The 51805-nt window shown below is 72.0% G+C and carries 49 protein-coding genes; 24 read left to right on the top strand and 25 right to left on the bottom strand.

The window, feature by feature from the left end:
* The first annotated feature begins 56 nt into the window (after window positions 1-56).
* Window positions 57-281, top strand: coding sequence for a DUF2798 domain-containing protein (locus AC5JJ1_RS28325; protein ID WP_495788465.1), 225 nt, complete (start codon window positions 57-59; stop codon window positions 279-281).
* 3 nt (window positions 282-284) lie between these two features.
* Here the strand turns inward: AC5JJ1_RS28325 and AC5JJ1_RS28320 are convergent, their stop codons facing one another.
* Window positions 285-1358: a YihY/virulence factor BrkB family protein gene (locus AC5JJ1_RS28320; protein ID WP_495788463.1), complete on the bottom strand. Its 1074-nt coding sequence runs from the start codon at window positions 1356-1358 to the stop codon at window positions 285-287.
* A gap of 128 nt (window positions 1359-1486) precedes the next feature.
* On the opposite strand from AC5JJ1_RS28320, the gene AC5JJ1_RS28315 reads away from it, so the two are divergent.
* Window positions 1487-2470: a Bug family tripartite tricarboxylate transporter substrate binding protein gene (locus AC5JJ1_RS28315; protein ID WP_495788462.1), complete on the top strand. Its 984-nt coding sequence runs from the start codon at window positions 1487-1489 to the stop codon at window positions 2468-2470.
* Between the two features lie 37 nt (window positions 2471-2507).
* Here the strand turns inward: AC5JJ1_RS28315 and AC5JJ1_RS28310 are convergent, their stop codons facing one another.
* From AC5JJ1_RS28310 to AC5JJ1_RS28300, 3 genes are all read right to left on the bottom strand, one after another.
* Window positions 2508-3236, bottom strand: a complete 729-nt coding sequence (locus AC5JJ1_RS28310) for a response regulator transcription factor (RefSeq protein ID WP_495788461.1) — start codon at window positions 3234-3236, stop codon at window positions 2508-2510.
* A 73-nt stretch (window positions 3237-3309) separates the two neighbouring features.
* The gene (locus AC5JJ1_RS28305) at window positions 3310-3840 is read right to left on the bottom strand and encodes a metallophosphoesterase family protein (RefSeq protein ID WP_495788460.1); all 531 of its coding nucleotides are present in this window, start codon (window positions 3838-3840) and stop codon (window positions 3310-3312) included.
* Window positions 3837-5732: a DEAD/DEAH box helicase gene (locus tag AC5JJ1_RS28300; RefSeq protein ID WP_495788459.1), complete on the bottom strand. Its 1896-nt coding sequence runs from the start codon at window positions 5730-5732 to the stop codon at window positions 3837-3839. Before AC5JJ1_RS28300 ends, AC5JJ1_RS28305 begins: the two co-directional genes overlap by 4 nt.
* A gap of 323 nt (window positions 5733-6055) precedes the next feature.
* On the opposite strand from AC5JJ1_RS28300, the gene AC5JJ1_RS28295 reads away from it, so the two are divergent.
* From AC5JJ1_RS28295 to AC5JJ1_RS28285, 3 genes are read left to right on the top strand one after another with little or no spacing between them, the layout of a single operon-like run.
* Window positions 6056-7237, top strand: coding sequence for a DUF3734 domain-containing protein (locus AC5JJ1_RS28295; protein ID WP_495788458.1), 1182 nt, complete (start codon window positions 6056-6058; stop codon window positions 7235-7237).
* Window positions 7237-7929, top strand: a complete 693-nt coding sequence (locus AC5JJ1_RS28290; protein ID WP_495788457.1) for an acetoacetate decarboxylase — start codon at window positions 7237-7239, stop codon at window positions 7927-7929. Before AC5JJ1_RS28295 ends, AC5JJ1_RS28290 begins: the two co-directional genes overlap by 1 nt.
* A gap of 32 nt (window positions 7930-7961) precedes the next feature.
* Complete coding sequence (locus AC5JJ1_RS28285) at window positions 7962-8744, top strand: 3-hydroxybutyrate dehydrogenase (RefSeq protein ID WP_495788456.1); 783 nt, start codon at window positions 7962-7964, stop codon at window positions 8742-8744.
* A gap of 19 nt (window positions 8745-8763) precedes the next feature.
* Here the strand turns inward: AC5JJ1_RS28285 and AC5JJ1_RS28280 are convergent, their stop codons facing one another.
* Window positions 8764-9672 (bottom strand): helix-turn-helix domain-containing protein, encoded by a 909-nt coding sequence (locus AC5JJ1_RS28280; RefSeq protein WP_495788455.1) that lies wholly within the window; start codon window positions 9670-9672, stop codon window positions 8764-8766.
* A 256-nt stretch (window positions 9673-9928) separates the two neighbouring features.
* Between AC5JJ1_RS28280 and AC5JJ1_RS28275 the strand changes: the two genes are divergently transcribed.
* Genes AC5JJ1_RS28275 through AC5JJ1_RS28245 form a run of 7 tightly spaced genes read left to right on the top strand, consistent with a single transcriptional unit; the run spans window position 9929 to window position 13265 of the window.
* Window positions 9929-10186: a hypothetical protein gene (locus AC5JJ1_RS28275; RefSeq protein ID WP_495788454.1), complete on the top strand. Its 258-nt coding sequence runs from the start codon at window positions 9929-9931 to the stop codon at window positions 10184-10186.
* Between the two features lie 40 nt (window positions 10187-10226).
* Window positions 10227-10409, top strand: a complete 183-nt coding sequence (locus AC5JJ1_RS28270; protein WP_495788453.1) for a hypothetical protein — start codon at window positions 10227-10229, stop codon at window positions 10407-10409.
* A gap of 8 nt (window positions 10410-10417) precedes the next feature.
* The gene (locus tag AC5JJ1_RS28265) at window positions 10418-10558 is read left to right on the top strand and encodes a hypothetical protein (protein ID WP_495788452.1); all 141 of its coding nucleotides are present in this window, start codon (window positions 10418-10420) and stop codon (window positions 10556-10558) included.
* On the top strand, window positions 10555-11610 hold the full coding sequence (locus AC5JJ1_RS28260) for a Rieske 2Fe-2S domain-containing protein (RefSeq protein WP_495788451.1): 1056 nt from the start codon (window positions 10555-10557) through the stop codon (window positions 11608-11610). The genes AC5JJ1_RS28265 and AC5JJ1_RS28260 overlap by 4 nt, the downstream gene beginning before the upstream one ends.
* Window positions 11607-12353, top strand: coding sequence for a hypothetical protein (locus AC5JJ1_RS28255; protein WP_495788450.1), 747 nt, complete (start codon window positions 11607-11609; stop codon window positions 12351-12353). The genes AC5JJ1_RS28260 and AC5JJ1_RS28255 overlap by 4 nt, the downstream gene beginning before the upstream one ends.
* Window positions 12350-12562, top strand: a complete 213-nt coding sequence (locus AC5JJ1_RS28250) for a hypothetical protein (protein ID WP_495788449.1) — start codon at window positions 12350-12352, stop codon at window positions 12560-12562. The genes AC5JJ1_RS28255 and AC5JJ1_RS28250 overlap by 4 nt, the downstream gene beginning before the upstream one ends.
* Window positions 12555-13265 (top strand): SDR family NAD(P)-dependent oxidoreductase, encoded by a 711-nt coding sequence (locus AC5JJ1_RS28245; protein WP_495788448.1) that lies wholly within the window; start codon window positions 12555-12557, stop codon window positions 13263-13265. The genes AC5JJ1_RS28250 and AC5JJ1_RS28245 overlap by 8 nt, the downstream gene beginning before the upstream one ends.
* Window positions 13266-13349: 84 nt before the next feature.
* On the opposite strand, the gene AC5JJ1_RS28240 is transcribed toward AC5JJ1_RS28245, so the two are convergent.
* The 3 genes from AC5JJ1_RS28240 to AC5JJ1_RS28230 all read right to left on the bottom strand — a co-directional run bounded on the left by AC5JJ1_RS28240 (window position 13350) and on the right by AC5JJ1_RS28230 (window position 17017).
* Window positions 13350-14924: a DHA2 family efflux MFS transporter permease subunit gene (locus AC5JJ1_RS28240; protein ID WP_495788447.1), complete on the bottom strand. Its 1575-nt coding sequence runs from the start codon at window positions 14922-14924 to the stop codon at window positions 13350-13352.
* A gap of 126 nt (window positions 14925-15050) precedes the next feature.
* Window positions 15051-16184 (bottom strand): HlyD family secretion protein, encoded by a 1134-nt coding sequence (locus tag AC5JJ1_RS28235; RefSeq protein ID WP_495788446.1) that lies wholly within the window; start codon window positions 16182-16184, stop codon window positions 15051-15053.
* A 29-nt stretch (window positions 16185-16213) separates the two neighbouring features.
* A complete protein-coding gene (locus tag AC5JJ1_RS28230; RefSeq protein ID WP_495788445.1) occupies window positions 16214-17017 on the bottom strand; it encodes an SDR family NAD(P)-dependent oxidoreductase in 804 nt (267 codons plus the stop codon).
* A gap of 104 nt (window positions 17018-17121) precedes the next feature.
* On the opposite strand from AC5JJ1_RS28230, the gene AC5JJ1_RS28225 reads away from it, so the two are divergent.
* The gene (locus AC5JJ1_RS28225) at window positions 17122-18021 is read left to right on the top strand and encodes a LysR family transcriptional regulator (protein ID WP_495788444.1); all 900 of its coding nucleotides are present in this window, start codon (window positions 17122-17124) and stop codon (window positions 18019-18021) included.
* An 88-nt stretch (window positions 18022-18109) separates the two neighbouring features.
* Here the strand turns inward: AC5JJ1_RS28225 and AC5JJ1_RS28220 are convergent, their stop codons facing one another.
* The 12 genes from AC5JJ1_RS28220 to AC5JJ1_RS28165 all read right to left on the bottom strand — a co-directional run bounded on the left by AC5JJ1_RS28220 (window position 18110) and on the right by AC5JJ1_RS28165 (window position 26915).
* Window positions 18110-19096 (bottom strand): redoxin domain-containing protein, encoded by a 987-nt coding sequence (locus AC5JJ1_RS28220; protein WP_495788443.1) that lies wholly within the window; start codon window positions 19094-19096, stop codon window positions 18110-18112.
* Between the two features lie 52 nt (window positions 19097-19148).
* Window positions 19149-19565 carry an organic hydroperoxide resistance protein gene (locus AC5JJ1_RS28215; RefSeq protein WP_495788442.1) on the bottom strand — a complete coding sequence of 139 codons (417 nt, stop codon included), beginning with the start codon at window positions 19563-19565 and terminating at the stop codon, window positions 19149-19151.
* An 84-nt stretch (window positions 19566-19649) separates the two neighbouring features.
* Complete coding sequence (locus AC5JJ1_RS28210) at window positions 19650-19829, bottom strand: hypothetical protein (protein WP_495788441.1); 180 nt, start codon at window positions 19827-19829, stop codon at window positions 19650-19652.
* A 31-nt stretch (window positions 19830-19860) separates the two neighbouring features.
* Complete coding sequence (locus AC5JJ1_RS28205) at window positions 19861-20607, bottom strand: TVP38/TMEM64 family protein (RefSeq protein ID WP_495788440.1); 747 nt, start codon at window positions 20605-20607, stop codon at window positions 19861-19863.
* 59 nt (window positions 20608-20666) lie between these two features.
* On the bottom strand, window positions 20667-21137 hold the full coding sequence (locus tag AC5JJ1_RS28200; protein WP_495788439.1) for a hypothetical protein: 471 nt from the start codon (window positions 21135-21137) through the stop codon (window positions 20667-20669).
* A 235-nt stretch (window positions 21138-21372) separates the two neighbouring features.
* A complete protein-coding gene (locus tag AC5JJ1_RS28195; RefSeq protein ID WP_495788438.1) occupies window positions 21373-22104 on the bottom strand; it encodes an ABC transporter ATP-binding protein in 732 nt (243 codons plus the stop codon).
* Entirely contained in the window at window positions 22104-22844 is a 741-nt protein-coding gene (locus AC5JJ1_RS28190; RefSeq protein ID WP_495788437.1) for an ABC transporter ATP-binding protein, read from the bottom strand. The genes AC5JJ1_RS28195 and AC5JJ1_RS28190 overlap by 1 nt, the downstream gene beginning before the upstream one ends.
* Window positions 22841-23824 (bottom strand): branched-chain amino acid ABC transporter permease, encoded by a 984-nt coding sequence (locus AC5JJ1_RS28185; RefSeq protein ID WP_495788436.1) that lies wholly within the window; start codon window positions 23822-23824, stop codon window positions 22841-22843. Before AC5JJ1_RS28185 ends, AC5JJ1_RS28190 begins: the two co-directional genes overlap by 4 nt.
* Window positions 23825-23828: 4 nt before the next feature.
* Window positions 23829-24698: a branched-chain amino acid ABC transporter permease gene (locus AC5JJ1_RS28180; RefSeq protein ID WP_495788435.1), complete on the bottom strand. Its 870-nt coding sequence runs from the start codon at window positions 24696-24698 to the stop codon at window positions 23829-23831.
* 7 nt (window positions 24699-24705) lie between these two features.
* Entirely contained in the window at window positions 24706-25902 is a 1197-nt protein-coding gene (locus AC5JJ1_RS28175; protein ID WP_495788434.1) for an ABC transporter substrate-binding protein, read from the bottom strand.
* A gap of 174 nt (window positions 25903-26076) precedes the next feature.
* Entirely contained in the window at window positions 26077-26526 is a 450-nt protein-coding gene (locus AC5JJ1_RS28170; protein ID WP_495788433.1) for an ester cyclase, read from the bottom strand.
* Window positions 26523-26915: a hypothetical protein gene (locus AC5JJ1_RS28165; protein WP_495788432.1), complete on the bottom strand. Its 393-nt coding sequence runs from the start codon at window positions 26913-26915 to the stop codon at window positions 26523-26525. The genes AC5JJ1_RS28170 and AC5JJ1_RS28165 overlap by 4 nt, the downstream gene beginning before the upstream one ends.
* A 1153-nt stretch (window positions 26916-28068) precedes the next feature.
* Between AC5JJ1_RS28165 and AC5JJ1_RS28160 the strand changes: the two genes are divergently transcribed.
* From AC5JJ1_RS28160 to AC5JJ1_RS28140, 5 genes are all read left to right on the top strand, one after another.
* Window positions 28069-29913, top strand: a complete 1845-nt coding sequence (locus tag AC5JJ1_RS28160) for an AsmA family protein (protein ID WP_495788431.1) — start codon at window positions 28069-28071, stop codon at window positions 29911-29913.
* Window positions 29914-30230: 317 nt separating this feature from the next.
* Complete coding sequence (locus tag AC5JJ1_RS28155; protein ID WP_495788430.1) at window positions 30231-30515, top strand: hypothetical protein; 285 nt, start codon at window positions 30231-30233, stop codon at window positions 30513-30515.
* Window positions 30413-30862, top strand: coding sequence for a sigma factor-like helix-turn-helix DNA-binding protein (locus tag AC5JJ1_RS28150; RefSeq protein ID WP_495788464.1), 450 nt, complete (start codon window positions 30413-30415; stop codon window positions 30860-30862). The genes AC5JJ1_RS28155 and AC5JJ1_RS28150 overlap by 103 nt, the downstream gene beginning before the upstream one ends.
* Window positions 30863-30904: 42 nt before the next feature.
* Window positions 30905-31651, top strand: coding sequence for a ZIP family metal transporter (locus AC5JJ1_RS28145; RefSeq protein ID WP_495788429.1), 747 nt, complete (start codon window positions 30905-30907; stop codon window positions 31649-31651).
* A 384-nt stretch (window positions 31652-32035) separates the two neighbouring features.
* Window positions 32036-33505, top strand: a complete 1470-nt coding sequence (locus tag AC5JJ1_RS28140) for a phospholipase D-like domain-containing protein (RefSeq protein WP_495788428.1) — start codon at window positions 32036-32038, stop codon at window positions 33503-33505.
* Between the two features lie 146 nt (window positions 33506-33651).
* Here AC5JJ1_RS28140 and AC5JJ1_RS28135 read toward each other — a convergent pair whose 3' ends face one another.
* The 3 genes from AC5JJ1_RS28135 to AC5JJ1_RS28125 form a co-directional block, all read right to left on the bottom strand.
* The gene (locus AC5JJ1_RS28135; RefSeq protein ID WP_495788427.1) at window positions 33652-34065 is read right to left on the bottom strand and encodes an antibiotic biosynthesis monooxygenase family protein; all 414 of its coding nucleotides are present in this window, start codon (window positions 34063-34065) and stop codon (window positions 33652-33654) included.
* 218 nt (window positions 34066-34283) lie between these two features.
* The gene (locus AC5JJ1_RS28130) at window positions 34284-35423 is read right to left on the bottom strand and encodes an oxidoreductase (RefSeq protein ID WP_495788426.1); all 1140 of its coding nucleotides are present in this window, start codon (window positions 35421-35423) and stop codon (window positions 34284-34286) included.
* A gap of 179 nt (window positions 35424-35602) precedes the next feature.
* Window positions 35603-35788: a hypothetical protein gene (locus AC5JJ1_RS28125; protein WP_495788425.1), complete on the bottom strand. Its 186-nt coding sequence runs from the start codon at window positions 35786-35788 to the stop codon at window positions 35603-35605.
* A 408-nt stretch (window positions 35789-36196) separates the two neighbouring features.
* On the opposite strand from AC5JJ1_RS28125, the gene AC5JJ1_RS28120 reads away from it, so the two are divergent.
* Entirely contained in the window at window positions 36197-36574 is a 378-nt protein-coding gene (locus tag AC5JJ1_RS28120) for a YkvA family protein (RefSeq protein ID WP_495788424.1), read from the top strand.
* A gap of 127 nt (window positions 36575-36701) precedes the next feature.
* Here AC5JJ1_RS28120 and AC5JJ1_RS28115 read toward each other — a convergent pair whose 3' ends face one another.
* Window positions 36702-40892 carry a PAS domain S-box protein gene (locus AC5JJ1_RS28115; protein WP_495788423.1) on the bottom strand — a complete coding sequence of 1397 codons (4191 nt, stop codon included), beginning with the start codon at window positions 40890-40892 and terminating at the stop codon, window positions 36702-36704.
* Window positions 40893-41479: 587 nt separating this feature from the next.
* Here AC5JJ1_RS28115 and AC5JJ1_RS28110 point away from each other — a divergent pair.
* Window positions 41480-42319, top strand: coding sequence for a PhzF family phenazine biosynthesis protein (locus AC5JJ1_RS28110; protein WP_495788422.1), 840 nt, complete (start codon window positions 41480-41482; stop codon window positions 42317-42319).
* Window positions 42320-42625: 306 nt separating this feature from the next.
* Here the strand turns inward: AC5JJ1_RS28110 and AC5JJ1_RS28105 are convergent, their stop codons facing one another.
* Entirely contained in the window at window positions 42626-43126 is a 501-nt protein-coding gene (locus tag AC5JJ1_RS28105; RefSeq protein ID WP_495788421.1) for a cytochrome P460 family protein, read from the bottom strand.
* A gap of 512 nt (window positions 43127-43638) precedes the next feature.
* On the opposite strand from AC5JJ1_RS28105, the gene AC5JJ1_RS28100 reads away from it, so the two are divergent.
* The 4 genes from AC5JJ1_RS28100 (at window position 43639) to AC5JJ1_RS28085 (ending at window position 51788) form a co-directional block, all read left to right on the top strand.
* Window positions 43639-46944 carry a non-ribosomal peptide synthetase gene (locus tag AC5JJ1_RS28100; RefSeq protein WP_495788420.1) on the top strand — a complete coding sequence of 1102 codons (3306 nt, stop codon included), beginning with the start codon at window positions 43639-43641 and terminating at the stop codon, window positions 46942-46944.
* A 394-nt stretch (window positions 46945-47338) separates the two neighbouring features.
* Complete coding sequence (locus AC5JJ1_RS28095; RefSeq protein WP_495788419.1) at window positions 47339-49714, top strand: condensation domain-containing protein; 2376 nt, start codon at window positions 47339-47341, stop codon at window positions 49712-49714.
* A gap of 73 nt (window positions 49715-49787) precedes the next feature.
* Window positions 49788-50603, top strand: a complete 816-nt coding sequence (locus AC5JJ1_RS28090) for an ABC transporter permease (protein WP_495788418.1) — start codon at window positions 49788-49790, stop codon at window positions 50601-50603.
* A gap of 27 nt (window positions 50604-50630) precedes the next feature.
* Entirely contained in the window at window positions 50631-51788 is a 1158-nt protein-coding gene (locus AC5JJ1_RS28085; protein WP_495788417.1) for an ABC transporter ATP-binding protein, read from the top strand.
* Window positions 51789-51805: the final 17 nt, after the last annotated feature.

Below are 51805 nucleotides of genomic sequence, written 5' to 3'. Positions count from 1 at the left end.
GATCCACAATCCAACGGACCCGTCGCCAGCAAACCCAAACCCGACAGGCTGCTAGCTTGTTGTTTGGTCTGAGGGCCGGTGCCTCTCCCGCTGGTCGTGGCCTTCTTCATGGCCGGCGTGGTCCCGGCGCTGCTCAGCCTGGTCAATCTCGGCCTGCGGGCGGAGATGTCCCGCTGCTGTGGCTGGCGAGCTGGGTGCTCGCCTGGTGCTTCGCCTTCCCCGCCGCGCTGCCGGCGATCCCCGCGGCGCGGCGGATCGTCGGCGGGCCGACGACGGGGTGAGCGTCAGGCGACGGTGTCGGCCATCTTCGCGCCCCGCGTGCCGATGGGCCGCTCCGGGCCGCTCGTCGTGTCGCGGGCGGTCTGGTGCTCCATCTCGGCATCCAGCTCGGCGCCCACCAGCACCACCGTCGTCGAGAGCCAGATCCAAGTCATGAAGCCGACCACGGCGCCGAGCGAGCCATAGGTCTCGTTGTAGCTGCCGAAATTCGCGACGTAGTAGGAGAAGCCGACCGAGAAGGCGACGAAGCCGATGGAGGCCGCGAAGCTCCCCCAGCTGACCCAGCGCCACTGCGCGCGGTCGCGGTTCGGGCCGAAGCGGTAGAGGGCGGCGAGGAAAAGGCCGATCACCGCCAGCAGCACCGGCCACCGGCCGAGGCCGAGCAGCGTGCCGAGCTGCCCGTCGATGCCGAGCAGGTGCAGCGCCACGGGCAGCACCACGACGCCCGTCATCGCCAGCAGGATGAACAGGATGCCGCCGAGGGTGAAGGCCAACGTCAGCGCGGTGCGGAGGAAGAAGCCGCGCCGCTCCCGCTCGTCGTAGACGACGTTGAGCGCGTCGACCATCGCCTTCATCGCCTGGTTGGCCGACCAGAGCGAGGTGGCGAGCCCGATCACCGCCCCGAAGCCGAGGCTGCTGCCGCCCTTGGAGACGATGCGCTGCACCTGCTCGTTGATGATCTCCATGCCGCCGCTGGGCACGATGGCGGCGACGGATTGGAGCTGGTCGCCGATCGTCGCCGGGTCGGCGAAGAGGCCGTAGATGGAGATCATCGCGCCGATCGCGGGGAAGAGCGCGAGCAGGGTGTAGAAGGTGACGCCGGCGGCCTCGCTCAGCAGCCGGTCCTCCGAGACCTGCGCGGCGGTGCGCTTCAGGATGTCCCACCAGCCCCGGGCGGGGATCTCCGTCGGGTGGGTGGCGTCCTGGCCGCGGTCGCCGGCCGGGGCGGCGGGGGCACCGGGGCGGTGGGCGCGCTGGGGCTGGCCCTTCTGGCGGCTGCCGGTGAGGAGCAGGGTGGCGCCGGCCACCAGCGCGACGGCGGTGGCCAGGAAGGCATTCGGCTGGGAGTCGGACCGCATCTCGGCTCTCCAAGGATCGGGATTCGAATCCGTCAACGCGCCGGTTGCGCTTGGGTGCCCGGTGGATCGCGAATTGCACGGCAACCGTTTCCGGGGCCTGCTGCGGGGATCGACCGGGAGGGATGCGGATGATGCGACGCCGATGGCTGCTGGCCGCCCCGATGCTTGGCGCGCGGCCGGCCGCGGCACAGGGCGGCTATCCGGAGCGGCCGGTGAGCCTGGTGGTACCCTTCCTCGCCGGCGGATCGACCGACATCGCGGCGCGGATCATGGCCGAGCGGATGGCGCCGCAGCTTGGGCCGGGCGCGCGGATCGTGGTCGAGAACCGGGCGGGGGCGGGCGGCTCGGTCGGGACGGAGTGGGTGCGGCACCGGCCGGCGGATGGCTACACGCTGCTGCTGGCCAGCGCCTCGGCGCTCGGGACCAACCCGGCGGCGCTGCCGGAGCAGACGCCCTACGACCCGGTCGAGGACTTCACCCCGGTCGCGCTGGTCGGCGGCGGGCCGATGGTGCTGGTGGTGCCGGCCGCCTCGCCCTTCCGCGACCTGCGGTCGCTGCTGGACGCCATCCGCGCCAGGCCGGGGCAGATGACCTGGGCGACCTCTGGGGCAGGCGGCATCGGCCACCTGACGGGGGAGTACCTGAAGCTCCGCGCCGGCGGGCTGCGCGCGGAGCACGTGCCCTACCGCGGCGGCTCGGCGGTGATGGAGGCGCTGGCCAAGGGCGAGGTCAACTACTCGCTCGAGGTGCTGGCCTCGGTCGCGCCGCATCTCCGGGACGGGCTGTCGCGCGGGCTGGCGGTGAGCTCGCTCCGGCGGCATCCGCTGTTTCCCAGCATCCCGACGCTGGACGAGAGCGGTCTGGCGGGCTTCGAGATCACGACCTGGAACGTGCTGGTCGGTCCGCGCGGGCTGCCGGAGGCGGTGGTGGCGCGGCTGGCCGCGGCGGCGGGGGCGGTGCTGGCCGATCCGGCGGCGGCGGCGCGGCTGGCCGCCGCCGGCGTCGATCCGGCCGGGCCGGGGACGCCGGCGGCGACCCGGGCCTTCCTGGCGGCGGAGCGGGAGAAGTTCGCCGGCATCGTCGAGCGGGCCGGGCTGCGGCTCGGGCGGTGATGGCCGGGCGCGGGCCCGGCCATGACGCGGCGGCTGGTCAGGCCGCGCGGCGGGCCATCATGCGCGAGGTGGCGACCGGGTTCAGCCGGTAGCCGCCGCTCTCGGTGACGAGGAGGCGGTTGTCGGACGGGTCGGTCTCGATCTTCTGCCGCAGGCGGTAGATATGCGTCTCCAGCGTGTGCGTGGTGACGGCGGCGTTGTAGCCCCAGACCTCGCTCAGCAGGATCTGCCGCGGCACCGGCCGGCCGCCGGCGCGGTAGAGGAATTTCAGGATCGCCGTCTCCTTGTCGGTCAGCCGGACCTTCCGCTTGCGCTTCGGCTCCAGCAGCATTCGCGCGCTCGGGCGGAAGATGTAGGTGCCGATCGGGAAGACCGCGTCCTCGCTGTTGTCGAAGACGCGGAGCTGGGCGCGCATGCGGGCCATCAGCTCGGAGATGCGGAAGGGCTTGGCGATGTAGTCGTTGGCCCCGGCATCGAGGCCGCGGATGACATCGGCCTCGGAATCGGCGCCGGTCAGCATGATGATCGGCATGCGGCGGCCCTCGCGGCGCAGCGCGGCGCAGAAGTCGCGGCCGTCGCCATCGGGCAGGCCGACGTCAAGGAGGACGAGGTCGTAATGCGTGTCGGCCGCGAGGCGGCATTCGGCCTCGGCGAGGCACTCCGCCTGGTCGGGGACGAATTCGCAGCCATAGCCCAGCTGTTCCGCCAGGGTGGCGCGCAGCATGGCATCGTCCTCGACGATCAGCACCCGGCGAAAGGCGGACATGGGTCTTCTCCGTTCTTTGTTCCGATGACGCGGAGGTTAATCTTCGGGCCATCGCAGCCGGATGTGAGGCAGGTCACAAAAGCATCGACCTTTGTCGCAAATGTCCCGTGCGGCGGCGGGACAGGATCTCCGCGAGGGTGACGGGGCGGAAGTCCCAGGCGTCGACGCCGACATCCGTCTGGCGCGGCAGGGGCTTGAGGCGGCCATGGCTGTGGCCGTGCAGGTCGAGCCAGCCGCGATGCATGTTGCGCCAGCTGCGGAAGGCGTAGTGGCAGAGGACGAGGCCGTGGCCCTCCAGCATCAGCTCGGCATAGGGCTGGATGCTGGACCAGCCGGCGAGGGCGAGGGTCGCCGGGCCGTCGTTGTTGCCGGTGACGAGGTGCTTGCGGCCGTGCAGGCGGGCCAGGAGCGCGGCGAGCGCCGCGGGCTTCGGGCCGATGGCGAAGTCGCCGAGATGCCAGACCTCGTCCTCGGGCCCGACGGCCGCGTTCCAGCGCTCGACCATCGCCGCATCCGTCTCGGCCACCGAGGCGAAGGGGCGGCGGTAGAGGGCGCGGGCGCCGCCATGGCCGAAATGCGTGTCGGCGGTGAAGAAGACCGTCACCGTGTCGCCCTGCGCCCGACGGGCGGGCGCCAGTCGCGCCGCTGGCGGGCGGCCCAGCCGAAGCGGTGGTCGCCCTCCAGCAGGTGCAGGTGCTCGCGCAGCCGGTTGCGGCCGAGCCAGGCCATCGCCGCCTCCAGCTCCTCCACCGACATCTCGCCCCGTCCCTTGCCGAGCACGCGTTTCAGCGCGGCATTGTAGGCGTGGTAGAGGCTGGCGCCGCGCGGGATGGCGCCCGAGAGGCCCTCCGCCGAATCCTCCACCGCCTGGGCCGCGACGAGATCGCCGAGCTGGTGGCGGAGCTGGCGCTCGGCGCGGGACGGGGTGAGGAGGTCGGCCTGCGGCTCCTCCGGCGCGCGGGCGGCGGCGAGGCCGGCGGCGAGGTCGGGGCCGGGGCGGAGCGTGCTGAGGCGCAGCGTCAGCGCATTGCTCTCGAGCGGGATGATGCCGTGGCGCTCGCGGGCCTCGGCCAGCTCGTCCTCCAGCCAGTCGGGCAGGGCCAGCGCCGGCTGGCGGGGCGGGCGGCGGTCGGGCTTGGCGCGGGTGCCCTGCTCGCGCTCCATCCGCCAGCGGAAGCGGGCGAAGAGCGGGTCGTCCGGGTGGAAGACCAGGGCGCGCTGCTGCTCGTAGGGGCCGGCGCGCGGATCGACGCGGGTGGCGCGGGCGACCATCTGCTCGAGCCAGGGGCGGGAGCGGATATGGGTGAGTGCGGCGACCACGGCGACCTCCGGCGCGTCCAGCCCCTCATAGGCCATGGCGACGGTGACGAGGATGGAGGGCTCCGCGGTCAGGCGGAAGGCGGCCAGCGTCTCCTGCGCGCCGGGCTCGTCGGAGACGGCGAGCGCCGTGCTGCCTGCCTGGCCCGGCGGTACCCACTGGCGCAGCAGGTCGAGGTAGCGCCGCGCCTCCCGCTGGTCCGGGGCGACGACCAGCAGCTTGCCGAGGCCGCGCGGGGTGTCTTCGGGCGCGGCGCCGAGGGCGCGGCGACGCTCGGCGCGGAGGCTGCGCGTCGCCAGGAAGGCGCGGCGGAGCAGGCCCTCGGCGAAGCCGGTGCGCAGCGCGGTGAAGAGGGCGGGGCGCGTTGCCTCGTGCGGGGCGGGGGCGCGGAGGCGGTGCGGGCCGAGGCGCGGGCGCTCGCCGCCGCCCTCCGGCTCCGGGCCGAGCCAGGCGGCCTCGCCGTCGAGGGCGCCGAAGGAGACGGGGAGGACGGCGCGCTCGGCAAGCGCCCGGGCGCGGCTGTAGCCGACCACGGCCCAGCCCGGTGCGGCGAGGTCGACCTCCTGCTTCCCGCCGGCGGCGCGGCGATAGGGCAGCCAGAGGATGCGGCGGCCATCGGCGCGCTCCAGCGTGCCGGAGAGCAGCAGGCGCACTCCGGCGAGGGAAAGCAGCGGCTCGATCGGGGCGGACCAGGCGGCGGCCGCGTCGGCGGCATGGTCGCGGCCGCCGGCGGCATCGGCCTCGGCGAGCGCCGGGAGGTGGTGGACCTCGTCGACGACCAGCAGGTAGCGGTGGCGGCGGAAGGCGGCGAGGTGGAGGTCGGGCGCGGCGGCGATGCCCTGGTAGGTGGTGACGTAGCCGGCAAGGCCGCGGCAGGGGTCGCCCGGGCTGTTGTCGGCGGCGCGGACGGAGAGGGCGTGGCCGAGCGCCTCGCGCCAGGCGGGGTCGGCGAAGGCCTCCTCCGCCTGGAGGCGGAGGCTGTCGCGCGGCACCACCCAGCAGACCCGCTCGCAGAGGCCGGCGCCGATGAGCGCGTTGGCGGCGAGGACGGGGAGGAGGGACTTGCCGCCGCCCGGCGTCACCGCGGCGAGGATGTCGCGCAGCCCGCCGGCCTCGCCCGCGGCGATGGCCTGGACGATGGCGAGCAGCTCGCTCTGGTGGCTCCGGAGCGACCTCATGGGCGGTGCGAATCGGACACGCTAGAATCTTGAAAGCGCATGGAATCCGTGTCGAGCGCTTTCGCGCCGCGCGATTCGGGCGCCCTCCGCTGCGCCGGGGGGCGCAGCCCGGATCGCCGCGCCCGATGCGGTGACATGCGCGGTCGACGTCGTCGCCCAGGCGGGTGTCGGCGGGACGGGGAATCCGGGACCGAGCGCCTGCGCGCCGCCGGGCGGATATGGCGTGCCCGGATTTCTGCGGCTCGTGCGGTAACCGACAAGGCTGCGCCCGCGAAACACAGGGGCACCGGCCACCGCGGCCGGCCGTTCGCAGGAGATCGAGCATGGCAGGTCCCGTCGCCCCGCGGCAGTTGGACGGCTACGACAAGGCGGTGGCGCTGGTCCTGCAAGGCGGTGGCGCGCTCGGCAGCTACCAGGCCGGCGTGTACGAGGCTCTCGCCGGCTCCGACTACCGGCCGGACTGGGTGGCCGGCATCTCGATCGGCGCGATCAACGCGGCGATCATCGCCGGGAACGCGCCGGAGCGCCGCGTGGAGCAGCTGCGGCGCTTCTGGGAGACCATCACCGCGCCGCCCGCCGCCTGGCCGTCCTGGATGGAGGATACCTTCGCCCTGCTGCCGCAGCATCGCCGGCAGTTCGGTGCGGCCAATGCGCTCCTCTTCGGACAGGCGGGATTCTTCGGGCCGCATTCGCCCGCGGCCTGGCTGTTCGGGGCGCCGCGCACCAGCCTCTACGACACCACCGCCCTGAAGGCGACGCTCGAGAGCCTGATCGACTTCGAGCGGCTGAACAGCGGCGAGACCCGCATCAGCGTCGGCGCCGTCAATGTGCGGACGGGCAATTTCGCCTATTTCGACAGTGCCGAGATCACCATCCGCCCCGAGCACGTGATGGCGAGCGGCGCGCTGCCGCCCGGCTTCCCTGGGGTCGAGATCGACGGCGAGCTGTACTGGGATGGCGGCCTCGTCTCCAACACGCCGCTGCAATACGTGCTGACCAAGCTTCCGCGCCGCAGCCGGCTGACCTTCCAGGTCGATGTCTTCCATGCCCGCGGTTCGGTGCCGACGAGCCTGCTGGAGGTCTTCGAGCGCGAGAAGGACATCCGCTACAGCAGCCGCACCCGCGCGGCGACCGATGCGATCCGCCAGATTCACGATGTCCGGCATAACATCAACACTCTTTGGGCGAAGCTGCCGGAGGAGCTGCGCGCGACGCCCGAAGGCCGGTTCCTCTACGACTTCGGCTGCGTGACCACCATGGACATCGCGCAGCTCATCTACCGGCCCAAGGAAAGCCAGGGCCAGGCGAAGGATTACGAGTTCAGCCGCGGCACCATGGAGGAGCGCTGGGCGCAGGGCCGCGCCGATGCGGCGGCGACCCTCGCCGCGGCGCCCTGGCTGGCGCCGATGCCGCCCGAGCTCGGCGCGCGCACCTTCGACGTGCAGGGCGACCCGAAGCCGCCTGCCCTGCCGCAGGCGCCCTCACGCCGCCGGGTGACGGCCTGATGCTGGCCGAGGACGTCCTCGGCGGCGCCTTCGCCGTGCCGCGCACCAGCCCGTCCTACCCGATGGGGCCCTACAGCTATGTCGACCGCGAGTACCGCACCATCGCCTATCGCGGCGACCCGGAGGCGCTGCGCCTGCCGGAGGCGCGGTTCCAGTTCTTCCGGATGCCGGACAGCACCGGTTTCGGCGAGCATGCCGTCGCGGCGCAACTCATCCCCGTCTGGCTGCCGGGAGGCGAGGCGGGCGGCTCCGTCCATGCGACGTACATGAATACCCACACGGCGAATTCCGGCGGGCGGGAGCTGCGGGGCTTTCCGCAGAAGCTGGCCCGCCCGTCGCTCGCGGTCACGCAGCTCGGCACGCTCGACTTCGGCCCGGCGCCGTTGGCGCGCGGCAGCATGGGCTTCAGGCACCGCACGGTGCCTGGGGCAGAGGCCCTGGCCGCGTCCGGCATCCTGCTCAAGACCATCCCGCATGCCGACGGCCGGCCGCGCATCCGCGAGCTCGTGCGCTTCCGCCTCCCGGACATCGCGCTGAAGGGCGGCTGGACCGGGCCCGCGGCGCTGGAGCTCGCACCGCATGCGCTGGCGCCGGTGGCGGACCTGCCGGTGCGCGAGGTCCCCTCCGCCACGCATCTCGTTGCCGCCCTTACGCTCGAACTCGGCGAGGTCGTGCACGACCAACTGGGCTGAAGCCCCCATCCCTTGTGTCGAGGAGCCCCATCATGGGCCGCTTGCAGGATCAGGTTGCCATCGTCACCGGCGGGGCGAGCGGCATCGGCCGTGCCATCGCGCACAGGTTCGCCAGCGAGGGCGCGGTCGCGGTCATCGCCGACCTCGCCTTGCCGGCGGCGGAGGCGACGGCTGCCGAATTCGCGGCCGAGGGGCTTCGCGCCACCGCGGTCGCGATGGATGTCAGCAACGAGGCGGCGGTCGAGGCGGGCATCGCCGCCATCCTCGCCGCGCATGGCCGGATCGACGTGCTGGTCAGCAATGCCGGCGTCCAGATCGTGCATCCGCTGGAGAATTTTCCCCTGGCCGACTGGAAGCGGATGCTGGCCATCCATCTCGACGGCGCCTTCCTCACGACGCGCGCCTGCCTGAAGCCGATGTACGCGGCCGGGCGCGGCAGCATCGTCTATATCGGCTCGGTGCATTCGAAGGAGGCGTCGGTGCTGAAAGCCCCCTATGTCACCGCCAAGCACGGGCTGGTGGGCTTTGCCCGCGTGGTGGCGAAGGAGGGCGCCGCGCGCGGCGTCCGGGCCAACATCGTCTGCCCCGGCTTCGTCCGCACGCCGCTGGTCGAGAAGCAGATCCCGGAGCAGGCCCGCGCGCTCGGCCTGACCGAGGCGCAGGTGGTGCGCGACGTCATGCTGAAGGAGACGGTGGATGGCGAGTTCACCACGGCCGAGGATGTCGCCGAGGCCGTGCTGTTCTTCGCCGCCGCCGGCAGCAACGCGGTGACCGGCCAGTCGCTGATCGTCAGCCATGGCTGGTGCATGGAGTAGGAGGCCGGCCGTGCCCCGGTCAGCGGCTGCTCCGCCGGTAGAGGCCCGGCGTCAGCCCGGTCTCGCGGCTGAAGGTGGTGGTGAAGCTCGACTGGTCGGCGAAGCCGCAGGCCTGCGCCACCTCCGCCAGCGGCAGGGCGGTGTCGGCCAGCAGCTCCCGCGCGAGGGCGATGCGGCAGGCGGTGACATAGGCCCGCGGCGACAGGCCGGTGGCGCCCTTGAAGGCACGGCTGAAATGGTAGGGCGAGAGGCAGGCGCTGGCCGCCATGGCCTCGAGCCCGAAGGGCTCGGTGAGATGCGCCGAGACCCAGTCGCGCACCCGGGCCAGCCGCGCCGCGGAGAGGCTCGGGCCCTTCGGCGCGGCGGGTTGCCCAGGCGTGGCCAGGCGCAGCAGGGCCGCGACGAGGGCCATCAGCGCGCCGTCGTTGAACAGCCGGGCATGCGGGCCGTCCTGCATCGCCTCTGCCCAGATCATGTCGAGCAGGCGGGCGATGGTGGCGGAGCGGAAGGCGCTGCCGTGCAGCGCCCCGAGATCGGCGCCGCCCGGCAGGCCGTGGCGGGCCCCGGTCTCCTCGGCCAGCCGAGCGACGAGGGCGACCGGCAGGGAGACGAAGGATTTCTGGTGGCGGGCGTCATTGGCGAAGTAGGTGGCAACGCCGGGCGGCGTCACGTCCAGGTCGCCGCGGCGGAAGGGCAGCTCGGCCCGGCCGGCGCCGATGTCGAAGCGCATCCGCCCGGCGCCGCTCTCGTTGATGGACAGGGTGAAGGCCGCGGTCGGCGGGTCGGGATACTCGCCGGCCGGCTGCGTGAACCGCACCAGCGCGACCGGCGCCGTGCCGGCGAGGCGGAAGGACTGCACGAAGGGCGCGTAGCAGCCGGTGCGGTAGAATTCGGCCATGCTGTCGTATTGCGGCCCTGGCTGGTCCATGGCGCGTCTCCTGGCGCGGCCTGCCGGCCCGGCCGGCGGCCCGTGCTCTTCGCAGGTGCAGCATCGCCGTGGCCGGCGCGGCGCGTCAACCTCGGCCGCATGGGGCGGGGGCGGCCAGAACCCGCAGCCGGGCACAATTTCACCGCAGCGTCACGCAAGACCGGCCTGCCTCGTCCCGGCATCGTCCCGCCGCCCCCGCCCTTGCGGCGGGGCAGGACGGGCGAGGACACCGATGGGGCGGGCGATGTCACCCGAGATGCAGGTCCTGCAACAGCGCCTCCGCGAGGCGCAGGAAGGGTCGGAGGCCGCCTACCGGGTGGTGCTGGGCTGGGCGGCCGAGCGGGCACGGGCCCGCTGCGCGGCGCGGCCGGCGCCGGAGGAGGCGGTGCGGGCCGCGCTGCTGTTGCTGCACAGGCTCCGGCACACCTACCAGCCAACGCGCTGCCCGGCCGGCTGGGTGGACGGCGTCATTGCGCTCGCGCTGAGGAATGCAAGGTGGAACGGGCGGCTTTGAGCAGGCTAGGCTCCGGCCGCCGCAGGAGAGGGCCGTCACGGTGTTCCTGACCTTAGCCATGGCCTATGGCACGACCGGCCTGCTGGTGGGCCTCGCCTTCCTGCTGTTCGGGCTCGACCGCCTCGATCCGGCGGCGGCGGGCGCCTATGCCTTCCGTCCGCTCCTGCTGCCGGGCCTCGCGCTGCTCTGGCCGCTGGTGCTGTGGCGCTGGCTGCGGGGCTGAGCGGCGCGATGCGGCTTCGCCATCGCAGCCTGCACCTGCGCATCTGGCTCGGCATGGCGGTGCTGCTGCCGGCCATCCTGCTGGGCGCGCTGGCACTTCGCCTGGCCGGCGGTCCAGCGGACCCGCCGCAGCGCATAGCGCCGCCATGAGCGCGCGCTACGTCCCGGTCGGCTGGACGCCGGCCAAGATGGTCTACGACGCCGTGCTGCTGCTGGCGACCGGCGGCTACCTGCTGGCCTATGCCGGGCTCGGGCCGCTGCTGCAGGATCCGGCGCGGCCGCTCGACGGGGCGAGCCTGCTGATCAAGGCGCAGGGCAGCTGCGCCTTCCTGCTGCTGACCCTCGCCCTGGCGATCGGGCCGCTGGCGCGGCTCGACCGAAGGTTCCTGCCGCTGCTCTACAACCGCCGGCATCTCGGCGTGCTCACCTGCGCCGTCGCCCTCTCGCACGCCCTGTCCGTGCTGGACTGGCACTTCGCCTTCAGCCCGACGCCGCCGCTCGCCGCGCTGTTCTCGACCGAGCCGGGCCTCGGGCAGGTGCCCGGCCTGCCCTTCCTGCCCTTCGGCATCGCGGCCCTGCTCATCCTGGTGCTGCTGGCCGCGACCAGCCACGACTTCTGGCTCGCCTTCCTGACGCCGCCGGTCTGGAAGGCGCTGCACATGGCGATCTACCTGGCCTATGCCAGCGCGGTCGCGCATGTCGGGCTGGGCTATCTCCAGGCGGCGACCAACCCGGCGCTGGCCATCCTCGTCCTGCTCTGCTGCGGCATCTTGGTGGCGCTGCACCTGGCCGCCGGGCTGCGGGCGCGCGCGGCGGACCGGCGGATCGCGGCGCCGGCCGCGGAGGCGCCCTGGGTGGTGGCCGGGCCGCCCGAGGCCATCGCGGAGGGCTGCGCCATCGTGGTGCGCCCGCCGGAGGGCGAGCCGGTGGCGATCTTCCGCCATGAGGGGCGGCTGTCCGCCGTCACCAATCTCTGCGCCCACCAGAACGGGCCGCTGGGGGAGGGCAGGGTGGTCGATGGCTGCATCACCTGCCCCTGGCACGGCTTCCAGTACCGGCTCGAGGATGGCCGCGCCCCGCCGCCCTTCACCGAGAAGCTCGCCACCTACCGGCTCAGCCTGGAGGGCGGGCAGGTGCTGCTCGACCCGCGGCCCAACCCGCCGGGCACGCGGGTGGAGCCCCTGCGGGTGGGGCCCGCATGAGCGGCGCGGAGGAGTTCTTCATCGGCTGGCGCCGGCGGACCGGGCCGCGGCTCGGTCGCTTCCTCGCCGGGGCGGCGCTGGCGGTGCTGGCCGGCGCGGGGCTGCTGGCGCTGGCGCTGGGCGCCGCCGCGGACGATCCGGCGGGGCGCAGCTTCGCCCTGGTCCCCGGTGCCGCGGCGCCGCCGCCGCTGGGCGATGCGGCGCTGGAGGGGGTGATCACCCTGCAGCCCTATCCGCTGCTGCACCTGGCGGATGGCCGCAGCGTGCTGCTGGCCGAGGACGGCAAGCGCGGCGCCATGGTCGACCCGGCGCTGGCGGGCCGCCGCGTCACCGCCGAGGGCTTCGTGCTGAGCCGCGGCGACATCGCCATGCTCGTGCTCGCCGGCCCGCCGCGGCCGGAGGGCGGGCCGGCGGCGCCACCGCCGGTCGAGCGGCTCGGCCGCTGGCGCATCACCGGGGAGATTTGTGACAGCAAATGCGCCGCGGGCGGCATGGTGCCGGGCACCGGCCTCGCGCACCGCGCCTGCGCCACGCTGTGCCTCGATGGCGAGCTGCCGGCGCTCTTCGTCTCCACGGCGCCGGTCGCGGGCAGCGCCTTCCTCCTGCTCGGCGCGGCCGACGGCACGCGGATGGCGCCGGCGCTGCGCGACCGCATCGGGCTGCGCACGACGCTGGAGGGCGCGGTGGAGCGCCAGGGCGGCATGCTGGTCTTCCTCGCCGATGCCGCCGGGGACCGCCGGTGACGGGCCGCGCCGCGGCGGCGACGCTGCTCGCCCTGGCCCTGGGCGGCCTGGCCTGGTGGCTGGGGCTGTGGCTGTCCGAGCGCCTGCCGCTCGGGCCGCTCGGCCTCCTCCCGCCGCTCGGCCTCGTCTTCCTGGCCCTCGGCGCGGCGGAGCGGTACCTGGCCCGCCTTGCCCCACCCCATCAGGACGGAGACGAACCCCATGGCTGACCCGCAGCAGGTCGCGCTGGTGACCGGCGCAGCAGGCAATGTCGGACGCGCCCTGGCCGGGCTGCTCGCCGTGCGCGGCGTCCAGGTGGCCGCCCTCGACCGCAGCGCGGCGCCGCTGCAGGCCGTGGTGGAAGCCTTGCCCGATCCGTCGCGGCATCTCGTCGTCGCCGGGATCGACCTGTTCGACCCGGCAGGCTGCGAGGCGGCGGTGGCGCAGGTGCTGTCGCGCTACGGCCGCCTCGACATGGTGGCGCATACCGTGGGCGGCTTCGCCGCGGCGCCGGTCGGCGAGGCCGCGCCCGCGCTGTGGGAGCAGATGTTCCGGCTCAACCTTGTGACGACCGTGAACCTCTACCGCGCGGCGACGGCCGCGATGCGCGCGGCCGGGCGCGGCAGCCTGGTCGCGATCGGCGCCATGGCGGCGCTCAGGGCGCCGGCGGAGCTTGCGGCCTATGCGGCGGCCAAGGGCGGCGTCCTGCGCCTGACCGAAAGCCTGGCCGAGGAGCTGAAGGCCACGGGCATCCGCGTGAACGCCGTGCTGCCCGGCACGATCGACACGCCGCAGAACCGCGCCGCCATGCCCGATGCCGACCCTGCCGCCTGGGTCCGGCCCGCGGAGGTGGCCGAGGCCATCGCCTTCCTGCTCTCGGATGGCGCGAGCGGCATCACGGGGGCGCTGCTGCCGGTCGTGGGGCGGGGATAGGCCGAGGCGGGGCCCTGCCTGGCCGGTTTTGCGGGACCGGCAAGCCGTCGCCTCCGTCCCGCAGCGGGACGCCACGGGCGGCCCTCAATGCGCGCCGGCGCCGCCGCCGGAGGCCGACCTGCGGGCCAGCAGCACCGCCAGGGCGGCAAGGGCCAGGGCCGTCCCGATCACCGCGAAGGTGTCGCTGAAGCCGAGGATCAGCGCCTGCCGCCGCACGGCCGCGCCCAGGACGGCGGCGGCCTTGTGCTGCGCCAGCGCCGGGTCGGCCACGCCATGCGCCATGAAGTACCCGCTGAGCGCCTCGATCCTGTCGCGCACCTGCTCGCGGTACAGGGTGACGGACTGGCCGATGATGTTGGAGTGGAACTGCTCCCGCTTCGTCAGCACGGTCGCCAGCACCGCCGTGCCGATGGCGCCGCCCAGGTTGCGCAGCATGTTCGAGAGGCCGGAGGCGGCCGCGGCCTCGGCGGGGGCGATGCCGCCCGTCGTGATGGCGGTGACCGGCGTCAGCACCAGCGCCTGGCCGATCGCCCGTACGATGTTCGGCAGCAGGAACTGGTCGCCCGCGCTGTCCGGCGACAGGGTGGTGTTCATGAAGCAGCTGGCGGCGAAGATGGCGATGCCGACGAAGGCGATGTGGCGGGGGTCGAAGCGCTTCATCAGCAGCGGCACCAGCGGGATCAGCAGCAGCTGCGGCAGGCCCGTCCAGGCGAGCACCTTGCCGATCTGCTCGGCATTGTAGCGCTGCACCTGGCCGAGATACTGCGGCAGGAGATAGACCGTGCCGAACAGGGCGAAGCCGACCAGCACGTTGATCAGCACGCCGACGCCGAAGTTGCGGCGCCCCAGCAGCCGCAGGTTGACCAGCGGCTTGGCCGAGCGCAGCTCGATCACTACGAAGGCGAGGAGGGAGGCCGCGGCAAGGACCGAGAGCTGCAGGATGAAGGGGGAGGCGAACCAGTCGTCCTTGTTGCCTTCCTCGAGCACCGTCTGCAGCGCCGAGAGGCCGATGGCCATAGTGGCGATGCCGGCCCAGTCGCCCTCCCGCAGCAGGGAGAGCCGCATCGGGCTGCGCTCCAGCGTCAGGGCGAGGGCGGCGACCATCAGGATGCTCGGCGGCGTGTTGACGAAGAAGATGGTCTGCCAGCCGTAATTCTCCGTCAGGTAGCCGCCGATGGTGGGGCCGATGGCGGGCGCGAAGGTGACCGCCAGCGCGAAGCAGGCGAGGCCGATCGGCTGCTGCCGCTTCGGCAGCTTCGTCAGCACCATGGTGAAGGCCATGGGGATCAGGATGCCGCCGGCGAAGCCCTGCAGGCCGCGCATGGCGATCATCGAGCCGAGGTCGTGGGTGAAGGCGCAGCCCATCGAGAAGATGGGGAAGAGGATCGCGTTGACCAGCATGTAGCGGCGGAAGCCGAAGACCCGGCTGAGGAACTCCGTCAGCGGGATCACTACGATCTCGCCGATGAGGTAGGAGGTCGAGATCCAGGCGCCGTTGTCGACGCCGGTGCCGATGCCGCCCTCGATGTCGAGCAGCGAGGCGTTGGTGATCTGGATGTTCAAGATGGCCATGAAGGCGCCGATCATGCCGGCGAGGACGGCGATCCAGGCGGCCAGGCTTGCCTTGTCGGGCGCGGCATCGGCATTGGCGGTGGACATGGCTTGGCTCCCGTCTCGAAGAGGCCTGGCGCTGGAGCATTGCGGGTTCGCCGGGCATGCTCCCTGGTCTTGTCGGCTCCGGCGGACTCACGCCTCCGGACGGCGCCGTCCCGCAGGCGGCCTGCGCTAGCCGTGCCGGTCGGGCGCGGCCCGGGTGTCGATGGTCGGGACCACGGACATCCCCGGGCGCAGCACCACGGTGGACCGGTCGGCGGCATCGAGGACGATCCGGACGGGGATCCGCTGGACCACCTTGGTGAAGTTGCCGGTGGCGTTGTCGGGCGGCAGCAGCGCGAATTCCTGGCCGCTCGCGGGCGCGAGGCTGTCGACATGGCCGTGGAAGACCCGGCCGGGATAGGTGTCGATGCGGATCTCCGCCGGCTGGCCGGCCTGCACCGTCGTCAGCTGCGTCTCCTTGTAGTTGGCGACGACATAGGCCGCCTCGGTGGGCACCACGGCCATGAGCTGCGTGCCCGCCTGCACGTACTGGCCGACCCGCAGCGTGCGGTTGCCGACGACGCCGCCGATCGCCGCGGTGACGGTGGTATAGGAGAGGTTGAGCGCGGCCTGCTCCTCGGTCGCCCGGGCATGGGCCAGCGCCGCCTCGGCCTGCGCCAGCTCGGCCGCCAGCACGCCGAGCTGGCGGGTTGCGCTGGTCAGCGCCGCGCCGTCGCGCGCCACTGCGGCATGCGCCGCGGCGATGCGCGCCGCCGATTGCTGCGCATTCTGCACGCTGCCGAAGCCCGAGGCGGCGAGGGTCGCGTAGCGCCGCGCATCCTGCTGCGCGAAGGTCTCGTTCGCCGTGCCGAGGTCGACGGTGGCGCGCGCCTGCTCGATCGCCGCCTGCTGCGCCTCCAGCGCGGCCCGCCGCGTGGCGATGCTGGCTTCCGCCGCGGCGGTCCCGGCCCGGGCCTGGGCCAGGGCGGTGCGGAAGTCGCGGTCGTCGATGCGGGCGAGCACCTGGCCGGCCTCCACCTGCTCATTGTCGCCGACCGGCACGGCGACGAGGTAGCCCGAGACCTTGGGCGCGACCGTCGTGCTGTCCGCCTTGACATAGGCGTCGTTGGTCGAGACCTGGAAGCGGCCGAGGGTCCAGTACTGCCAGCCGTAGTCGCCGGCGGCCGCAAGCCCCAGCAGGGCGGCGCCGGCGAGCAGAAGGCGGCGCAGGCCCCGGCGGGGAGGCCGGGGCAGAGCCGCCTCGGTAGGGCTGCTGGCGGGGATGTCCCTCTCGATCGGAAGGGTGGTGGGATGGTGGCTCATCTCCGGCCTCCTCGGTCAGGTGGTGTCGGTCAGCCGGCCAGGCCGTAGCGGGCGGCCGGCACCGCCAGGGACAGGCCGGGGCGCAGCGCGAGCCGCGCGGCCTCGAAGGCATCCCAATCCGCGAGCTCGGGCAGCGCGGGCACCGTGGCGAACTCGCCCGCGTCCAGGCCGGCGAGCGCGGCATCCACCATGTCCTCGGCGCGCATCACCATCCCGGGCGGCAGGTGCTCGAGCGGGGTGCCGGCGGCGCTCCAGAACTCGGTCGCGGTCGCGCCGGGCAGCACCACCTGCACCCTGACGCCCGTCCCGGCCAGCTCCTGCCGCAGCGACTGGCTGAAGGCGAGGACGAAGGCCTTGGTGCCGCCATAGACGCCGTTCAGCAGCTCGGGCGCGACCGCGACCGCGGAGGCGATGTTGACGACCGTGCCGCGCCCGCGGGCGACGAAGCCCGGCACCGCGGCATGGGTCAGCCGCATCAGCGCATTCGTGTTCAGCGCGATCATGCGGCTCATCTGATCGGCATCGGCGGCGAGCAGCGGCGCGGTGGCGCCGATGCCGGCGTTGTTGACCAGCATGGCCAGGGACGGATCCTGCCGCAGCGCCTGCTCGACCGCCGCGGTGCCGGCCGGGTCGGCGAGGTCGGCGGCGAGGACCTGCACGCGGCGCCCGGTCTCGGCGGCGAGGCGCTGCGCCAGCCGGTCCAGCCTTGCGCGGTCGCGCGCGACGAGGACCAGGTCGTGGCCCCGTCGGGCCAGGCGGTCGGCATAGAGGGCGCCGATGCCGGCGGACGCGCCGGTGACGAGGGCGGTGCCCAAGCTTCCCGTGGTGCTCATGTCGGGGTCTCCTCCTTCGGATGGCTGGAAAGTCGTGCATCCCCGCATCGCGGGGAACCTGCTAGGATCGGTCAGGACCCTTCCGGGATTTGGAAAGCGACCGCATGGACCGCATCGAGGCCATGGCGACCCTGCTCGCCGTCGTCCGCGCCGGCAGCCTCTCCGCCGCATCGCGCGAGCTGCGGACGCCGATCGCGACGGTCAGCCGCCACATCTCGGAGCTGGAGACGCATCTCGGCACGCGGCTGCTGACCCGGACGACGCGCAATGTCAGCCTCACCGATGCCGGCGAGGTCTATGCCGCTGCCTGCCGCGACATCCTGGAACGCGTGCAGGAGGCCGAGCGCGCTGCCTCGGGCGAATACCGCGCGCCGCAGGGCGAGCTGACCGTGACCGCCAGCACCGTGGTCGGCCGCCGCTACCTGACGCCGATCGCAACCGACTTCCTCGGCGCCTACCCGGACATCGTGCTGCACCTGCGCCTCGGCGACCGGTCGCTCAACCTGCTGCAGGAGCATGTCGACATCGCCATCCGGCTCGGCCCGTTGGCCGACAGCTCCCTCATCGCCCGGCGCCTCGGCGAGGTGCGCAAGGTGCTGGCGGCGAGCCCGGACTACCTCGCCCGGCGCGGCACGCCCCAGGCGCCCGCCGACCTGGCGCGGCACGACTGCCTGGACTTCGCGGGCTTCCGGCGCATCACCTCCTGGGACCTGTCGGCGGAGGCGGAGGCCGTGCCGGTGCGGCCGCGCCTGTCCATCGACGCGGCGGAGCCGCTGGTGGATGCGGCGGTCGCGGGCGCCGGCATCGTCGGCCTGTTCTCCTTCCAGCTTGCCCCGGCGGTCAGGGCGGGCAAGCTCGTGCCGCTGCTGCGGCAGTACGAGCCGCCGCCGCTGCCGGTGCACCTGATCTATGTGGGCGGCGGCCCCTTGCCGCTGAAGGTGCGGGCCTTCCTCGACTTCGCGGGGCCACGGCTGAAGGCGGCGCTGGAGGCCGACGCGATCTAGAGCAGACGTCGATCAGGTGGAGGCACCTGGTCGGAACCCGATTCAAGGTCTGGTCGCCGGACGCATGGATCGCGGCCCGGCGCGGGGGCTAGCCGAAGGTTGCGCTGAACAGCGCAAGGCCCGGTCCCTCGGTCCTGAGCTCGAGCAGATGCTCGCCATAGGCCTCGCCGTCGAGCAAGGTGTAGAGCGTCGGCCGCTCGACCTGCACTACATGCGGCTCGCCGCCGTCCACGCGCAGGGTGAGCGATTGCGGCCCCGGCGCGCCAGCGACCAGATGCAGCTTGGCCGCCGAGAAGCGCAGGCGGAGCCCGCCCGTTGCCGAGCGCAGGACCAGCGCCTCCTCCCCCCGCGCCCAGGTGCCGTCGAGCTGGTACTGGTCGAGCCGCGGCCCGGTCGCGCCGAAGGCGTAGGCCGCCTCGCCCCCCTTCGGCGACTGCGTCCGGTCCTGCGGCGTCGGATACCGGGCGCCGAAATAGATCTCGGGCGAGCGGATGCCGGAGAGGTCCGGGTCGTCGCCGCGATGGGCCGGTGCGCCGGGCAGACCGAGCAGCCCGCGGATGGCACCTTCCAGCTCCTGCGCATGGCCCTCGCCCTCGCGCAGCAGGACGATGCGGCCGTCGCGGTCCAGAAGGTAGAAGGCCGGCCAGGCGCGGTTGCTCCAGGCGCGCCAGGTGCGGAATGCGTTGTCCTGGCCGACCGGGTAGCGGATGCCGAATTCGCGGATCGCGGCCTCGACATTCGGGCGGGCGCGCTCGAAGCCGAATTCCGGCGTGTGGATGCCGACGACCTGCAGCCCGGCGGCGCCGTACTCGGCCTGCCAGCGGTTGAGGTAGGGCACGGTGCGGCGGCAGTTGATGCAGGAATAGGTCCAGAAGTCGACCAGCACGACCTTGCCGCGCAGGCCGGCGAGGGTCAGCGGCGACGCGGTGTTCAGCCAGCCCTCCAGGCCGGCGAATTCGGGCGCGGGCGTGGCGGCGGTGCCGCCGCGGCGCGGTGCCGCCAGCCCGGCGGCCGCGGTGCCGGCCAGGGTGGCGAGCAGCAGGTTGCGGCGGGATTCGGGTAAGGAGTTGGTCATGCGTGCCTCCATGGGCGTCCCGGCGCGGCGGCCGCGCCGGGACGGCTGCCGTTCAGACAAGGTTGATGGCAACGTCGACATTGCCGCGCGTCGCCTTGGAATAGGGGCAGACCTGGTGCGCCGCCTCGACCACGGCACGGGCCGTCTCGCGCGGCAGGTCCGGCATGCTGACGTTCAGGCGGGCACGGAGGAAGTACTCGCCGTCGGCGAGGTTGAGGTCGACCTCGGTGTCGATAATCGGCTCGACCGGGATCTCGACATGCAGCCTGCGCGCGGCGACCGCGATCGCGCCCTCGAAGCAGGCCGACCAGGCGGCAGCGAAGAGCTGCTCTGGGTTGGTGCCGGCGCCGCGCGTGCCCGGCGTGGACAGCCTGACCTCCAGCCGGCCGTCGTCGCTGCGCGAGGTGCCGTCGCGGCCGCCGGTGGTGCGGGTCCGCGCGGTGTAGATAAGCCTTTCCGGGTTGCTCATGGTGGGATGCTCCTGTGTTCCAGGCCCGCTTCGGGTCTGGTGTGCGGAAGGTGAGGCGTCGCGCCGTGCCGCGGAACCAGCCGGCTACGGGGAGCAGTTTCCCGGAAACCGGAAAGCCGTGCCGTCGAGGCGTTCAGTCGAGCGGTGCGGCGCGATGGCGGCGGTGACGTGGCCGGCGAGCCCGTCGATGGTGGCGGAAGCGGTGTCGGACGGCGCGGTGCACGGCGCACTGACTGCGCCGCGCAGGCTGCCGAGGATGCGCATTGCTGTGTCGGGCATCACGCCGCGTGGGCGGCTACCGCCCGGCCGGCAGCGGCCGGCGGCGGAGCCGCTTGGCGATGACCGGGACGAGCGCCAGCACGGCGAGGCCGGCGATGGGGATGAGGACGCGCGGCTGCAGGATGGCGGCGCCGTCCGGCGTGCCGCCACTCTCCAGGATGGCGCCGAGGCCTGTGCCGAGGCTCGCAAAGACGAAGGCGCCCGGGATGATTCCGGCCGCGGTGCCGATGACGAAGGTCGAGAGCCGCACGCCGAGGAAGGCCGGCGCTAGGTTGACCAGCCAGAACGGGAAGAGCGGCACCAGCCGGAGCACGAGCATGTAGCTGAGCGCATCCTCGCGGAAGCCCGCCTCCAGCCGTTGCAGGAAGGGCCCGGCGCGGGCGCGCAGCGCATCGCCGAGGACGGTGCGCGCGGCCAGGAAGACGATGGTCGCGCCGAGCGTCGCCCCGACCAGGATGCCGAGCCCGCCCAGCCAGGTGCCGAAGAGAAAGCCGCCGAGCGTCGAGAGGAACAGGCCGGTCGGCAGGGAGAGCGCCGTGCAGGCGGCATAGGCCAGGATGAACAGGACCGGCGCGACGACGCCGAGGGCGGCGACTTCCGCGGCCAGCCATTCGCGGTGACGGGCGAGGGCGGCGAAGCTGAGGAGGTCGAGCGCCCCGCTGGCCTTGAGGATGGCGGCGACCGCGACGGCCGTTGCGGCCGTGGCCAGCAGTCGTGGCCAGAGCGGCCTCGCCGGGGGCGGAGGCATGGTGACGGTTGTCATGGCGGGGATCCCTGTCCGGCGCGGCGGGGCAGCTGCCTGCCGCCGCATGGGGCCTTCGGTCAACCGTGCGCCGGCTGCGCCAGGGCTTGCCGGCGCCGCCGCTGCGCGAGCCGCAGGCCGGCCTGGAACAGGATGGCGACGCCGAGGCCGAAGACCAGGTGGAAGCCGATCTCGATCGGCACCATGCGGGCATGGAAGCCGCCGCCGATGCCGAGGCCCTTCAGCGGCAGGGCCACGAACCAATGTCCGAGCAGCGGCAGGACGCCGAAGGCGATGCCGCCCGGCCAGCGGCCGAGGCGGGCGGTGAGGCGGGGCTCGATCACCGCATAGAGCAGGGCCCACACTCCCGCCCAGGTGCCGAGGGAGATGGTGCGCGGCACGCCGAAGGGCGGCACGGGCGCGAGGCTGAAGGGCAGGGAGGGCAGGATATGCGCGGCGTGGAGCGCGCTGCCGAAGGCGCCCTGGAACAGCAGATGCGACAGGAAGCCGGCCGCAAAGCCGAGGGCAAGGCGTGTCGGGAGGGTGGGCATCGCTCGTACTCCTGATGCTGCGTCCGGCAGCGGCATTGCCGCCGGCGACGAGCGGAGTGGCTTCCGTAAGCCGGTTGCCCGCGGGAGCGGCCCGTCCGTCGCCCGAAACCTAGGCTGGCGCGGACCCTTGGCTTATCCGGGAAGATCGGAACCCATCTTTCCATCCGGCGGAAAGCAGGCCGGGCCGGTGCGGGAGCCGCCGCTGCCATCGGCCGGCTCATGCGCTCAGGGAGTTTCAGACCCCAAGATGGCGGTGCATCAGCGCCGGGTCGGCGCGGAGCGCGTCCGGCGCGCCGCTGAACACCACGCTGCCCTTCACCAGGATCTCCGCCCGGTCCACGAGGGAGAGCACCGCCTCCACCGTCCGGTCGACCACGATGGTCGCGATCCCGGCCTCCCGCACCGTGCGGATCGTCGACCAGATGCCGTCGCGGACGATGGGGGCCAGGCCCTCCGTCGCCTCGTCAAGGATGAGCAGGCGCGGGCTGGTCATCAGCGCCCGGCCGATCGCCAGCATCTGCTGCTCCCCGCCGGAGAGCTGGTCGCCGCGGTTCCCCGCCCGCTGCCGCAGCCGGGGGAAGAGGGCCAGCACCCGCTCCTCCGGCCAGGGGGTCGTGCCGTCCTCCGCAGGGCGGGCGGCGAGGCGGAGATTCTCGAGCACGGAGAGGCTGCCGAAGACGCCCCGGCCCTCCGGCACCACGGCGATGCCGCGCCGGGCGCGGCGGAAGGGCGGCTCGGCCGTCACCGGCGCGCCGTCGACCCGGAGCTCGCCGGCGCGGGCGGGAAGCTGGCCGAGCAGGGTGCGGATCAGGGTCGTCTTGCCCATGCCGTTGCGGCCCATGAGGCCGATCGCCTCCCCGGGCCGCACGACGAGGTCGATGCCGCGCAGCACCAGCCCGGCGCCGTAGCCGGCCTGCAGCCCGCGGGCCTCGAGGATCGGCGTGCCGGGAGCGGCTGGGGCCTGCATCAGCCATGCCCCAGATAGGCGTCGCGCACGGCGGCGGAGGCGCGGATGGCTGAGGGCGGGCCGCGCTCCAGCACCCGCCCGTCCACCATGACGGTCACGGTGTCGGCGACGGCGAAGACCACGTCCATGTCGTGCTCGATGAGCAGCAGGGCATGGTCCCGCGCCAGCTCACGCAGCAGGGCGGCGACCCGCGCCCCTTCCTCCGGCCCCATGCCGGCCAGCGGCTCGTCCAGCAGCAGCACCCGCGGGCGGGTGGCGAGCGCCATGGCGATCTCGAGCAGCCGCAGCTCCCCATGGCTGAGCGTGCCGGCCAGTGCCGTCGCCTGGTCCCGCAGCCCGACCCGGTTGAGCGCCTTGTGCGCGCCGGTCATCGAAGGCTGGTCCCGCCTCGCGCCGCGCAGCCAGTGGCGCGGCTGGAAGTCCGCGGCCTGGGCGGCGAGGCGGGCATTCTCCAGCACCGTCATCTCCCGCATCACGTTGGTCCGCTGGAAGGAGCGGCCGATGCCGGACAGCGCGCGGCGCCATGTAGGCCAGGCGGTGACGTCCTCCGGGCCCAGATGGATGCGGCCGGCGCTCGGCCGCAGCTCCCCGGCCAGCATGTTGACCAGGGTGCTCTTGCCCGCGCCGTTCGGGCCGATCACCGCATGCAGCTCCCCGACGGCGAGCGCGAGGGAGACGCCCTCCACCGCCACCAGCCCGCCGAAGCGGCGGGTCAGCCCCTCGGCCTCCAGCGCCGTCATGGCGGGGCGGGCTCCGCCGCTGGCGCCGCGGCGGGAGCGCGGGGCCGGCGCGGCAGGCCGATCCCGGCGAGGCCGCGCGGCAGGGCCAGGACTACGGCCAGGATCACCAGCCCCTCCACCAGGCGCTGGCGCTCGGTGATCAGGTTGCTCGCCTCGCCGAGGCCGACGAAGGCGAAGGCGCCCAGGATCGGCCCGTGCAGCGCGCCGAGGCCGCCGAGCAGGATCATCAAAAGCGCCTCCGCCCCGTGGTGCCAGGCGAGCATCTCAGGGTTGGCGAAGGCCTCCGTCATCGCCTGCATGTGCCCTGCGAGCCCGGCCAGCGCGCCGGCGAGGACGAAGGCGGCGAGCTTGACCCGGCGGGTGTCGTAGCCGAGCGCCCGCATCCGGTCCTCGTTGGCGCGGATGCCGAGCAGCGTGCGGCCGAAGAGCGTGCCCATCAGCGCGGCGAGCCCGGCATAGACGGCGAGGAGCAGGCCGAGATTGAGCCAGAGCATCGCCATGGCGCGGTCGCGGCGGGGGATCTCGACCGCCCAGCCCAGGAGCTCGAGCGCCGGGCGGGTGAGGAAGACGCCGTCCTTGCCGCCGCCGAGCGGCGTGTCGTGGAAGACGAAGAACAGCATCTGTCCGAAGGCGAGCGTCGTCATCAGGAAGAAGAAGCCGCGCGTCCGCAGCGACAGGGCGCCGACCAGCGCCGCGGCGAGGCCGGCGAGCAACGCTGCCGTGGGCAGCGTCAGCAGGACGGAGAGGCCCGGCGGCAGCAGGTGGATGGCATAGGCGCCGATGCCGAAGAAGGCGGCATGGCCGAGGCTGACCATGCCGGCCGCCCCCACCAGCAATTGCAGGCTGAGCGCGAACATCGCCGCCACCAGCGCCGTCGAGGCGAGCTGGAGGTGGTAGTTCGAGGCCCAGAGCGGCAGCAGCGCGACCGCGAGGGCGGCCGCCGCCAGCAGCAGGTGCCCGGTGCGCCCGGCGACGACCATCGCCTCAGGCCCCCCGCGCGAAGAGGCCGGCGGGGCGCACCAGCAGCACCGACGCCATCAGGACGTAGACGGCGAGGCCTGCGACCTCCGGCAGGTAGGCCTTGCCGAGCGTGTCGACGAGGCCGATGACCAGCGCCCCCCAGAAGGCCCCGGCGACCGAGCCGACGCCGCCCACCACGACGACGACGAAGGAGATGATGAGGAAGCCGTCGCCCATGTTCGGATAGACCGACTGCAACGGCGCTGCCAAGGCGCCGGCCAGCATCGCCAGCGCCGTGCCGAGCGCGAAGACCAGCATGTGGATCCGCCGCGCGTCGAGGCCGAGCAGCTCCACCATCTCCGGCTTCTCGGCCGCTGCCCGCACCGCGCTGCCGAGCCGCGTGCGCTCGAGCCCCGCGAACATCAGCGCCGCGACGGCGACGCAGATGCCGAGCACGGCGAGGCGGTAGGCGGAGTAGGAGAAATCGCCCGCGACGGGGACCGAGAAGTCGAGCGCGGCGGGCACGGGGACGCTGTGGAAGTCGTTGCCGAGGAGCATGGAGCGCGCCTCCTCGAACAGCAGGATCAGCGCGAAGGTCAGCAGCACCTGGTCCAGGTGCTCCCGCTGGTAGAAGCGGCGGAACAGACCGCGCTCGAGCAGCGCGCCGAAGGCCGCGCCGCCGAGCAGCGCGACGGGGAGCGCCAGCCAGAGCGAGCCGGTGGCGCCCGCCACGACATAGGCCAGGTAGGCGCCGATCATGAAGAGGCTGCCATGGGCGAGGTTGATCACGCCCATGACGCCGAAGACCAGGGTCAGGCCGCTGCTGATGAGGAAGAGCAGCAGGCCGTATTGCAGCCCGTTGAGGACCTGCGCGAGCAGGCCGGTCAGCGCCATGCCCCGGTCAGGCCGGGCGGCAGCCGGTGCCCGGATCGGCCAGCGCCTCGGCGGCGATGCCGATCACCTGGTTCAGCCCGCCGCGCGCCTCCCGCAGGTAGATGTTCTGCACCGGGTTGTGGGCGGGCGAGAGGGTGAAGGCGCCGCGCGGGCTGTCGATGCGCGCCGTGCGCATGGCCCGCACCCACTCCTTCTCCGCCGCCGCATCGCCCTTCGCCGCGTCCATCCCGATGCCGAGGAGCTGCGCCGCGTCGTAGCCCTGCACGGCGTAGACATCGGCCTCGCGCCCGGACTTCTCCTTGAAGGCGGCGCGGAAGCTGCGGTTCTTCGGGTTGTCGAGGCCGTCGCCGTAATGCAGCGCGGTGCGCATGCCCTCCGCCGCCGGGCCCTGCGCCTGCAGGGTGCCCTCCGTCAGGAAGCCGGAGCCGCAGAGCGGCACCTTGTCCTTCAGCCCGGCGGCCGCGTATTCGCGCACGAACTGCACGGCGCCGCCGCCGGCGAAGAAGCTGCCGACCGCCTGCACCTCGAGGCCCGGGACCTGCGCCAGCAGGGGCTGGAAATTGGTCTCGGGGAAGGGGAGCTTGAGCTCGCGCACCACCTCGCCGCCCGCGGCCTTCAGCCCGTCGCGGAAGCCCTCGCCCGCCTCGTTGCCCGCGGCGTAGTCCCAGGTGATCCAGGCGGCGCGCTTCACGCCCTGCCTGCCGAGCGCGAGGCCCATGCCATAGGCCGGCTGCCAGTTGCTGAAGGAGGTGCGGAAGACGGTCGGCGAGCAGAGCTCCCGCGTCGCCGAGGCGTTCCCGGCATTGGGGATGATGAGGGGCACGCCGCGCTCGCGGCTCGCCTGCACCAGGGCCATGACCACGCCAGAATGCACGGTGCCGATCAACACCTCCGCCCGGTCGCGGCCGAGCAGGCGGTTCACGTTCTGCACGGCATTCGCCGGGTTGCTCTCGTCGTCGAGGCGGATGAGCTGCACCGGCCGCCCGCCCATGCGCCCGCCGCGCTCGGCGAGGTGCAGCTCGACGGCCGCGGCGATGTTCTCGCCGAGGGCGGCGAAGGTGCCGGAGAAGGGCAGCATCAGCCCGACCCGCAAGGGCGCGCCCTGCGCCAGGGCCGGGCTGCGCAGGGCGCCGGCCAGCACGGCGCCCGCCGCGAGCCCGGCGAGGCCCCGTCGCGGCATGGGCGTGGTCGTGGTGTCGCTCATCGGATCGCTTCCCTGTCCCTGTGCCCGGCCGGACACCGCCATCCTGCCTCGGCCGCCGGGCTCACGGAGCCCGGCCCGGCGCGGTTGACCGCGCCCTTCTTCGCTGCACTTTAATGCCAGGATTCTCAGGACATGCAACATCCCGCAGCGTGCGAGCCGCGGCGGCGTCCGGCGCTAGGCCAGGATCATCGGGGCCAGGACGGGTGCCATCAGCATCTCGAATTCGAGGTTGGTGGCGCTGACGATGTTCTCGACGATCAGCCCGCCCTGCAGCCGGGCGACATGCGTCTCGTCGAGCAGGATGACCCGGCCCGTCGCGGGCAGGCCGAAGAACGGCTTGGCATGGCGCTGGCGGGAGTGGAAGCGGGTGACGACGCGGGTGCCGTCGGCGGATTCGAACTGGTCGACGATCTCGAGCGGCGCTTCGGCGGGGAATGCGTCGACGAAGGCGGCGATGACCGACTTGTACTCGTCGAGCCCGTCGATCGGCCCCATGGGCTTGAGGCCGGTGATGCCCTGGATGCGCGGATGCGCGGTGGCGTCGGCTGCGGCGAAGTCGGCCCGGCCCAGGAAGCCTTCGGCGAAGCGGCGGACGATGTCGGCATTGCTCGGCATGGTGCTCATCCCTTGTAGATCGTCTCGGCGCGGAAGGCGCCGGGCGGGTCCCGGTGCAGGGCCCAGTAGGCCTCGGCGATGCGGTTGGGGTCGAAGGCGGTGCCGGGGGCGACGGCGCCGGCGATGGTGACCGTCGCGGCATGGATCCCCTGCGGCACGAGCCCGGCATGAAGCGAGGCTGCCAGGCTGCGCAGCCCCGCCTTGCCGATGGCGAGCGAGGCCGCCGCCGGTGAACGGCAGGCTGCCCCGCCCCGCGCGCCGCATTCCGGGGAGGACGGACTGCACGGCCGCCATCGCCCCGCCACCTTGACCGCGAAATTGGCCGCCAGCGCCGCCGGCGCCAGGGCGGAGGGGCCGAGGCTGGCGGGCGTCATGCAGAAGGCGTCGTAGACCAGCACCTGGGTGTCCGCCGGCAGCGCCGCGGCGAGGCTCGCGGGCTCCCCGGCATCGGCCGCGGCGAGGCTGATGCCCGGGCCGGCATGGCGCGGGGTCGCGGGAAAGGCAGACCAATCCGGAAGCCGCCGGCGAGGAAGCGCTGCGCCACCGCGGCCCCCATGCCGGCGCCGAAGCCCACCACGGCGCAGATGGCCCCCGGACCCGACATCGCCACCTCCCTCCCCATGCCCGGCAAAGCCTGCACCAGCGGTAGCGGTCGAGCCAACCGAATTGGATCGCCGTCGGCATCGGCTGGATCTGCGTCCTGGCGGCTTCGAGGCCCTGGCGCGCGAGGGGGTGTCACCCGGGCGGCAGAGCGGCTCGGCCTGCATGCGGCCGACGCACGTCCTGCGTCGGCTGCGGGAGGGGGAGCGGTGGGACCCTTGTCTCCCCCTTGGTGGCAGCAGCGCGTTGCCCTTGTGCGCCTGTTGCTGCACCGGCCGCGATGGGCATTCACGGACAAGGCGAGCCAGGACGCGACGATGCGGCTCCCGGCCGAGAGCCTCCCGGGACCGCGCCGGCGTCCATCGGCCCTCGCCTGAAGCTCGGGCGACACCACAACCGGGTCGGCGGAGGGGGTGCGGCTCGGGCTGCGGGTATCCGACGAGGCGTTGCTGTTGCTTGCCTGGCGGCGGCCGGCGTCCGCCCCGCCCGTGAACGCGGCCGGCGACGCGTCGCGGTCCCGCAGCCGCTGCAAGCCGTCCAGGCGGGCAAGGCCGGGAGTGGCGTGGCTGGGGATGAGCATCGGCCCGGCAACTCGTTGTCGGCTGTCCGGTTGCCTAGGTGGTGTCACGGGGTCGCGGCGCGGGGCTGGGCGATCCAGGGTCCAGGCGCCGGGATGCCGCCTCCGCCCGCCGTGGTGCCTCGCTGCGGCTGGCGCCGGGTCCGGTGCGTTCGCTGCGCCATTCACGGGAGCCGTTGCATGTCCATATGGGAGCCGAGCGCCGGCGTCGACTCCGTCGATCCCTGCCAGCCTCGCTGGGAGCGCGGGCACCGGCGGGATGCTGCGTGGCCTGGTCACCGACCAGCCAAGGCCGCGCTTGCGGCCGGGCCTGCCGCGTCGATGCCCGGTTTCGGGCCTGGCCGGCCTCGGCACCCCGATGGGACGGCAAGGCCATGAGCGCGGCCCGCACGGCTGCCCGGGTTGCGCTGGTCGCCGTGGCGATCGCCGGAGCGGCCGCAGCGGCGGCCCTCGCCTTCGGTCCCCGCCTGCTGCACGCGGCCATCGAGCGGGCCGGCCCCGCGCTGATCGGGCGCGAGGTGCATGCCGGTGGCGCGGCGATCGACTGGGGACGCCGGACCACCTTGGCCGCGACCGACCTTTCGGTCGCCAACGCTGCCTGGGCGGCGAGGCAACCGATGCTGAGTACCGCACGCGCCGCGGTGACCTTCGACCTCCTCGACCTGCTGCGGCTCCGCCTGGCGCCGGCGGCGATCGAGGTCCGCGATCCCGTGCTCCGGCTGGCCAGGAATGCCGAGGGGGAATGGAACATCCCCGGCGGGGGTTCCTCCACCAGGGGCGGATCCGAGGCGGGGGAGGGGCATCGGGCCACCTCCTGGGCGCTCAGGGCCCTGCGGGCGCTGCACGTCGAAGGGGGCGAGGTGATCCTGGACGATCGCGCTTCCGCGGCCGTCGATGCCCATGTCACCGGGCTTTCGGTGCGCCCGCAGGACTCGCGGGATGGCATCGCCGCCGAAGGGCGGATCGCGCTTGGGGCTGCTGCACCCATCCCCTTCTCGGTGCAGGCCGGGCCCTTCGCCGGGCGACCCGGCGAGGCGGGGCTCGAGCCCATACCGGTCCGGGTGGCGCTGGGTCCCGAGACGGCCCGGCTGTCGGCCGACGGCCGGGTTGCGGTGCCGCCCGGGATCGATGGCCTCGACATGCAGGTCGAGGCCCATGGCGAGGACCTGTCGCCGCTGCTCGCGGCCCTGGGCGGGCTCCAGGTCCCGCCGACGCCGGCCTTCGAGGCCTCGGCGAGCGTGAAGGGGGTGGGGCGGGAGCTGCGGCTGCGCGACATCTCGGCCCGGCTCGGCGGCAGCCGCATCGAAGGCAAGGCGAGCCTCGCCCTCGGCCCCCGGACCAGGCCGCGCCTGTCCTTCGACCTCGACGCTCCGCAGGCCGCCCTGGCCGACTTCCGCTGGCTCGGCCCGGCCGGCGCTTCCCCGCCCGGGGCCGGAGGCGGCGATGTCCCGACAGGCTGGCTGGACATGGCCGACATGCAGGGGTCGCTCCGCCTGGCCGAGCTCAAGGGGCTGGCCGACGGCGGCTCGCTCCGGGCCGGTGTCGAGCTCAGCGACCGGGTGCTGCGGATCGATCCGTTCCACCTCGCGCTTGCCTCGGGCTCCGCCTCGGGCCATGCGGTGCTCGACGCCGCGGAGGGCCCGCCTTCCGTCGCGCTGCACGTCGAGGCGAAGGGGTTGCGCCTCGAGCCGCTGCTGGCGGCGGTGGGCACGCAGATGGTCGAAGGCGCGCTGACGACAGCCTCCGCCACCCTGCATGGCCGCGGGACGAGCTGGGGTGCCATCGCGGGCAGCCTGGACGGCCACGCCCGGTTCCGGATCGACGACGGCACGATCGCCCCCTCGCGCGTGCGGCACATGGCGCTCGGCCTGGGGGAGGCGTTCGGCCTCGTCTTCGGCGCGCAGCCCGAGGCGACGCCGCTGGTCTGCGCCATCGGCGACATCCCGGTGCAGCAGGGGGTGGCCCGTGCCGAGCGGCTGGTCGCCGTCCTGCCGAGCGTTGCGATCACCGCGGAGGGCGAGGCGCGGCTGGGCGAGGGGACCATCCAGCTCCGCCTCACGCCGCAGCCGCTCGACGGGGCGGTGCTGCGCCTCCTCGCACCGGCCGATGTCAGCGGCAGCCTGTGGTCACCGGAGGTGGAGGTGCACACGACGCTCGGCTCCGGGCCGGAGCAGGCGTCCGCGGCCCGGATCTGCGGCCAGGATGGGCGCAAACCCTGAGCGGGTTTCGCCACCTGGAGCCCCGCCGATGGGCATCGCGCTTCGGCGGGGATGCGCCGGCCCCTTCGGGGGCGGGCCATGCCGTCCGCGCCCTCGTCGCTGCGGAGATGCACGGGCTCCCTCGGTGCTCCTCCGGGGTATCGGAAGCGCGGGTGCGGTCACCCTTCCGCCCGGCATGACCGGGCTCCGAGGCGAGGGACCATGCATGCGCGACCCGTTCTACGACCAACTCATCGCTGCATTGCCCCGCTTGCGCATCCAGGCCCTGGCGCTCGCCCGCGGCCGCAGCGAAGGCCGAGGACCTGCTCCAGGACACCGTGACGAAGGCGCTGGCGGCGCGGGACACCTCCGAGCCGGGCACGAACTTCGCCGCCTGGACTGCGACCATCCAGCGGAACCATGTCATGGGCCTGGCGCGCCACCGCTGGCGCCATGCCGGTGGCGTCGACAGCTTGCGTGAGGACCAGCTTGCCGTCCCGGCCGGGCGCAGGAGAGGCGGCTGCAACTGCGCGAGCTTGCGGAGGCGCTGTTCCTGGTTGCGCTTCAGGGCATGTCCTACCACGAGGTGGCGGAAGCGACCGGCTGCCCGGTCAGCACGGTGAAGAGCCGTGTCTGGCGCGCGCGTGCCTCGCTGCAGGCGGAGCTCACGGGACGGGCACTGCCTCGCGGCATCGGACGACTGCCGCGGGCTGCGGAGGCCGAGGGCCGAAGCCATCCGCGCATGGGACCGGAAGCGCGCGCGGCGGGTAGCGTGCCTTGCGATCTCGCCGGACCGGATTGCGCGGCAAGGCCTCCTCGGCCAGTGGGTTGGGCGCTTCCGCTGGCGCGGGCCGGCCGCGTCGGCTTGGTTGCGATGGGCGGAAGCGCGGATCCCAGCAGCCGCGATGCTTGGGCTCGCTCTCCCCGTCGGCGGCCCGGCGGGACTGGGGCGGCGGAACCCCACCCGTAGCAGTGGGTTCGACGATCGGTGGGTATCGGTGGCGGAGGACCTATGCCGGTCGCGGTCCAGGCGGGGCTCTGGGGATTGCTGAGCGGCTCGGCCCTGGTGATCGGGGCGGCCCTGGCCTGGTTCCTCCCGGTGCCGCGGCGGCTGGTCGCGGCCATCATGGCCTTTGGAAGCGGCGTCCTGATCTCGGCGCTGTCCTTCGAGCTGATGGACGACGCGTACCGGCGTGGCGGCTTCGACGCGACGTCGATCGGCTTCCTCGGCGGGGCGGCGGTCTACACGGCGGCCAATATCTGGCTGTCGCGTCGCGGCGCGCGCCACCGCAAGCGCTCCGCCGGCCAGCCATCGGGCGGGGAGGGCGGCGGCATGGCCATCGCGGTCGGCGCCCTGCTGGACGGCATTCCCGAGAGCATCGTCATCGGCGTCAGCATGATCGCCGGCGGTGCGGTCAGCTGGGTCGCGGTGACCGCCATCTTCCTGTCCAATGTTCCCGAAGGCCTCTCGAGTGCGGCCGGGATGAAGCAGGCGGGCCGCTCGGCCGCTTATGTCTTCGGCCTGTGGGCCGGGATCGCGGCGGTCTCCGGCCTCGCCGCCTGGGTGGGCTATGCGGTGTTCAGCGACTTCCCGGCCGGTGTCATCGCCGCGACCCAGGCCGTCGCGGCCGGCGCCATCCTGGCCATGATCGCCGATACGATGATCCCCGAGGCCTTCGAGGCCGCGCATGACTATGCAGGCCTCATCACCGTGGCCGGCTTCCTCGCAGCCTTCGTCCTGTCGAAATGGGGCGGCTAGAGCGGCTTCCCTTCGCCTTGGCGCGCGGAAGCCGCTCCGGCCTGTTGTCCAGGCAGGCCAATGGCGCCAGCAGGCCGCTCGGCAGCCGGCCGCGGCGGGGTGCGCATTCCGGCATGGCGCCGCGCGGCGGCTCGCCCCGGCTGAGGGTCGCGGGAGGATGCCGGGGTGCCATGACCAGGCGTCGGGCCCGTCGCAGGGTGCCGCAGGCCGGCTGGCCCAGGCCGGCGGCACGCCGGCGCAGCCTCGGGCCTCCCCCGGCGATGAGCGAAACCAGGCCCGGATCGCGGTGTTCGCCTTGGCGCCGGCGCGCAGCCTGGACAGTACGGCGGAGGCACGTAGCAATAGGCCTGGACGCCGTCACGGCGGGGAGCGAAGACGAGAACGATGCCCGGCCGACCCATCCTGCAACCCGGCGGAACCTGCTGGCGCATCGAGCGCGCCAGTCGGGCCGCGCTCGTCGTGGACGCGGCCGGCTATTTCCGCGCGGTCAAGGCGGCAATGCTGCGCGCCCGTCATGCGATCATACTTATCGGATGGGACTTCGACACGCGGATCATGCTGGAGCGGGAGCCGGCACACCCCAAGGCGCCGAACTCGCTCGGAGGGCTGCTGTCCTGGATCGCGGAGACCAAGCCGCATCTCAGCATTCACATCCTGCGCTGGGACCTGGGCGTCGTGAAGGTCCTCGGCCGCGGGACGACGGTCTTCACGGTGGCCCGCTGGCTCTGGCGCGGGCGCATCCATATCGGGTTGGACGGAGCGCATCCGACCGGCTCGGCCCATCACCACAAGATCGTCGTGATCGACGACGCCCTCGCCTTCTGCGGGGGGATCGATATGACGGCCGACCGCTGGGACACCCGCGAGCACCTGGACGACGAGCCGTGGCGCCGCCGGCCGACCACGCGGCGCCGCTATGGCCCCTGGCATGACGCCACGATGGCGGTTGACGGTGCCGCCGCGCGCGCGCTCGGCGAGCATGCGCGGGAGTGCTGGAGGCTGGCCCGCGGCGAGCGCCTCGACCCGCCTCCGGCCGGGTCGGATCCCTGGCCGGACGACCTCCGGCCCACCTTCCGCGAGGTCGAGGTGGCCATCGCCCGCACCGCCCCGGCCCATGGGGAACGGCCCGAGACCCGCGAGATCGAGGCGCTGTACCGGGCGGCGATCGGGGCGGCCGAACGGTTCGTCTACATGGAGAGCCAGTACTTCGCGTCGCGCGCCGTGGCCGAGGCGATCGCCACGCGCCTCTCGCAGGCGGAGGGCCCGGAATTCGTCGTGGTCAATCCATCGAATGCGGAGGGATGGCTCGAGGAGGCGGCGATGGGCTCCGCGCGGGCGCGCCTGCTGGCGATGCTGGGCCATGCCGACCGCTTCGGGCGCCTCCGCATCTATACCCCGGTGACGGCCGGCGGGCAGCCGATCTACGTGCATGCCAAGATCATGATCGTGGATCAGCGCCTGATTCGGGTCGGTTCGTCGAATCTGAACAACCGCTCGATGGGCTACGACACGGAATGCGACCTCGCCATCGAGGCCGCGGAGGCCGAGCGGGCGGGCCCGGTCGCCGCGACCATCGCGTCCTGCCGTGACGACCTGCTGGGCGAGCACCTTGGCGTCGAGCCGAGGCGGGTCTCGGCCGTTCTGGCCCGGACGGGCAGCCTGATCGCAACGGTCGAGGAATTGCGGGGGGGCACGGGGCGCACCCTGCGCCCCTTCCAGCCACCGCCTGTGAGTGGGCCGGAGCGCTTCCTGGCCGATCACGAACTGCTGGACCCCGAGCGCCCGAGGGCGTTCTACGACGTGCTGACCAAGAGTCCGTTCCTGCATCGCCTGCGCCACCTGCGGGCCCGGTAGGGGGAGGGCCCGGGGCGAGGGACGATGGTGTCCCCGCCGCACAGGCATGGCCGGGCAATCCCGTCGGCCGGGAGGCGCGGCCAGCCGGGTGATCTTGCCGCCGAGCGTTCCGGCCGTGGCGCCTCCCGCGACGGTACGCGCGTGGCTCAGGCACCGGATGGTGGATAGGACGTCTCGACCGTGAACAATGCCGGATTCGCTTCGATCCGCTGCGCCAGGTCGCCGAATATCTCGGTCGGGTTCACCGCCGCGATGCCGGCATGGAAGGCTTCTGCCGATGCCCAACGGTTGACGTTGATGAATTGAAACCGCACGCCGTCGGGATTGACCGCCCGATGCAGGCCGCCGCCGAGGAAGCCCGGCTGCTGGCTCAACCGCTCCATGACGGCGTGGTACGTCGCCAGGTATTCGTCCCGCAGCGCGGCAGGCACGACGAATGGGTTGATCAGTACGACCTCGGTCACGGCGGTCTCCCATACCGGTTTGGATGCCGGCAAGGTGGCTGGCTTTGCCGCCCGCCGATCGACTTCCTGCGCGAGCGGCTCGCCGAGGTGCCGCACTGGGTCTCCTCCATCCCGCGCTGAGCGGGGAAGGTCGGTGCGGCCGGGGCGGTGCTTGCCTGGGCGGCCGACCTCGTCGCCTTCGCATCCGGCTACCTTGCCCAGGCACTGTCGACCCCGTCCGCCTGACGCCGGCGCGGTCGGGCCGCCGAGCGCTTGCAGGGGCGATGCGGCGATCATGGCCGCAGCGGAAGCAGCGGCCGGGCATGGGTAGAGGCTCAGGACCTGGCCGAGGCCGCCGGCCAGCCATGCGAGTTCTCCGAACCCGGGCGGTTGTTCAGCCACCAGGACCAGTCCTGCGGCAGGAGCGAGAAGGGGTCGTCATGCGCCAGCTCCCGCGCGGCCCAGATCGGCCAGTGGGGGTTGGCCAGGGCCGGGCGGCCCAGGAACACGAGGTCGATCAGCTCCTCGCGGATCACCCGGTCCGCGATCGCCGGCGTTCCGAGGTTCCAGCTGACCGCGACCGGGATGCCGCATTCGCGCCGGACGCGGTTGCCCCGCTCCACCATGAAGGCGGCCTGCGAGAAGGGCGGCTCGCGCAGGTCGTCGGTGTTCATGCCAAGGCTCAGATCGGCCAGGTCCAGCCCGTGCCGCTTCAGCTCGCCGACCGCCCAGACCGCGTCGTCGAATTGCACCCCGTCCGGATGCAGGTCGTCGGAGCCGAGCCGCATGGTCAAGGGCAGCCGCTCCGGCCACACGGCGCGCACGGCATCCAGCGCCTCGCGGTGGAAGCGCAGCCGGTTCTGCAGGCTGCCGCCATATGCGTCCGTCCGCTGGTTGGCGAGCGGCGAGAAGAAGCTTGCCCCCAGGTAGCCATGGGCGAAATGCATCTCCAGCCATTCGAAGCCGGCTGCCAGGGCCCGCCGCGCCGCATCGGCATAGGCCTGGTGCAGGGCGTGGATCTCGGGAACACTCAGCGCCTGCACCGGGTAGGTGTAGCGGCCGCCATAGGTGATGGCGGATGGCCCGCGGACCTGCCAGCCATCCGGGTGATCCGGGGCGAGTTGGCGCTTGCCCTCCCACGGCTTCTGCTCGCTGCCCTTGCGTCCGGTATGGCCGAGCTGGATGGCGGGGACGGCCCCCATCTCCTTCACCAGGGCGCAGACGCGGGCCAGGCCCTCCACCTGGGCGTCATCCCAGAGGCCGGCGCAGCAGGTGCCGGTGCGGCCGTCCGGGGTGATGGCGATCTGCTCGGGGAAGACCAGGCCGAAGCCGCCGGCGGCGCGCGAGCCCATCAGCATGACGTGGTAGTCGCCCACCCTGCCGTCCACCGACCGGTACATGGTCATGGGCGACATTGCGATGCGGTTGCGGAGGGTCACGCCCTTCAGGGTGTAGGGGCTGAACAGGTCGGGCATGAAGCCTTGTCAATGAAGTGCCTGCGATATCAGGGCTTTCCAGACTGGTGAGGTCAAGCGGGACCTGCACGGCCTTCAGCCTGCCGGCTCGCCTGCCGACGGGCGTGACCTGGGCTGGACCAGGGCCTGGGTGCCAGCGTCATGCGGGCATGGCGCTCCGGCCCGCCCGTTGCGGCCTGCTAGCCTCGCTGCTGCGCCTTCGCCGCCCGGAGGTGCTTGCGCCAGCCCTTCGACTTGCGTGCCGTGCGTGGCGGCGTCATCGCTTCCTTCGCTGGCGCGATGCGCTCGAGCGCCTGGCGGGCGGCGCGGGCCGCCGTGGCAACGGGTTTGCCAACCGCCGCGCTCAGCATTTCGGAGATGGTCATGCAGGTCGTCCCTTTGCAGCTCATGGGGCGCTTTCCACCCCGCTGCCAGACAACGCAGCCAACCCGAACCGGTGGCACGGATGGCCTCGCGCCTTGGGCCGCAGGCCCGTACCGGCGGCGGAAGCGCCCCATCCGACCTTTCGGCCATCTCGGCTGCCGCGGCGCAATTGGTCAGCCCTTGCCGCCTGCGGCATCGCGGGCGGTGGCCGCGGGTGCCGTCTGAGGCTGGCCCTTGTCCGCAACGGGTGCCCGCGGTGCACGCGAAGCACCCACCCGCACCGCGATGCCGGCACCGGCGCCTTGCCCGGGCGGAACAGGCGATCCCATCGGATCTGGCGTCTTCGGGGGAAGGCAGACTTCGGGCGAAAGTCCAGGTAATCGAATGGGCAGGCTGGATGGGCGACGCAGGTGCTGAAACGGATCAAGGCTTGGGCGCAGGCCCTCAAGCGTGACGTTCACGCGCTCTACCTTGCGGCTCGGGACCCGCGGACGCCCTGGTACGCGAGGGCGTTCGCCCTGGCGATTGCCGCCTATGCCTTGTCGCCCATCGACCTCATTCCCGACTTCATCCCGGTGCTCGGCTACCTCGACGAAGCCATCCTGCTGCCGCTGGCGATCCTGTTGGCCGTTCGGATGGTTCCGTCCGACATCATGGCCGAGCACCGCATGGCCGCCGCGAAGGCCGGGGGGCGGGCGGTCAGCCGTGCGGGCGCCGTGTTCATTGTCACGGTTTGGCTTCTGGCGGCGGCTCTCCTGTGGTGGGCATGGCCGCAAGGCGCGAAGTAACCGCGCCGTTTGCGGGTCCCTCAAGCTTCCGTTCCATTGTTCGAGTTGGACGTCGACTTGCAGCGTCCAATGGTAGGGCGGAGGGTGATGCAACCGGGGTTTGGGGGGCTACTTCCCGCTCAGGCCATCAGGGCCGCTTGGACACATGACCCAACGCGGCGCTCAGCTCGTCACGACGGAACGGCTTGGTAAGCCGCGGCAGGTCAGCCGCTATGCCGTCGGTCTCGGCGTATCCTGAAATGATCAGCATCGCCAGTCCGGGCCGGACCGATTGCGTCGCGCGGGCGAGGTCGGTGCCGTTGATGCCGGACATGAGGTGGTCGGTGACAAGCAGGTCAAATCGCGCACCGCTATCGATCAGCCGCATCGCCTCCTCGCCCGAGGCCGCCTCGACGACGACATAGCCGAGCTCCGCCAACATCTCGGCCGTGCTCCGGCGAACCAGCTCCTCGTCGTCCACCAGCAGCGCCGTACCCCGCGATGCATCGATGGGCGCCGCACCGGGCGCGGCGTCGGTCGCTTCCGGAGCGGCATCGCTGCGAGGAAGCCAGAGCTCGACATTCGTGCCGAGCCCGGGCCGGCTTCGTATGGTCAAGGCGCCGCCGAGCTGCAGGGCGAGGCCATGCACCATCGACAGGCCGAGGCCCGTGCCCTTGCCGACGCCCTTGGTCGAGAAGAACGGCTCGACCGCGCGCTTCAGCGTTGCCTCGTCCATGCCGGCGCCGGTATCCGCGACCGAGAGTCTCACATATGCCCCCTGCCTGAGACCGGAGCCATGGCCTGCGCCGACGATCTCGGCACTCGCCGATATGCGGAGTGTCCCGCCGTCGGGCATGGCGTCCCGTGCGTTCACGCTGAGGTTCAGCAGTGCCATCTCGAGCTGGTTCGGGTCGGCCTTGGCTGGCGGCAGGCCGTCCGGTGCCTCGACCACGACCTTGATCTGCGGCCCCGAGGTGCTCGCAACCAACTCGGACATGCCGGTGACGAGCTTGGCGATGTCCACCGGCACCGGCTGCAGCGGCTGGCGGCGGGCGAAGGCGAGCAGGCGCTGCACGAGCGTCTTCGCCCGGTCGGCAGCCAGGATGCCATTGGCGATCAGGCGCTGCTCCCGCTCGCCGCCGACCGCCTTGCGCTGGAGCAGGTCGAGGACGCCGACGATGGGGGTCAGCAGATTGTTGAAGTCATGGGCAACGCCGCCGGTAAGCTGGCCCATCGCTTCCATCTTCTGGCTCTGGCGCAGCGCCTCCTGCGCGGCTTCGAGCTCGGCCAGCCGCTCCCGCTCCGCGGTCACGTCGCGGCCGATCGCAACCACGACCTCGCCCTGCGGCACGGCGGTCCAGGAGATCCAGCGATAGCTGCCATCGGCATGGCGGTACCGATCCTCATGGCCGCTCAGGGCGGAACCGGACGCCAGCTCGCTGAGGCCCCGCACGCCGTACTCGACATCGTCCGGGTGCTTGAGCTCCACATGGCGCCGGCCTTCGGCCTCGCTGGCCGGATAGCCGAGGATGCGCTCCCAGGCCGGGCTGGCCTGGCGCAGCACGCCGTCGATGCTCCAGACCGAGATGATGTCCCGGCTGAGGTCCCAGATGCGGTCCCGCTCGCGCGTGCGCTCGGCCACCGCGGCCGCGAGCGTTTGCGCCGTCTGGTGAAGGCGCTCCTTCTCGCGGCGCTCCGCCGTGACATCGAGGTTCACGCCGGTGAGCCGGATCGGCGTGCCGTCCGGCCCATCGACGGCCACGGCCTGCGACCGGATCCATCGCATCTCGCCGGTCCCGGCCATGAGGCGGAAGTCGAAGTTGAAGGAGCCCCCGTTGCGCGCTGCCGCCTGCACCAGCGGCTCTGCTTCGGCCCGGTCCTCCGGGTGGAGCGCTTCGGCCCAGGCCGCATAGAGCTGCGTCGCCGGCGTGCTCGGGTCGACGCCCAGCAGGCCGTACATCTCGGGAGACCAGGTGATCTCGTCGGTGACGAGGTCCCAGTCCCAGACCCCGAGGCCGGCGGCCTGCTTGGCAAGCCGCAGGCGTTGCTCGCTGCGGCGCAGCTCGGCCTCCGCGGCCCGCATGGCGCTGATGTCCTGCACCGAGACGACGACGCGCCCAGGCTCACCCGGCAGGGGGGCCGACGAGATCCGGACCGGAAAGCGGGAACCGTCGCGCCGGCGATACTCCTTCTCGAAGGGGTCCCACCAGCCGCGCTCCCGCGCCTGGGCGACGGCCGCCTCGTCCAGGGGCAGGTATTCAGGCAGCGTGAACTCGCGCCAGTCCCAGCGCCCCTCGTCGAAATCGGCACGGCTGTGGCCGGTCATCCGGAGGAAGCATTTGTTGACGGTCAGCGTCTCGCCCGAGCCCGTATCGAAGATCGTCAGCCCCATGAGCTCCGAGTCGAACACGCCCCGGAACAGGGCTTCGCTGTGCCGCAGCTTCTCCTCGGCGCGCTTTGCCGGGGTGATGTCCTGAACGAGGGCATAGACGCCCTCCACGCGGCCGCCGGCAAGGCGGGGCACGTAATCCACATGCACATGGCGGTCGTGCCCCGGCGCATAGGTCATGCGCTGCTCGAAGGTGATCGTCTCGCCGGCGAAGACGCGGTCGAGGTGTGGCCGCACCTGCGCATAGGCCTCGGCGCCGATGACATCGGCGGCGTGCCTGCCGACGATGTCGGCCTTCGGCCGCTTGAACCAGAGTTCGTAGGGCCGGTTGACAAAGCGGTAGCGCCGCTCCGCATCGAGGTAGGAGACCAGCACCGGGAGCGTGTCCGCCAGCTGCTGCAGCTCGCGCTCGCTGGCCTGCAGCGCCGTTTCGGCCCGGGCACGCTCCACCGCGCTCCAGGTCCGTTCGGCCACCTCCTCGGCCAGCGTCACCTCGTCATCCGTCCAGACCCTTGGCTCCGGCTCGTGAACATAGAGGAATGCGGCGAAGCGCCCGCCCTTGATCAGCGGCACCGCGATGATCGCGCGCAGATCGATGCTGGCCCAGGTTTCGGCAACATCCTGGCCGCTTGCCCGTGGGTCGGCCGCGCTGTCGTCCACCCGCAGCGTGCGCCCCGCGCGAAGCTCGGCCGCGATCGTCGTGCCGAAGCCGTCCAGCAGCCGGGCCTCTCCTGCAAGGCTCGGCAGGCGGCCGGCCCAGTCGCGCTCGACCCTGATCACCTCCCCGGAGGAGTCCAGCTCGCCATAGCCGGCGCGCGCGACGCCCAGGTGGCGGCCAAGCATCTCGGCGGCGGCAAGCGTCACCTCGGCCGGGTCGCTCAGGCGCCGCAGCCGGTCCCCCAGCGCGAGCAGGAATCCCTGCCGTGCCTCGCTTCGGCGGAGCGCTTCGCGCGTGGCGATCGCTTCCGTGACGTCATGGCCCTCGCAGGCGATGCCAACGACCCGGCCAGCTCCGTCGACCACGGGCTCGTACACGAAGTCGAGGTAGAGTTCCCGCTCGGTGCCGGCGGGGTCGGTGCGCAACCTGACGGCGGCGGCCTTGGCGACATAGCGCTCGCCGGTGGCGTATACCCGGTCGAGCAGCTCGACGAAGCCCTGGTCTGCGAATTCGGGGAAAACCTGCCGCACCGGCTTCCCGATGAGATCTTCGTGCCCCAACAGCCGCCGATGGGCGGCATTGGCGAAGGTACAGATGTGCTCCGGCCCCTCGAACATGCACATGAACCCGGGGGCCTGGTCGAACATGCGGCGCTGGCGATCGACGAAGTAGGCGCGCTCCCGCTCGGCCTGATCCCGCTCGATCGCGATGGCGGCGATGCGTGTGCCGAAGCGTGCGATCTGAAGCTCGCGTTGGCTCGCTTCGCGTGCCTCGTCGAAGGCGAGCATGAGGGAGCCCAGGCAGGTGCCCGCGCTTCCCAGGATCGGCTCGGACCGGCAGGCCCGGATGCCGTGCTCGAGGCACAGCTCCCGCCAGGCCGGCGCCCAGCGGTCATCGGCGGCGATATCGGTGCAGATCGCAGGCTCGCCGCGATACACCACCTGTCCGCAGGTGCCGATAGCCAGTGTCGAAATGGGCGCGTCCCGGACGCCGTCACCGAACGGGCTGCGCGGATCGGCGGCGAAGCTGCGGGCGAAGACCTTGCCGTCGGCGGCCGGGAGCAAGATATAGCCGCGCGTCGCCGGCTGGAGCGACGACACTGCGGCCGCGATGGCGACAAGGCAGGTTTCGAGGGAGCATCCCCTCGCCACGGCTTCCAGCAGCTCGCTTTGGATGACCGCGATCTGCTCGCCCCAGGTGACTGGATCGTCGCCCAGGATGTCGTGCCGAGGCGCGAATGGATGACTGGGCCGGTCGTTCGGGGCAGTGCTTGGGGTTGAAGCTGCGGTCACCTTCAATCCTCTCGCGGGTCCCTGTGATTGCCAAACGCGAAGGTTTCGATGATCTAGCGTGCCTGAGCGGCAGCGTCATGCGAGAAGCCGGTGAGCGACCTGCGGTGACGGCATGATGGGGCGCCAGCCGTTGGAATATGGGGTGTCATCCTACCCCGTCAGGTGGATAACGGAGCCAGGCCTTTACGTCGCTTCCAGTCGTGCCCGCCTGATACCGGTGATTGTCGTCCAACTCTCCGTGTTCCTTGGCTTCGGCTGCGCGGCCCGGCCCGGCCAGGGCTGCCGGCCGCAAGGGCGTCATGGCGGCGCTCCCGGCGCCGGTGGTGCATGCCCTCGCATAAGCCTGGATCGGGGCGGTGCCGCGGGGTGCCCGAGCTGTCCTGTTGGATGGGCCGCTCCTTGGGACCGTATTGCCGGTCGCGCCATAGGAGGCCGCTGGTGGGATCAGCCTGTTGCGCGGCGTCCTTGGGCGGCGTGATGGTGTGCTGCCCGGACGCCGGAACAGTTTTTGCCGCCTCGATGCGACCGTACCGGGCCATCGGCGCGCTCGGGGAGGAGGTTGGGTGTCGCGCGCAGGGAGACCAGCCATGCCGGATTACGCATTCCACCAGGTCGACGTGTTCGGGGGACGAAGCCTGGGGGGCAACCCGCTCGCGGTCGTTGCCGGCGCCGACGGCCTGCCCGACGGGACGATGGCCGCCTTCGCCAACTGGACCAATTTGAGCGAGACCACCTTCCTACTCAAGCCGACGAGGCCCGAGGCAGACTACCGTGTCCGCATCTTCACGCCCGCCCGCGAGCTGCCCTTCGCCGGTCATCCGACCCTCGGCAGCTGTCATGCCTGGCTTGCGGCCGGGGGGATGCCTCGCGGCGAGGACATCGTGCAGGAGTGCGATGTGGGGCTGGTCCGCATCCGCCGGGAGGGGGAGAGGCTGGCCTTCGCCGCGCCGCCGCTCCTGCGCTCAGGGCCGGTTGACGAGGAGCTTGTCGCGCGCATCCTGCGCGGCCTCGGGCTCGGGGCCGAGGCGGCGGTCGATGCGAGCTGGGTCGATAACGGGCCCGGTTGGGTCGCCGTGCTGCTGCGTTCGCGGGCCGAGGCGCTTGCGGCAACTCCCGACTACGCCGTGCTCGGCGATGTGCCGCTGGGCGTGGTCGCGCCCTGGGATCGGGACAGGGATGGGACGGACGCTGATTTCGAGGTGCGCGGGTTCGTGTGCCGCGAGGGCTACGAGGATCCGGTGACCGGCAGCCTGAACGCCAGCATCGCCCAATGGCTGGTGGGCAGCGGACGGGCGCGGGCTCGCTACATCGCATGCCAGGGAACGAAACTCGGGCGCCAGGGGCGCATCCACGTCAGCAGCGACGGCGGGCAGATCTGGGTAGGGGGCCGGGTGGCAACCGTGATCGAGGGCAGGGTGTCGCTGTAGGACCGCCCGCCGCCAAGCCGAGCGCCTGCGCGGGCTGCCGGAGGCGTGGCCAGTTGACCTGCGGGCCCTGCGCACCTTGCCTCGGCCGCACATGCGAAGCGTCCAAGGTCGGAGATGTGGGCGAAGGCCCGGACGTCACCGCGCCTTCCCATCCCTGGCTCTACCGGCAGGCCGGATGCCGACGAGCAGGCCATGTTCGAAAGCCTCTGCCGCGCGATGGGCGAAAGGTTCAGCCTGTCCGAGGCCCGTTCGCGGCGATGACCGGGATGACGCCGCAAGCCTCCGCTGCGTCAGCGGGCAAGGGCGCTATGGCGCGTAACGGGTGAAGACGAAGTCGTCCGTCTTCGACGCACGCGCGTGGCAGGGGGCGCATGTGTTGAGCAGGGCCTCGCTGCGGTTCGGCTTGCCGTCTTCGAATTGGCCATATCCCCAACCGCCCGTGCCGGCGTATCTCTGGGAATCCTTGACGCTGATCTGGACGTTGGTGGCAGCGCCCGGGACAAAGGATTGGGCCTGACCGAAGACCGCATTGTTCTCGGCGGAGGGTACGTACTGCCACGCCAGTCTTGCGATGATCGCACCGTCGGGGAAGGGGCGCGTGCCGTCCCGGAAAGCCCTCACGGCGATGTCGTTGCCGAGAATGGCCCGGATGTCGTTGAGGCTGCCTGCCTCATGAGCCACGCTGATCAGCCGCCAGTCGCGATACCCGGCAGGGATCCTGACACCGAATACCGCCGATGCGTCGTCGTCTGCGCTCCCCAGCGCATTCGAAGCAAGCCCCAGGACGCATATGGCCGCCACGGCCATGCGCGCCCGACGAGATGGCCACCACATGCCGCCCTCCTCCGCTTTCGCTCATGTGCCGGCATCATGTGGTTCCTGGCCGCCGCATGGAACCCCATCCCGATCCCGGTGAGCGCCGTGGCTGCGGCGTCGCAGGTCTGCCGTGCCGTCGGGTCAAGCGATCCGAGGGTTAGGTCAACCGCTTCCGGAAAGCAGTATCCGGCATGGAAGCGTCTGGCGGCAGTGAGCGCATTCCGCCATCTACCGGGCCGGGTTCTGCCCTCAGGCCTTCAGTCAGGTTGACGGTATTGGAGACCATCAATTCGGAGAGTATCCGGCGCCGACCCTGCCGCTCCATTCCGGCAAAAGCCGAAGAACATGGCAGTTCCGCTTGTTGCCTCCTGGATCGCGTTTCTTTCAGGGCCGTTCCATTTCGCCTGAGGGTTGGCCGGAAGTCGTCTAATTTCACGAAATCCTGCACGGAAAAAGCGCTTCAGGGCCTTGTTGTGCCGGGCCAAGCAATGGGATGTGGGCGCATGAAGCCGATCGAAGAAACACCGGAAGGTGCCCGCTTCCCGACCTCCTTCGCCCAGCGCATGTTTTGGCTGCTGGAGCAGATCGAACCGGACACGCCCGCATACAATCTGCCGCGGGCGCTGCTGATCAAGGGCCGCCTCGACACCACGGCGTTGCACGAGAGCTTCCTGGCGCTCATCGAGCGATACGAGGCGCTGCGCACGAGCTTCACGGAGCAGGATGGCGATATCCTGCAAGAAGTCCACCGGGCTGCGGCGATCGACCTTCCGTTCGGTGACCTCTCCCATTTGCCCGCCGCCGAGGCCAGGGCCGAGGCGCTGCGGCTGGCGGCGGAGGAGGGGCGCAAGGTCTTCGACCTCGGCCGTGCCCCGTTGCTGCGCCTCCGCCTGCTCCGCCTCAGCCCGGAGGAGCACTTGCTGGTGCTGGTCATCCACCACATCGTCACTGACGGCTGGTCGATGAGCATCATCTTCGAGGAGATCGCCGAGCTCTACGAGAGGCGGATGGCGGGCCGGCAGCTCGACCTGTCGCCGTTGCCGCTGCAGTACACCGATTTCGCCCGCTGGCAGCAGGATCACCTCACCGACGAGGCCCTGGCCACCGATATCGACTACTGGGAGACCAGTCTCCGTGGCGCTCCCGACCTGCTGGAACTGCCGACCGACCGCCCGCGGCCGGCGGTCCAGAGCCATCACGGGTCGCTGCACAGCTTCAGCATCGATGCCGCCCTGACCGCCCGGCTGAAGGAGGCCTGCACGCGGGAGGGTGCAACGCTCTTCATGGGCCTCCTGGCGAATTTCCAGGTCCTGCTGTCGCGCTACAGCGGCAGCCAGGACATCCTGGTGGGCACTCCCGTTGCCGGGCGCAATGATCCGGACCTTGGCAAGCTGATCGGCTGCTTCGTCAACACCCTGGTCATGCGCACGGACCTCTCGGGCGATTGCGGCTTTCTGCAGGTGCTGCAGCGGGTGCGGGAGGGGGCACTCGGCGCCTATGCGCATCAGGACCTTCCCTTCGAGCGGCTGCTCACGCATCTCAAGCCGGAGCGCAACCGCAGCCACACGCCGCTCTTCCAGGTGATGTTCATCCTCCAGAACGCGCCGAAGCAGGTGGCGCGTATGCCGGGGCTGGAGATCGAGGAGCTCGAATTCGACAGCGGCCTGGCGAAATTCGACCTCACGCTGGAGGTGGTGGAGCATAAGGACGGGCTCTACTGCCAGTTCGAATACAGCTGCGACCTGTTCGAGGCTGCGACGATCAAGCGGATGGCGCGGCACTTCGTCAACCTGCTCTCGGAAGCGCTTGCCGCGCCGACGGTCCCGGTGTCGCGGCTGCCCCTGCTCGACGAGGCGGAGCGGCAGCGGATGCTGGTGGAGTGGAACCGCACCGCGGCCGACTATCCCCGGGATCTGCGCATCGAGCAGGCCTTCGAAGCGCAGCTTCGCCGTGCCCCGGACGCCGTCGCGCTCATCGAGGCCGGGCGCCCGATCACCTATGCCGAGCTCGATCGCCGCGCCAACGGGGTCGCCCATGCGCTGCTCGGGCAGGACATCCCAGCGGATGCGCCGGTCGGCGTGCATCTGGGCCGCTCGGCGGAGGCCTTTGCCGCCATCCTCGGCATCCTGAAAACCGGGCATCCCTATGTGCCGCTCGACGTGTCGCAGCCGGCTGCCAGGCTGCATCGCCTCGTCGCCGATTGCGGCTGCCGGCACATCCTGACGAAGCGTGAGCTGGTCGGGACGCTGCCCGAAACCGTCACGACCGTCCTGCTGGACCCGGACTCGGCCGTCTGGGCCGGGCGCCAGGACGCGCCGCCGGCGCCCGCCGCGGGCAGCGAGCTCGCCTATGTCATCTACACCTCGGGATCCACGGGCGATCCCAAGGGCGTCATGGGCACGCATCGCGCGACCATCAACCGGTTCGAATGGATGTACCGCACCTACCCCTTCGCATCGGGGGAGGTCTGCTGCCAGAAGACGGCGCTCGGCTTCGTGGATTCCATCTGGGAGATGTTCGGCCCGCTGCTGCGCGGGGTGCCGAACCTCATCATCCCGGACGACCATGTCGTCGATCCGGAGAGGCTGCTCGCGCTGCTGGCGCAGGAGCGGGTGACGCGCATCGTGCTGGTGCCGACCCTGCTGCGCGTGCTGCTCGACCATGCGCCCGATCTCGGGGCGCAGGTGCCGCAGCTGAAGCTCTGGACCACCAGCGGCGAGTACCTGCCGGACGACCTGGCGCGGCGGTTCCGCGCCGCCTGCCCCGGGGCCGTGCTGCTCAACCTCTACGGCTCCTCCGAGGTGGCCGCCGACGTCACCTGGCATGAGGTGCGGGAGTTGCGCGGCGACGAGCCCGTGCCCATCGGCAAGCCCATCGCCAACGCCCAGGTCTATATCCTCGACCAGCATCTGCAGCCGGTCCCGGTGGGCGTGGCGGGCCAGATCCATGTCGGCGGCGACTGCCTCTCGGCCGGCTATTGGCGCAGGCCGGACCTGACGGCGGAGCGCTTCCTGCCCAATCCCTTCGGCAAGGGCTCGCCCGTTCTCTTCGCCACGGGCGACCAGGGGCGCTTTCTGGCGGATGGCAGCATCGAATATCTCGGCCGCCGGGATGGCCAGGTGAAGATCCGTGGCTACCGCATCGAGCTCGGCGAGGTGGAGGCGCATCTGGCGGCGCATCCGGGCGTGCGGCAGGTCGCGCTGGCCGCCCTGGCGGGGCCGGACCCGAACTCGAAGCAGCTCGTGGCCTATGTGGTGGGCCAGAACGGGGCCATGCCGGCCGCCGAGGACCTGCGCGCATTCCTGCGCGGCCGGCTGCCGCAATACATGGTGCCGGCGGTCTTCGTCGACATGCGGGAGCTGCCGCTGCTGCCGAGCGGCAAGATCGACCGCCGCGCCTTGCCGGTGCCGCCCGCGGCCGAGGCGAGCGCGGCGCCCTGGCATGTGGCGCCCCGGAACGAGACGGAGGCCGGGCTGGCTGCGATCTGGTGCGACCTGCTGCACCTCCCGGAAGCGGGGGTGACGCATAATTTCTTCGACCTCGGCGGGCATTCGCTGCTGGCCATGCAGGTGCTGGCGCGCATCCGGAGGCAGTTCGAGGTCGATGTCTCGATCCGCAGCCTGTTCGATGCTCCGACGATCGAGGGCCTGGCCCGGGAGATCGAAAAGGCGAAGGCAAGCGGCGCCGCGCCGCGCCTGCGCGCGATCCGGCCGCGGCAGGAGCCGAGGATGGACACCCTCGCCGCGGAGCTGAGCAAGCTCTCGCCGGAGCAGATCGAGCTGCTGCTGCAACAGGTCCGGAAGAGCTGAGGCCATGCCCGCCGGCACGTCGTTCGTACAGCCATGGGGAAGGGGCCCGGCTCAGCCGGGTCTCCTGCGCAGGGAGGAGCGCTGGCTGCCGGCCCGCAAGCCGCACGGAGGCGTCGGCCGGAAACGCGGTGCAGGCAGAGGCGTTACTGACGGCAGGGAAACGAAGACGTTTTCCACTGCCGGCCCTCGGCAATCTGAGGTGGTGGTCTCGGCGATCGGGGAAAGAATTCCAACCGGTGCCGCGGAGATGGGCCCGCAAGGGTTCGGGCCGCCCTGCCTCGCCCTTCACGCCTGGCCTGCTGCCGGTTCACGCTGAAGGGAAACGCCCATTCTCGACCATGGCAGAGACAGCGCCGGCCTTGCCGACAGGCCCGACGCTCCGGAAGCCTTTCCGATGTCCTCCGGGCAGGTCCGGATATGGCTCACCGAGCAATTCATGGGCGCGTCCGCGGCCAACAACCTCAGCTTCGGCCTCCGGCTGGGCGGCGCGCTCAACAACGCCGCGCTGGAACTCGCCTTGCGGGTCATCCTCAGCCGGCATGAGGCGCTGCGCACCACCTTCGACGTCGTCGACGGTGAGCCCGTGCAACTCGTCCACAGGGACAGCCCCAGGGTGCTCGCCGTCACGGACCTGACGGAGGCGCTGGAGCAGGAGAAGGCAGCCTATGCCGCGGCACGGCAGGCGGCCCATACCCCCTTCGACCTGAAGGACGGGCCGCTGCTGCGTGTGCTGCTGATCCGGCTTGGGCCTGAGCACCACATCCTGCTGTGCACGCTGCACCACATCGTCGCGGATGGTTGGTCGCTCGGCTTGTTCGCCCGTGAGCTGGTCACCTGCTATGCGGCTTTCGCCGAAGGTGTGCGGCCGGAGCTGCGCCCCCCGTCACTGCAATACGCCGATTGCGCCCTGTGGGAGCGGGAGTGGCTCGACAGCGAGGATTTCCGGCAGCAGCTGGCACGCTATGCCAACCGGCTGGCCGGCGCCTCCACCCCGCCGCTTCCGGCCGGCGCCGGGGGCCATTCGGCGGCGGGCGCGAGCCGCGCCGTCTGGCTCTCCCCGGAGCTGGTGTCGGCCCTGAGGGCGACTGCGTCCCGGCAGGGAGCGACCGTCTTCGCGCTGTCGCTGACGGCCTTCCTGATCCTCCTCTGGCAGATGTCGGGACGGGAGGACCAGATCATCGGGGTTCCGGCAGCCAGGCGCAGCCGCGTCGAGTTCGAGGAGGTGATCGGCCTCTTCAGCAACATCGTGGTGGTCCGCGCCGATCTTTCCGGCAACCCCGCCTTCGCAGACCTGCTGGGTCGCGCGAAGGAGGCGATGCTCGAGGCGCTGGCGCATGAGGACATTCCCTTCGACCGGCTGGTCCAGGCCCTGCACCCGGCGCGGAGTGCTGGCGGGAACCCGATCTTCGAGACCCTGTTCGCCTCGGTTCCCGCTGCGGCGCCGATGGAGCGTTTCGGCACCCTGACGGCAGCGCCCTACGTCGTCGAGGCTGGGGCGGCTCCGTTCGGCCTCGGCCTCAGCGTCATCGAGGAGCCATCTGGCGCGGGATGGGTGCGCGCAGAGTACCGCACCGGGGCTTTCACTGCCAAGCAGATCGGCAACCTGCTGGAGCATTACGTGCAGCTCCTGGCGGAAGTCGCCGCTCAGCCGCGCAGCCGCATCGCGGAGCTTGGGCCTCCCCCTGCTGCATGGACGCTGCCTGGCCGCGCCGCGCCGCCGCCGCCGGCGGCCCCGCCACCCTCGCGGGCCTCCGCCAAGAGCCGGTCCGACCTGGCCCTGGAAGAGACCGTGGCCGGCATCTGGGAGAAGGTGCTGCAGCGCCGCCCGCCCGATCCCGGCGCGGATTTCTTCGACCTGGGCGGCCATTCGCTGCAGGCGATCGCGGTGGCGCATGAGATCGGCCGCGCCTTGGGCCGGCCGGTTCCGGTCTCGCTGCTGTTCCACGAGCCGACAGTGGAAGGCATGGCGCGTCGGCTCCGCATGGAGGGCCGGTCCCGCTCCGCGGCGATTCCGGTATTCGAGGGAGGGACGCGCCCGCCGCTGTTCGTCGGCGGGTCGACCCCGCAATTCCGCGACCTCAGCCGCGCGCTCGAACCTGAGCAGCCCTTCTTCCAGCTCGACATATTCGCCCTGCAGGAGCAGCGGCTGCTCGCAGGCGAGCCTTTGCTGACCACGATCCCCGATATCGCTGCCGAGTTCCTGCGCGACATCTTGGCGATCCAGCCGGAGGGTCCCTACCTCCTGGCGGGCCAATGCGATGGCGGCATCCTGGCGCTTGAGCTCGCCCTGCAGCTGCGGGCCCAGGGGCGGGAGGTGGCGTTGCTGGCGCAGTTCGACACGCCGGTGAACGGCTACTACGAGCCGATCCATTGGGTGCGGCGGCTGGGCGGACGGGTGCGGCGCGGCCTCGAGATCATGCGCGCCGGCCAGGTCCCCGAACGGCTTCGCCGCCTCCTGCGTGAGCGGCAGGAGCAGAGGTTGCCCGCCACGGCGGAGGAACAGCAGTATCTTCATATCTGGTCGGTCATCTGGCAGGCGGTGCGGGAGTACCGGCAGGGCGGGCGCTATGCCGGAGAGATCCAGTTCTTCCGCGCCGGTGACCGCATCTGGTTCTACCGCGATGTCGCGCAGGGTTGGGACAGGCGGACGGAGCGCATGCGCGTGCATGACGTGCCTGGCGGCCATCTCACCTTCTTCTCGAAGGTGGACAGCCAGCGGCGAGTGGCCGAGGTGATCGGGCGGGCGCTCGGCAGCCCAGTGTCCCAATGAGGGCAGCATGAACAGCGATGTAGAGGTCCTGCACGCCGCAGGCTCCAGCGGCGAGCCCCGGCGCCCGAGGACGGTGATCCGGCCGACGCGGCCGTTCCTGAGCTCCGTTCCGGACGATTTGAGGTCCCTGGCCCGCTACGCCGGCCTCTTCCGCGCGATGACCGCGACCCGGATGAAGATACGCTACCGGCAATCGGTGCTGGGCTGGCTCTGGGCCGTGCTCCAGCCCCTGGCGCTGATGCTGCTCTACGCGGCCATCTTCTCGCATGTCATCGGCTACGACACCGCGCCGGTGCCTTACCCGCTCTATGTGATGGCGGGGCTGCTGCCATGGAGCTTCTGCTCGACGGCCATGAGCACGGCGGCGGGCGGTATGCTGTCGCACCAGCCGCTGATGGCGAAGGTCTATTTCCCGCGCGAGATCGTGCCGCTCTCCTATGTCGCGGCGGCGCTGTTCGACTTCGTGATCGCCCTGCTCGTCATGCTGGGCATGGTGCTGGCCTATGGCCTGCCGGTCACGCCCTGGGCGGTGTCCGCCATGCCGGTCGTCGCGGTCCTCACGCTTCACGCCGCCGCGCTCTGCCTGCTGCTGTCCGCGATGCAGGTGCGCATCCGCGACATCAACGTCGCCCTGCCGCTGATGCTGCAGATCCTGATGTTCGCGGCGCCGGTCGTGTACCCCGCCTCGGCGGTGCCGGAGTGGTTCCGCCCCATCTACTGGGCGAATCCGCTGGCCATCCTGGTGGATGATTTCCGGCATGCCGTGCTGGAGGGCCGCGTGCCGGCGGCCGGCGGCCTGTTGTATTGCGCGGTCTCGGGCGCCGTGTTCTTCCTTCTCGCCTATTGGGCATTCAAGCGCCTGGAGGCCAAGATCGTTGACGAGATGTAGCCGGCCGCCGGAACCGGAATGCGGACCATGATCGATGTGCGCGTCAAAGGGGTGTCCAAGCGCTTCCGGGTGCCGGATCACGGCGAGGGCCGGCGTCGCCTGCTCGGCCTCCTGCCCGGGCGTGAGCTGTTCTGGGCCCTCCGGGACGTGAGCTTCGAGATCCGGCGCGGCGAGGCGCTCGGGGTCATCGGCCCGAACGGGTCGGGCAAGACCACCCTGATCAAGCTGCTCTCGGGCATCACGGCGCCGACCGAGGGAGAGATCGAGATCACGGGCCGGCTTGCCTCGCTGGTGGAGGTCGGCGCCGGTTTCCAGCCGGACCTCACGGGCCGCGAGAACATCTTCCTCAACGGCGCGATCCTTGGCATGAGCTACCGCGAGATCGCCCGCAAGCTGCCGAGCATCGTCGATTTCGCGGAGATGGGCACCTTCCTCGACGTGCCGGTGAAGCGGTATTCCTCGGGCATGTTCGTGCGGCTCGGCTTTTCCATCGCCGCCCATCTCGATGCCGACATCCTGCTGCTCGACGAGGTCCTGGCGGTCGGGGACGTGTCCTTCCAGGCGCGCTGCTTCGAGCGCATCGAGGAGCTGCGGCAGGCAGGGAAGACCGTGCTCCTGATCTCGCATGACCTCGCGGCGATCGAGCGGATCTGCAGCCGGGCCATCCTCCTCAGCGGCGGCCGCGTCCTGCAGCAAGGCGACCCGCGCGATGTCATCGAGGCCTACCAGGCGTCGGTCCAGAGCCTGCTCGCGCAGGATCCGGGCGAGGCATCGGGCCCGGTCACCATCACCGGGCTGACCTTCGACACGGCGGGGGCCGGGCCGGTCGCCACCGGCAAGCCCTTCCGCTGCCGCCTTTCCTACGAGGCGAAGCAGCCGGTGGATGATGCCGTGGTGCGGCTCTCCTTCAACTGGCCAAGCGGATATCTCTGCACGGAACTGGCCACCGAGGCCGGTTTCAGGCTGGAGCAGGGGCCGGGACAGGTGGAGTTCGACTGCCCGCTGCTGACCATGCAGCGTGGCCTCTACAGCGCCGATCTCTGCATCGAGCGGCGGGGCGAGATCCTCCTGTGGCGCCCCCGGTGCGTCATGCTGCGGGTCGGCGCCGGCAGGATCGTCCGCGGCGATTTCTACCTCGAGCACAGCGCCCGCATCCGTACCTCGCCTCTCGCAACCTCGGGCTGATGCACCAGCAGGGCCGC

The sequence above is a fragment of the Belnapia sp. genome (assembly GCF_059504005.1).
The sequence above is the reverse complement of the archived record's forward strand: the minus strand, read 5'-3'. Positions and strand labels throughout refer to the sequence as shown.

Excerpts from the sequence above, each read along its gene's own strand:
- AC5JJ1_RS28175 (WP_495788434.1), bottom strand. The coding sequence starts at position 25,902 with ATGAGCGACACCACGACCACGCCCATGCCGCGACGGGGCCTCGCCGGG.
- AC5JJ1_RS28230 (WP_495788445.1), bottom strand. The coding sequence starts at position 17,017 with ATGAGCACCACGGGAAGCTTGGGCACCGCCCTCGTCACCGGCGCGTCC.
- AC5JJ1_RS28220 (WP_495788443.1), bottom strand. The coding sequence starts at position 19,096 with ATGACCAACTCCTTACCCGAATCCCGCCGCAACCTGCTGCTCGCCACC.
- AC5JJ1_RS28160 (WP_495788431.1), top strand. The coding sequence starts at position 28,069 with ATGAGCGCGGCCCGCACGGCTGCCCGGGTTGCGCTGGTCGCCGTGGCG.
- AC5JJ1_RS28320 (WP_495788463.1), bottom strand. The coding sequence starts at position 1,358 with ATGCGGTCCGACTCCCAGCCGAATGCCTTCCTGGCCACCGCCGTCGCG.
- AC5JJ1_RS28100 (WP_495788420.1), top strand. The coding sequence starts at position 43,639 with ATGAAGCCGATCGAAGAAACACCGGAAGGTGCCCGCTTCCCGACCTCC.
- AC5JJ1_RS28245 (WP_495788448.1), top strand. The coding sequence starts at position 12,555 with ATGGCTGACCCGCAGCAGGTCGCGCTGGTGACCGGCGCAGCAGGCAAT.
- AC5JJ1_RS28205 (WP_495788440.1), bottom strand. The coding sequence starts at position 20,607 with ATGACAACCGTCACCATGCCTCCGCCCCCGGCGAGGCCGCTCTGGCCA.
- AC5JJ1_RS28225 (WP_495788444.1), top strand. The coding sequence starts at position 17,122 with ATGGACCGCATCGAGGCCATGGCGACCCTGCTCGCCGTCGTCCGCGCC.
- AC5JJ1_RS28190 (WP_495788437.1), bottom strand. The coding sequence starts at position 22,844 with ATGACGGCGCTGGAGGCCGAGGGGCTGACCCGCCGCTTCGGCGGGCTG.
- AC5JJ1_RS28280 (WP_495788455.1), bottom strand. The coding sequence starts at position 9,672 with ATGGACCAGCCAGGGCCGCAATACGACAGCATGGCCGAATTCTACCGC.
- AC5JJ1_RS28260 (WP_495788451.1), top strand. The coding sequence starts at position 10,555 with ATGAGCGCGCGCTACGTCCCGGTCGGCTGGACGCCGGCCAAGATGGTC.
- AC5JJ1_RS28265 (WP_495788452.1), top strand. The coding sequence starts at position 10,418 with ATGCGGCTTCGCCATCGCAGCCTGCACCTGCGCATCTGGCTCGGCATG.
- AC5JJ1_RS28315 (WP_495788462.1), top strand. The coding sequence starts at position 1,487 with ATGATGCGACGCCGATGGCTGCTGGCCGCCCCGATGCTTGGCGCGCGG.
- AC5JJ1_RS28110 (WP_495788422.1), top strand. The coding sequence starts at position 41,480 with ATGCCGGATTACGCATTCCACCAGGTCGACGTGTTCGGGGGACGAAGC.
- AC5JJ1_RS28300 (WP_495788459.1), bottom strand. The coding sequence starts at position 5,732 with ATGAGGTCGCTCCGGAGCCACCAGAGCGAGCTGCTCGCCATCGTCCAG.
- AC5JJ1_RS28195 (WP_495788438.1), bottom strand. The coding sequence starts at position 22,104 with ATGCAGGCCCCAGCCGCTCCCGGCACGCCGATCCTCGAGGCCCGCGGG.
- AC5JJ1_RS28145 (WP_495788429.1), top strand. The coding sequence starts at position 30,905 with ATGCCGGTCGCGGTCCAGGCGGGGCTCTGGGGATTGCTGAGCGGCTCG.
- AC5JJ1_RS28105 (WP_495788421.1), bottom strand. The coding sequence starts at position 43,126 with ATGGCCGTGGCGGCCATATGCGTCCTGGGGCTTGCTTCGAATGCGCTG.
- AC5JJ1_RS28140 (WP_495788428.1), top strand. The coding sequence starts at position 32,036 with ATGCCCGGCCGACCCATCCTGCAACCCGGCGGAACCTGCTGGCGCATC.
- AC5JJ1_RS28095 (WP_495788419.1), top strand. The coding sequence starts at position 47,339 with ATGTCCTCCGGGCAGGTCCGGATATGGCTCACCGAGCAATTCATGGGC.
- AC5JJ1_RS28215 (WP_495788442.1), bottom strand. The coding sequence starts at position 19,565 with ATGAGCAACCCGGAAAGGCTTATCTACACCGCGCGGACCCGCACCACC.
- AC5JJ1_RS28180 (WP_495788435.1), bottom strand. The coding sequence starts at position 24,698 with ATGGCGCTGACCGGCCTGCTCGCGCAGGTCCTCAACGGGCTGCAATAC.
- AC5JJ1_RS28275 (WP_495788454.1), top strand. The coding sequence starts at position 9,929 with ATGCAGGTCCTGCAACAGCGCCTCCGCGAGGCGCAGGAAGGGTCGGAG.
- AC5JJ1_RS28130 (WP_495788426.1), bottom strand. The coding sequence starts at position 35,423 with ATGCCCGACCTGTTCAGCCCCTACACCCTGAAGGGCGTGACCCTCCGC.
- AC5JJ1_RS28255 (WP_495788450.1), top strand. The coding sequence starts at position 11,607 with ATGAGCGGCGCGGAGGAGTTCTTCATCGGCTGGCGCCGGCGGACCGGG.
- AC5JJ1_RS28290 (WP_495788457.1), top strand. The coding sequence starts at position 7,237 with ATGCTGGCCGAGGACGTCCTCGGCGGCGCCTTCGCCGTGCCGCGCACC.
- AC5JJ1_RS28240 (WP_495788447.1), bottom strand. The coding sequence starts at position 14,924 with ATGTCCACCGCCAATGCCGATGCCGCGCCCGACAAGGCAAGCCTGGCC.
- AC5JJ1_RS28125 (WP_495788425.1), bottom strand. The coding sequence starts at position 35,788 with ATGACCATCTCCGAAATGCTGAGCGCGGCGGTTGGCAAACCCGTTGCC.
- AC5JJ1_RS28200 (WP_495788439.1), bottom strand. The coding sequence starts at position 21,137 with ATGCCCACCCTCCCGACACGCCTTGCCCTCGGCTTTGCGGCCGGCTTC.
- AC5JJ1_RS28285 (WP_495788456.1), top strand. The coding sequence starts at position 7,962 with ATGGGCCGCTTGCAGGATCAGGTTGCCATCGTCACCGGCGGGGCGAGC.
- AC5JJ1_RS28170 (WP_495788433.1), bottom strand. The coding sequence starts at position 26,526 with ATGAGCACCATGCCGAGCAATGCCGACATCGTCCGCCGCTTCGCCGAA.
- AC5JJ1_RS28085 (WP_495788417.1), top strand. The coding sequence starts at position 50,631 with ATGATCGATGTGCGCGTCAAAGGGGTGTCCAAGCGCTTCCGGGTGCCG.
- AC5JJ1_RS28235 (WP_495788446.1), bottom strand. The coding sequence starts at position 16,184 with ATGAGCCACCATCCCACCACCCTTCCGATCGAGAGGGACATCCCCGCC.
- AC5JJ1_RS28185 (WP_495788436.1), bottom strand. The coding sequence starts at position 23,824 with ATGGTCGTCGCCGGGCGCACCGGGCACCTGCTGCTGGCGGCGGCCGCC.
- AC5JJ1_RS28210 (WP_495788441.1), bottom strand. The coding sequence starts at position 19,829 with ATGCGCATCCTCGGCAGCCTGCGCGGCGCAGTCAGTGCGCCGTGCACC.
- AC5JJ1_RS28310 (WP_495788461.1), bottom strand. The coding sequence starts at position 3,236 with ATGTCCGCCTTTCGCCGGGTGCTGATCGTCGAGGACGATGCCATGCTG.
- AC5JJ1_RS28295 (WP_495788458.1), top strand. The coding sequence starts at position 6,056 with ATGGCAGGTCCCGTCGCCCCGCGGCAGTTGGACGGCTACGACAAGGCG.